This is a genomic window from Larkinella humicola (assembly GCF_008727875.1).
Taxonomy (GTDB): domain Bacteria; phylum Bacteroidota; class Bacteroidia; order Cytophagales; family Spirosomataceae; genus Larkinella; species Larkinella humicola.
In genome coordinates, this window is sequence record NZ_VTWS01000006.1 from 57,672 (window position 1) to 115,342 (window position 57,671).

Here is a 57,671-nt window from a genome sequence, read left to right on the forward strand (position 1 = left end):
TGCTGGCCCATCAGAACCGGAAAAAGGCTGCGGTTCTGTACCAGAATCTGGGCCTGATCTACGAAGCCGAAAAGCTGTATCCGCAGGCCCTGAACTACTACAACCGGGCGATTCAATATGACCGGATTGCGAAAAGCACGAATCAGGAACTGGCGGTGGACTACCACAGCCTGGCCTCTGTGTACGTCAAACAAAACCGGTTGAAGGAAGCGCTGGTGTATTACCGGAAAACAAAAGCCCTTCTCGACACGACCAAAGACCTTTCGCTGCTGATCAATTTGTACAGCAACATCGCGAATCTGCACAACGAAGAAGCCCGGTACGACTCAGCCTTGTTTTACTACCAGAAAGCCCTGCGGCTGAATCGCCAGTCTAACAACCCCCTCCAGGAGTTGCATTTGCTGGCCGGTCAGGCGGCTACGTATAACGGCCTGAACCAGTTTGCAAAGGCAAAACCGCTGCTGGATCGGGCGCACGACATGGCGAAAACCAACCGGGTGGGCCTGTCGGAATTTCGAAACATCTACCGGGAATATGCGAATGCCAGCCACGGTTTAGGGGATTACAAAACCGCCTTTTCGTGGTATCAGCAGTATGTCAAAACCAACGATTCGTTGTCGACGCGGGAGGCCAAGGAACTGCTGGGCGAATACGAATTGAAACTCCGGCAGGCCGAAGCGGGGCAGCAACTGGCCGAAAAACAACGCCGGATCGAGCAACTGGAACAGGCGCAGCAACGTCAGAAGCTGTGGCTATTGGTGGCGGGGCTGGTAGGACTGAGCGTGGTGAGCGGTCTGGTGTTCGCCTACTTCTATATGCGCCAGCGTCGGCGTACGGCAGACAACGCCCTGCTGGCGGCCGAGCGCGCCCACGAACTCGCCGTGGTGCAGTCCGAATTGCAGGGGCAGCAGAAAGAACGGCTGCGAATTTCCAAAGAAATGCACGATGACCTCGGCGCATCGCTGACGACGATCGGTTTGTTGAGCGAGGTGGTCAAAACGCGGATGAATGCCGCAACGCTCCCTGAAATTGCCAAAATTTCGGCAATTTCGGCCGACATGGTGACGGCCATGAACGAAATTATCTGGTCGCTGAACACCAAAAACGACAGTCTCAACGGACTGATTGCCTACACCCGGGCCTTCGCCAGCGAGTTCATCGAAGATACGGATTTGCGCCTGCGGACGCAGGTAAGCGAGTCGCCCCGGGAGATTGCCATGCGGGGAGTAGACCGGCGGAATGTGTTTCTAACCGTAAAAGAAGCCCTTCATAATGTGGTGAAACACGCGCAGGCCACGCAGGTCTGGCTCACGATCCGGCCCGAAGCCGACCGGCTGGTGATTGAAGTCGCCGACGATGGTCACGGTTTTGCCCCGCATGAACGAAGCCGGTTCCGGAACGGATTGGGGAATATGAAAAACCGCATGGGCGAATCGGGCGGCACCTGTGACATTTCTTCGTCGCCGACGGGTACCCGTGTGACCATTACGTATCCCTACCCGACGACCAAAAATACTGCAAATGCAGTATGGCAGAAAACCCAAAAAAGCGCCAATATTGCCGGATGAACACCCCCATCACCGTCGCCATTGTGGAAGACAAGGAACTGATCCGGCAGTCGCTGGCCATTCTGGTCGATGGTGCCGACGGTTTCGCCTGTCAGGCCACCTTTGAAACAGCCGAAGCGGCCCTGGATCATTTGCCGGGGCAGTGTGTCGATGTGGTGTTGATGGACATCGACCTGCCGGGCATGAACGGCATCGACTGTGTGCGGCATCTGAAGCAGCTCTGTCCAACCACTCAGTTCATGATGTGTACGATGTATGACGAAGACGAGACGGTTTTTGAAGCCCTCAAAGCGGGGGCGAATGCCTACATCCTCAAGCGCAGCCCGCCCCATAAACTCCTGGAAGCCATCACCGAACTGCACGAAGGCGGATCGCCCATGAGCAGCACCATTGCCCGCAAAATTGCCAGTTCGTTTCACATCAGCCCAACGGCTCCCAACGAACTGGACGTTCTGACACCCCGTGAACGGGAAATTCTGGATCGGCTGTCGAAAGGTCACAGCCACAAGGAAGTGGCCACCGAGCTGTTTGTCAGCCCCACCACCGTCCGGAAACACATCTTCAACATCTACGAAAAACTCCAGGTCCACTCCAAAGTTGAAGCGGTCAACAAGTACCTGGGACGGAAATAAAGCGTAAAAAATCATACAAATGCGGTATTGTCGGCCCCAGTTAGAGCCGATAGTTTTGCCCCGGTGATTGACGGTAATCACCCCAAAACCACGCACGATTATGAAAACGCTCCTTCTGTTCCTTCTGGTAACACTGACTTTTACGGCCTGCAAAAAAGACGATGACGAAGTCGCGCCCGCCAAACCGGCGGAAGCCGTAGCGGGTACATATAACCTGACGTCTTTCTATTACGTTTCGGGAGACGACCGCATCAATCTGCCAACGCTGCCGTATACCCAGAACGGCCAGACCGTATCCGGAACCGCCAGCCTGACCCCCCAAACCACCGACGATCAGGTGACCCTCCGACTGACGCTGAAAATAACGGGCAGCGACGATCAGTCCATCGAGCTGAAAAACCTCACCGTGCAGCAAAACGGGTCGGGCTATGATCTAACCGCAGGAAACCAGACCATTGCCAGTGCCGACGGCAAAAAAATGAATCTGGCAATTTCCGAAACCGATCCGACCACGAAGGCAACATCCGAGCTCAAGTTCACGGCCGAAAAGTAACCTCACTTGTTCCACCCATTTAAGGATCTGATTATGTGCAAGAAACTTGCTTTTATCCTCAGCACGGCCTTCCTGATGCTGCTGTGCAGCGATCGTGTGCAGGCCCAGAAAGCCTTTGAGCAGGGCCGGATTGTTGGCACCGCCGGTTTGCTCCTGGAAAACAATGCTACACCCGTTACGGCAGCCGTTGAATATGGCGTTACGGATGAGATCGGGATCGCTGGTAAAGTGGTTTATCAATCGAACAAGGGCTACAGTGCCTATTCGATTGGCGTGCTGGGCAACTACCATCTGGCCAAAGCTTTTTCGGTTGTAGGCAATAAACTCGACCCTTTCCTGGGCATTCACATCGCCAAACCCTTTGCGTCGCGGGACGGGCGAACCGACTCCGGAAACGTTTTTGCCGGTGCCCAACTCGGTGCCCGGTATCTGGTCAACGAACGGATTGGCCCGTATGCGCAGCTTAATCTGGGACTCGTCAATTCGGCCGGTTCCAGCTTCGAACTCGGTGCCGCCTTTAAATTCGGGAGGTAAAACGGCATGGACCGTTCATTTTGTATCTCCCTGTCAACTCAAAACGCTACGGCTATGAAAATCTGGATTAGTTTTTTGCTCCTCGTTTCCTCACTGGCTCTGGCTCAGTCCGAAGAACCGCTCAAAAAGGGAAATACCGTTTATGTCGAATCGTTGTCGAAAAACGAAAATAGCCAGGAAACGCTGAAAGCTTTTGTCGATCAGCTTCAGGAATGGGGCCATTGGAAAGTAGCCGCCAACAAATCCTCGGCTGATTTCATCATCAAGTTAAACCTCGAAGCCAGCAGAGGCATCCGGGTTACGTCCTGGGGAGGCACCTCGATGGCCTGTAGTGCCCGGTTCTACGACAAAGCCGATGTGTTGCTCTGGGAAACGGACACCTACAGAGCCAGCCCCAACGGCACCAACGGGTTTAATGCCAAAAAAGCAGCCGCTCGCAAACTGGCGAATGCCATCGAAAAAAAGTACCGGTAAGTTCACACGACAACCCTTGCCTGAATCGGTCAATGCCTGACCGGGTGCTTCCGGTTAGTACATAAAACCGGCCTGTTCCAGGTCGGTTTTTTCTATACCAGACCCAGCTTCCCGGCTCTGCCCACGACTGTTCATACGCGCGAATTACTTGTATTTTCCGTAGTTAAACCGGTCACTTTGCGATCTAAATATGTACTTATTTTGTTATCCAGGTGTATCCCAGTTCATGCGATTAATTGAACCCGAGCGGTTTTTCCAGCGGCAGGTTTTTACGGTTTCATGATGGGGCTGACACGGTTTTACGCTTCTATTTATTACAACAACAGATACCATGAAAAAGCGCATTGAACTTGAATTAACGGCAAACGAAGCCCAGATGCTGGCCTTTCTGCTGCACACAGTTACCGACCAGTTCCACGCCAGTAAAGTCCTTCGCGACCGGGCCAAAATCAGCCTGAAAGATTTACGAACCGCCGAAAGCGTGCGGAGAAAGCTGACGCACTAAATAAAACCAGAATCGTACCGGCAAAGCCTTTGACGGCATTCGTTAAAACCGCCTGACGCTTGCCCTTTTAACGTTTGGAAGCTGCGTGCTTCTCCAGCAACCGCAGCGTATGGTCCAGGGATTTCGGATCACTCCATTCTTCATGACCCGGCACTACGATTTTTGCCGTGCCAAACCGGCTTTTTACCCGTTGAATGGAATTCGCCCATTCCTTCAGGTTGGCGTCGGCGAGGTTGCCCATCCCGAAAGCAGCCACACTTTTGACGAAACAGCCGCCGTGCAGAATCTGTTGCTTCGGCAACCAGACCACAATGTTGTCGCTCGTGTGTCCTTCGCCCGGAAAATAACAGCGGATGGGTTCCTGACCGATGGTAAACGTGGTATCGTTTGGTACGATGGCTTCGGGAGCCTCATAACCCAGTTTTACCGATTTTTGGGCCGTCAAGGGGGTACTGATCACACGGACCCCGGCTTTCCGGAGTTCGGCAATCCCGCCGACGCGGTCTTCGTGGGCGTGCGTGACAATGCAAAGCCGAACGGGCTGACGCAGGCTGTCGGCCACCCACTGGAGCAATTGCCGGGTGTTGTCGGTATTGCCATCGCTGTCCCAACCCGAATCCACGAGCACAACACCATCTTTTGTTTTAATAATCAGGCCGTTAGAGGGAACACTGGTGTTCTGATAAACCCCGTAGGTCGTATGAACGAGAACCTTATCATTCAGGGGCGTTACCTTGAGTTTCGGTTTTTGCGACGATTGAGCCGAGGTCTGACGCTGGAACAGAAGAGCAAAAACAAGTGCTGTCAGGATGCGCATGAAGTAGAAAACAGCTTGATGAAGGAATTGATTCGTTGGTGAAAAAGCAGTGATACCTGATAACAAAGTTGCGAAAATGTTTTCAATTTGAAACCATTGCAATAAGGCTCTGTGCTTCAAAACCGGCAAAATCCGCTACTTTTACGGGCATGAACTACCGATTTTTTGCTTTATTTCTTCTGTTAACCGTTCCGGTTCTTGCGCAGGAGCCATCGGCCAGCCGCATTACCCGACACATCAAAAAACTGGCTTCCGACCAAATGAAAGGCCGGGGTACCGGCAGTCGTGAAAATGCCAAAGCCGCGGCCTACATCGCCCGGCACTTCCGGAAATACGGTCTGAAACCGCTGGGGGAAGACGGTTTTTACCAGCCTTTTACGGCCAAAGTCCGGCGCGTGGTGGTGCCCGACAGCCTCCGCAAAGCCGCCAACGTGATCGGTTTTCTGGACAACGGCGCGGAGCATACCATCGTGATCGGCGCGCATTACGACCACCTGGGCCTGGGCGATCAGGGCAGTTCGCTGGACGCCAACCCCCAGGGGCAGATTCACAACGGGGCCGACGACAATGCTTCGGGCGTGGCCGGTTTGCTGGAACTGGCGCAGTATTACGCAAAAAATTCGGAGAAAGAACCGTACAATTTTCTGTTCATGGCGTTCGGCGCGGAAGAACTGGGGTTGCTGGGTTCGCGGCATTTCCTGAACCACCCTACCCTGCCCCTGGACCGGATGAACTTCATGGTGTGCATGGACATGATTGGCCGGTATAACCCGGAACGCGGCATCGGCATCGGAGGCTACGGAACCGCCGACGCCTGGCCGACGGTTTTTAAAGACGTCACCGCCGGGGTAAAATTCTTCACCGACCGGGCCGGCAACGGCGGTTCCGATAATGCGGCTTTTTACGCCAAAAAAATTCCCGTGCTGTTTTTCCACACCGGCGGTCATCCGGATTACCACAAACCCAGTGACGATGCCGAGAAAATCGACGCCAAAGCCGAAGAGGAAATTCTGCGGCTGGAAATCAAACTGATCGACAAGGCCCTGAAGCTGCCGAAAATGACATTCACCCCGGTTCAGTAAGCTACCCGTCGAACGATTCTGTCCTGGCAGAGTATGGCCGGAAGCAAAGCGACTTTCTACTGAAAATGCGCAATTGACAGCGTTGGCCCACGTAGAAAGACCTCCGGCATGACCTTCCCCCAACAAATTCGTTATACGTTTTTCCTTTTTTGCTTCCTTTTCGTTCATCTGACCGGAAAAAGCCAGGAAAAACCAAAGTCCCCCAAAACCATTCCGGAACTTCAACGGGCGATTGAAAACGTGCTGAAAGAAACCGGGACCCCGGCCGTCGGGGTGGCTTTGGTGAACGGAGACAGTACGGTTTGGGTGGCCGGTTTGGGAAAAGCCAATCTGGAAAAAAACACGAAAGCTACCACTACGACGCTGTTCCGCATTGGTTCGGTGTCGAAAATGTTCGTTTCGCTGGCGATTCTGAAGCTCCAGGAAGAAGGCCGGGTGAGTCTGAAAGATAAAGTGCGAGACTTAGCCCCCGAAATCGCCTACGTCAACCCCTGGGAAAAAACCGCTCCGATTCTGGTGGAGCACCTGCTGGAACACACCACGGGCTGGGACGACATGCACATGGCAGATTACGCCCTCAACGATCCAACCCTTACGCTGAAACAGGGACTCGATTTTCTGCCGGGCACCCGGACATCCCGCTGGATGCCGGGCACACGGATGGCCTACAGCAATTCAGGTCCGCCGGTGGCCGCTTACATCATCGAAAAACGGACGGGCCAGCGTTTTGAAGACTACATACAGACTCATTTTTTTCAACCGCTGGGCATGACAACGGCGACCTATTTTGCGTCGGAGCTTTACCGGCAACGGGGGGCCACCCTCTACGTGAACAACGATCCCCAGCCGTACTGGAACATCAGCGTTCGTCCGTCGGGGGCCATTAACGCGTCACCGGAGGATATGGCCCGAATGCTCCGCTTTTTTGTCAACCGGGGTCGGGTTGGGGATCGGCAACTTGTGCGTGAAACCTCCTTGAAACGCATGGAAACTCCCTCCACCACCACGGGCGCCCGGGCGGGTCTGGACTACGGATACGGTTTGGCCAACTATTCGACCCCGTATAAGCAGTTTGTGTACCGATCCCACTCAGGCGGGGTAAACGGCGGACTGACGGATTTTGCGTATCTCCCGATGCAACGGGTGGGCTATGCCATTATGATCAATGCCGCAAACGGAAATGCCCTTTCCCAGATCGGGAACCTGATCCGGAGTTTTCAGACCGCCCCTTTTCAGACCGATTCGGCCCGCAAAAAACCGGTGGATCGAAAGCTCGAGGATGCGATTTCGGGCTATTATGTTCCGATCAATCCGCGGGTGCAAAAGATGTATTTTCAACAGCGGATTGTGGATGTAAAGCGCCTTTGGCGGAACGGAAATTTTCTTTTTAGCCGAAACCTGTTCGGGGGCGGTTTAGAAACCCACGTCGCCCTGACCGACCGGCAGTATGCCTCACCCGAAACCGGGAAAATCAGTGTGGTGCGAGTACAGGACCCGCTGGTAGGGGAAGTCGTTCATGTGGGCAGTCTGGTTCTGCTGCGGATTTCACCGGTTCTGGCCTTCGGTCAATACCTTCTCAGTATCCTCTGGATCCTGTATCTGCTGGGTTCGGTGATTTTCGGCAGCGTCTGGTTGATCCGCTATTGGAAGACCAGGCGGAGCCGTACGGAGACGCGCAACGTTATTTTGTGGCCTTTTCTGACGAGTCTGCTTTTTCTGGTGACCACGATTCTGGGCATCATCGGCGGGCAGGATCCGATGGAACGGCTGGGAAAGGTGGGGTTTGTATCGGTCTCCGCGCTGGTATTGTCCATTCTTTTTGCCCTGGCGGCCGTCTGGTCCGTCATCACGTTGATCCGGGAACGGAACGCCAGCCTGAACAGAACCCTTTACTGGCACATGGTCGTGCTGTCGGTTCTCCATATCATGGCCACCGGGTATCTAACGTGGTTTGGGGCCATTGGCGTACCAAGCTGGCAGTAACGCCCATCCTTCAGGCAGAAAAAACGGATCGAAATCCGTTCGATCCGTTTCCCCATTTTGGATACAACATCAAGAGATCTGGTTACTTTTTCGGAGCTGAACTGTCGCACCTTTGCAGCGTCAATAGTTGACTCCGATTTAACAAGAGAACTTATGAGCAGTATTCAAAAAACGAAACTAGGCAGTCTGGGGCTGGTCGTTCCGGCCATTGGACTGGGTTGCATGGGCATGACGCAGATTGCGGGCATGGATATTTACGGAAAAGCCGACGAAGCCGAATCCATTGCGACCATTCACCGCTCGCTCGAACTGGGCGGCAATTTTCTGGACACGGCGGACTTGTACGGCCCACTCGCCAACGAACGGCTCGTGGCCAAAGCCATCCGGGGAAACCGGGATCAGTATGTGATTGCCACCAAGTTCGGCTACGAGATCGACGATACCGAGCAACTGACCTGGCGCATCAACGGCCAGCGGGACTACGTCAAAAAAGCCGTCGAGCGTTCGCTGAAAAACCTGGGAACCGATTTCATCGACCTTTATTATCTCCACCGTCTGGACCCCAACACGCCGATTGAAGAAACCGTAGGCGCGATGGCCGAGCTGGTTCAGGAAGGGAAAATCGGGTACATCGGGTTGTCGGAAGTGGGTTCGGAAACCATTCGGAAGGCCCACAACGTTCATCCCCTGACGGCGGTCCAGACCGAGTATTCCCTGTTTGAACGCAGTGTGGAAGAAGACGGTATTCTGGCAACGATTCAGGAACTGGGCATTGGTTTTGTGGCCTATTCGCCCTTAGGACGCGGATTTCTGTCCGGCGACATTCAGACACCGGATGATTTTCCCGCCAACGATTTCCGCCGGAGCATTCCCCGCTTTCAGGGAGAGCAGTTTTACAATAACATTGAGCTGGTGAATGAGATCAAGAAACTGGCCGCTGAAAAAGACATTACGCCGTCGCAACTGGCCATTGCCTGGGTGATTGCCAAAGGTTTTTTGCCGATTCCGGGGACCAAACGCGTGAAATACGTGGAGCAGAATCTGGCGGCCACCGGCATCACGCTGAGTGCTGACGAACTGGCCCGACTGGAAGCCATCATTCCGCTGGGAACGCCAACCGGCGACCGGTATGACGCTGGAGGAATGGCGATGGTAAACTTATAAATAAAAGTAGAAAGGCAACCCGGAAAAGCATTGCCAAAAAATGCTTTTCCGGGTCTTTAAAAACGAAACCGGCATGAAAAAGAACGACCGTTCTCCCTATTTTATCAGTTCAATCGCTGAATTACACCGGATTCTGGAGTTACCCAAACCGGAACATCCGCTGGTGAGCGTAATTAATTTCGAAGAAATAACCTGCTATACGGATGAAAGCCTGAGAAGTCTTATTTACAATTTTTACTCGATCTGCATTAAAAAAGGATTCAAAGGAAAATTAAAGTATGGTCAGAACTATTATGATTTCGATGAAGGGATCATGACGTTCTTTTCACCCGGGCAGGTCATTACCACGGATATCACGGATGAGCTGGCGCTTTCGGGTTGGTGGCTGGTGGTGCATTCTGATTACATCCGGAATTACCAATTGGCAAAATCCATCCGGAATTACGGTTTTTTCTCGTATGCCGCGAATGAAGCCCTGCACCTTTCCGAAAAGGAAGAAGCAATGGCCACCACCATTATGAAGAACATTGAGCAGGAATATCGTTCGAATATTGACTCCTACAGTCAGGATGTTATCGTTTCGCACATTGAATTATTGCTCAATTATTCAAACCGGTTCTACAACCGGCAGTTCATCACCCGCAAGGCTGCCAACAGCGATTTGTTGATCAAGCTGGAAGCGTTGTTGGCAGATTATTTCGCCGGTGAAAAAGTGCAGCAACTGGGTCTGCCAACGGTCCATTACATTTCGGAACAACTCGCCATTTCCCCCAATTATTTGAGCGACCTGCTGCGCAACCTGACGGGCCAGAGCACCCAGCAGCACATCCACAACAAACTGATCGAAAAAGCACAGGAAATTCTGACGACCACTTCCCTCTCGGTGAGCGAAATCGCGTATCAGCTTGGTTTTGAGTATCCGCAGTCGTTTAGCAAACTGTTTAAAAATAAAACGAATCTCTCTCCGCTCGAATTCCGGCATACGTTCAATTAGGTTGCTGTAGTAAGGCCAATTAAACAGTAGCCGAATTGCCTGCAAAACACGGTTTATTCTTTCTCTTTTTTGCCCCGGCCCCCTGAAGAACAGATCAAAAAAAGGAAATTTCTGTTTCAAGTTATTCCTATCTTTATAGTTATTTTTCCATGCAACTATTCAGCTATACGCCTTAATTATCAGACAATATTACCTTCTTGCATAAACAGATATTGCTACACCGTTTACTAACTTAACCTTCGCTTCCATCTCCTGCGAAACAAATTTGCGCTAACCTGATGCCATTCCGTTGATCGAAATGAGCATCTGAGCAGGCTCCATTGAAAACCGCCCCTCTTCTTATTAAAGAATCAACGTTCTATCCTGCGAATAAATTCTATATTTGTGATACCGCATGCCGAAGTGCCTGAAATGTTCTTTTTAAAAAAGGAAAATACCCGGCATTGTCGCGTCTCATTGGTGTATAATTCTTAAACCCTACTTGCGTTATGAAGCAAAACTTTACCTCTTTTAAGTCGTTTTACGCTCATTTTTTTACTTTTCTGCTGGTGATTTCCTGCGGGGGAACAACCGCGCTGTATGCCCAATCAGTTAGCGCACAACCTGACAGTTACCAGATTGATAAATCAAGAAAGCTGATCGTCTGCAACCGAATTCCAACCATTCCATCCGGACAGCCGGGGGCCCTGAAAATTACATTCGATAAAGAGTATACGTTTTCAGAAACGACACCGGCTTTTCAGACTGGAAAAGCCTACAAGATTACAAACAGCGGGGCCACCTTCACCCTTTTCTTCACGGGATTACCTCTCCTGAATATCAAAACCGTTAACAGTAAGGCCATTAACGAAAAAGAAGATGATGTCCGGACACCGGGTACGATCACCCTCTCTACGGTGGATAAACCTTTGGTGACATCCTACATGGGCATTCGGGTGCGGGGTAATTTCTCGAGAGGTTATCCTAAAAAAGGGTACAACATGGAATTATGGAATGATGTAAAAGGAGATGAAAGCCGGGATCTTAGTCTGGATGGACTCCGTGAGGACAGCGACTATTATCTCCTGGCCATGTACGGCGAATCCATGCGACTCCAGAATGCAACTGCGCATTCGCTGTGGCTAAAAACGCATACGCTGCCGTATATCGCCAAGGAACCGGAAGCCATTGGTGGAATCCGATACCGGTATACCGATGTATTCATTAACGGTTCCTACAACGGCGTTTATCTGTTGACGGAAAAAGAAGACCGGAAGCAATTAAAACTAAAGAAAATCACGGATGGCGGTGAAGTTCGGGGCGAACTCTACAAAACCAACCCGGGAAGCGCGACGAAATACGTTGGTCCATTGCCAGCCTACGATCCCAATGCCGGACTGAGTTGGGGCGGGTTTGAAATCGACTATCCGAAACAATCATTCTGGTTTAACCTCTACGATTTTGTGAACTTTATCGTCAATTCTTCCAATCAGAATTTTAAAGCCGGGATTTTCAATCGGGTGGAAATTACCAGTCTGATCGACAATTTCGTTTTCATTAACGCCATCCGCGCTGCGGATAACATGTCGAACAACCAGGTGCTGGCAAAATACAAAGAGGGTGAAAAATATTTTTACCTACCGTGGGATCTGGATGCCTCGTTTGGATATGATTTTACAGGAAATAAAGAATACCATACGAACGATATCATGACCAACGGGCTCTACAACCGGCTCCTGTCGCTGGACCCCGATGGGTTTAAATCCAAGTTACGGAAACGCTGGTTTGAACTGAGAGGCACCATTTACAGCCTGGAAAGTATCAAACAGGAGTTGCGAACTAATTACAATCTACTCCAGAATGAAGGAGCCTATGCCCGCGAAACCCTGCGGTGGCCCGATCGACTGGCATTGGCCGACTTTTCCTACATTGATCCCTGGCTCGAGAAACGCCTGGCTTATCTGGACAAATACTTCGGGGCTTTTCCGACCGACGCCCCCGCTCCCTTTGTGGTCACGATCACGTCGTTTACGGGTGTCATCGACGGAGCGCAGAAAAAACTGGACTGGACCACCAGCAAAGAGCAAAACTCCCGCCGGTTTGAAGTGGAATTCAGCACCAATGGCAATTCTTACAGCAAGGTGGGCGAAGTGACGGCCGCCGGTACCAGTGATGGCACCAAAACCTACAGCTTCACCCATTCGAATACCTCTTCACCGGCCTACTATCGCCTGAAAATGATCAGTACCAGCGAAACCTCGCAGTATAGTAGCGTGGTTCAGATTACGGCACCGGGTGGTTGTACGCCACCGGCGGCCCCCTCCGTCAGTGCCAGTTTCACCACGGCGACATCCGGCCAAAGTGTGCAACTGACGGCTACCGGGTGTCCGTACACGGTGGTCTGGAGCACCAACCAGACCGGGTCACCAATCACTGTAAATCCCGCCATAACAACCAGTTATACGGCCAAATGCCGCCAAGAACCCGGTTGCGAAAGCAGTTCATCCGCTACCCTTACGGTTACCATCAATGATCCCACGACCGTGACCGGTAATTTCGAAGGGTTCCTGGACAAAGTCGAGTGCGGTACCATGCGGGGTTGGGTCTGGGATCGGAACAAACCGAACACTCCGCTGACGGTCGAGTTTCTGGAAGGCGGTACGTCGCTGGGAACGGCCCTGGCCGATATCTACCGCGAGGACATTAAAGTCGCAGGCAAAGGAGACGGCCGCCACGTTTACAGTTTTCCGACGCCCGAATCCCTGAAAGACAACCGGACCCACACCATTTCGGCGCGCGTACTGGGCAGCAATTATACGCTGAAACAGTCCCCGAAAGTGCTGGGGCCCTGTGCCCCCGGCGCCCGATTAAGTGCCTCGTCCGATGACGAATCCGGCATCCGAATTTCGGTCGCGCCGAACCCGACGAGCGGTGAATTCGAGGTGAGCTTCTACACCGCCACCTGGCAGCAGTCGACGGTATCGGTTGTCGATTTACTGGGTCGCAACTGGTTTACGAGCACGCTGGAAGGCAGTGGAATTCAGAAGCAGAAAGTACGGTTAACCGGTGCCACCGGGCTGTATATGGTTCAGGTTCAACAGGGGCAGGACGTTCGCACGAAAAGTCTGGTTCTCCAGAAATAAACGGTTTCTACCGTTCACGATCTGAATACCGAGGGCCTGCCGGAGAGTTTCCGGACAGGCCCTCGGTATATCTACCCCGCCACCATCACCTTCACGCCCCGTTCCTCCAGCTTCCGAACGGTTTCGGCCGACACGCCGGAATCCGTAATGAGGTAGTGAATCTGGTCCAGATTGCCGATTTTTCCGATGCCGCGTTTGCCAAACTTCGAGCAATCCGCGAGCACAGCCACGGTTTGGGCCGCATCGATCATCTTCTGATTCAGGCTGGTTTCGGTCAGGTTGCTGATCGACAGGCCGAAGTCAAAGTCAATCCCGTCGACGCCCACAAACAACAGCCCGCACGAAAGCTGATCGAGCATCTGTTCGGCATAAGAACCCACCACCGACGATGAGTTCGGACGAATCAGCCCACCCAACTGCATCACTTCCACGTTGGCCCGATTGCTGAGTTCGGCAGCCACTTTAACCGCCGGGGTAATCACGGTCAGCTTTCCGGCCGGATGCAGGCTGCGGGCCAGTTCAAAAACCGTTGTGCCGGAGCTAATGATAATCGAGTCGTGTTGGCCGATGAGCGACAGGGCGGTTTTGGCAATCTTCTGTTTCTCTTCGGCATGAATCAACGCCTTCTCATCGATCGGTTTCTCGAACGCATACGGATTGGTTATGGAGCCCCCGCCACGGGTCCGGAACAACAGACTTTTATCTTCCAGCAGTTTCAAATCCTTCCGAATCGTTACGCCCGACACCTCCATTCGGTCGCTGAGTTCCTGAATCGTCACACTACCGCTTTCCTTCAACCGCTGCAGGATAAATTGGTGCCTTTCTGTAATGGTCTTCATTGCTGACTGAATTCTTCCCGGTCAAGGATAATTAGAATTTGCGAGAATCGTATCAAATCTTTAAAAATAGGGTTTCAAAAAGTTAAATTATATTTCATTTTGTTTAATTCTATTTTCTATGTTTGTTTGCGTACAAGTTAATCTGCCTTAAGTGCAAGTTAATTAGCCTGTTCCTAAACCCTCCTTTTTGTCATGCAATCCGAATCCGTTTTTGATAAAGCCGGTCTGCCAAAGCCCCTGGCCTGGGGGTATCTGGGCATTCTCATCTTCATGATGGGCGATGGCGTCGAACAGGGCTGGCTCAGCCCCTACCTGCTCGAACACGGCATGAGCATCCAGCAATCGGCTTCGCTCTTTACGGTTTACGGCATAACAATTGCAATTTCGTCCTGGTTTTCGGGCGTACTCGCCGAGGGCTACGGCCCGCGAAAAGCCATGCTGGCGGGGTTGCTGCTCTACATCCTCGGCACCGTCGGTTTTGTCGGTTACGGTTTGGCCCGGCTTGATTTTCCGACCATGCTCCTGACCTATGCCATCCGCGGTTTTGGCTATCCACTGTTTGCTTATTCGTTTCTCGTCTGGATTACCTACCGTACTCCGCAGGACCAACTGGGCCGCGCCGTGGGCTGGTTCTGGTTCGTTTTCACCGGCGGTCTGAACGTCTTTGGAGCCTATTATTCAAGCTGGGCCATTGAGCGGATGGGATACCAGAATACGCTGTGGAGTTCCATTTTCTGGGTCGCGCTGGGCGGCTTTTTCGCCCTGCTGCTGAACAAAGACCGGTTCAAACCGTCAGCCGCCAGTGCGGGAGCGAAAACGAAAGAACTGCTAAACGGCCTGACCATCATTCAGAAAGAACCCAAAGTATTGCTTGGTGGCATCGTCCGGATCATCAACACCACGGCGCAGTTTGCATTCCCGGTTTTTCTCCCCATTTACCTGGCCACGTTTGGGTTCAGCACCGTCGAATGGCTGCAAATCTGGGGGACGATTTTTACCAGCAATATTCTATTCAACCTGCTGTTTGGTTTTATCGGCGACCGGCTGGGTTGGCGCAACACCATCCTCTGGTTCGGGGGCGTCGGCTGCGGCATTTCCACCTTGCTGTTCTATTATTCACCGGTCTGGTTTGGCGGGAGTTACGCGATGGTGCTGCTTTCGGGCGTCCTCTGGGGTGGTTTGCTGGCGGGTTACGTTCCGCTGTCGGCACTAGTACCCTCGCTGGTGAAAGATGACAAAGGCGCAGCCATGGCCATTCTGAACCTGGGTGCCGGTCTGCCGGTTTTCGTCGGCCCCGCCCTGGTCGGACTAACGATTGGCACCATCGGTAGTGAAGGCGTCGTCTGGATTCTGGCCGGTTTGTATTTCCTCAGTGCCCTGCTCACCCGGTTTATCACCCTGCCGAAAGAAATTACGTCCACAACCCATGCCCCATTTTCCGTTGGAGATGCCTCCGTTCAGTGAGCAAGTCCGACGGCTTTACCGTTGATAGCTCCGGGGCGTCCCGGAGCCAGCGCATGAACTCAACCCATTGCTACGATGAAAATCCTGATTACCGCGCCCTATCACCAAAAGGGACAAAATGAATTGACGGGTTGGTTTGGCGAAGTGCTGTACCGCCCCTGGAAGTTGCAGGAGCGCGCCTACACCGAAACCGAGCTGATTCAGCTTCTGCAGGCTACCGAAGCCGATGCATTGATTACCGAACACGACCCGGTGACGGCGACCGTCATCGAAGCCTGCCCGAATCTACGGTTTATCGGCGTGTGTCGCGGAACACCGTCCAACGTGGCGGTTGCCACCGCGACCGAAAAAGGCATCCCGGTTTTCAACACACCGGCCCGCAATGCCCAGGCCGTTGCCGAGCTGTTCATCGCCAACCTCATAACGCTGATGCGCAACACCCTCGCAGCGGTTCGCTGGCTGGAGGGCGGGAACTGGGCGGCCGGGGCACATACCTCCTACCTCCAGTTTAAGGGCAACGAGATTGCCGGAAAAACCATCGGTATGGTGGGTTTTGGTGCGGTGGGGCAAACCATCGCGAACCTCGTCCGGCATTTTCCCACCCGGATTTTGTACTACGATCCCTATTACACTTCCGATGATCCGTATTTCGAAAAAACCGATCTGGAAACCGTCTTTAAAACCAGTGACGTCGTTTCGATCCACCTGCCGGTAAATGAACAAACCAGCGGACTGATCGACCGGAACGTATTGTCACTCATGAAACCGGATGCGATTTTCGTCAATACTGCCCGGGCGGTGGTGGTGAACCGGGAAGATTTGCTGGCTGTTCTGGAAAACGGAAACATCCGGGGTGCTATTCTGGATGTGTTCGACCACGAACCGCCCGATAGTCTGGATTACAGGCTCATCCACCGCGACGATGTCCTGGCGACTCCGCACATTGCCGGGGCCACGTTCGAGGTGGAAGACCACCACGTCGCTATTCTGAACCAGGCATTGCACGACTTTTTTGTCGGAGATAAACAGAAAATTCGCCATTTGGTCAATCCGGCGGTTTTGCAGGAAAAAGAATCGTAACATGCCGGACGCGTATTTGATCATCGATGTAGGCACCGGAAATGTCCGGGTCGCCGTGGCCGAAACCAACGGCACCGTTCTGAGCGTGGAACGGGCCGATATGCCCTACGAACGGGATGCGCATTATCCCGAATCCATCTATTTCGACCCGAACCAACTCTGGCAAACGATTGTTGCGCTCGCCAAAACCGCCCTGGCAAACAGCGGAGCCGCAACCATCCGGGCCGTTACGGCAACCAGCCAGCGGGAAGGCATCGTTGCCCTCGGCAAAACCGGCCAATCGCTGATCGGAATGCCGAACATCGACCACCGGGGGCGCGAATGGGAAGATGCGATTGCCGATAAAAACCGGGTGTACCAAGTAACCGGACGGTATCCTACGTCGCTGTTTTCCGCCCTGAAACTGGTGGGCATACGGGAACGGAGGGCCGATCTCTGGAACGGGGTAAACGGATTTCTCAGCATTAGCGACTGGGTGCAGTACCGACTCAGCGGAATAGCCCGCTATGAACATTCGCAGGCATCCGAAACCCTGTTGTATGACGTGGCCGCCAAAACCTGGTCTGCGGAATTGTGCCATTTGTTCGATCTGGATCCGGTTTTATTACCACCCTTGCAATCCGCCGGAACTGTGCTCGGGCCGGTGTTGCCGACCCTTTCCGCCGAACTCAACCTCCCGCCGGATGCGCTGGTGGTGGTGGGCGGGGCCGATACGCAACTGGCCGTTCGGAGTCTCCAGCCGTCGGTAGACGATGTAGTGCTGGTTTCGGGCACAACCACGCCAATTATTAAACTGGTTGATCAGTACGTGACCGATGCACTGCAGCGCACCTGGACGAATCGCCACATCGACGAAAACGGGTTCATTCTGGAAGCCAACGCGGGGGTAACGGGTTTGAATTACCAACGCCTGAAACAGATTTTTTACCCCAACGAAAGCTACGAAGTCATCGAAAAAGAACTGGCTGAAAGCGCCGACTCTTCCTGCATGGCCGCTTTAGGATCGTTACTGGCCGACGAAACAGCCCCGCTGATTCGGGGCGGTTTTGTGTTCAATACGCCGGTTTCGCACCAGCTAACGCGGGGCGATTTCATTCACGCCATTCTGTGGGATATTGCGTGCAGCATCTACGAAAACTACAAAACCCTTTGCAATGTCGCCCCACACCCGGAATCCTACCTCTGGGCTTGTGGCGGAGGCATGCAAAGCCGGACGCTGCGCCGGTTCATCGCCGGTCTGACCCAAAAAGCCGTTCGCACGCGGGATACGTATCGCCAGGCGTCGGTGGTTGGCGGTGTGTTTTTATGCAACGACGCGCTGGGGATTGGGAGTATTGAACCGATCACACTGGAGGAGGTGTATCCCGAGGCACCGGAACGCTTCCGGGACCGGTATACTGACTGGAAAAAGGCGAGGACTGCCTTTCAATCAATGCACTAAATGGCGGCTTATTTTATTGGAATCGACGTTGGAACGCAGGGCGTCCGGGTGGTCCTGACGGACGAAAACGGTCAGGTTTATGGCAGTGAGGAAGCGGTTTTTCCATTAACGGATCGGGCACGCGAAGAGCAATCGCCCCGCCGATGGTGGATTGCCGTTTTACGCTGCCTGAAAACCGTAGTGGATTCCCTGCGAACGACCATCGATTTACAGGCGGTCAAATCGATTGCAGTCACCTCCACCTCCGGTACGGTGATTCCGCTCGATGACCAGAACGAACCGCTCCACAATGCCTTGATGTACAGCGACTCCCGGCCAGTCATTGAAGGGGAACAGTGCAAAGTCCTCGCCGAACGCTACCATCCGGATGGGTACACTGGTTTTAATGCGTCCAGCGGTTTATCGAAAATGGTCTGGTTTGCGCACCACTTCCCCGAAAAAACCGCCCGCTTGCACACCTGGGTTCACGCGGCTGATTACCTGACCGGAAAACTGTCGGGAAATTTTCGGGTAACGGATTATACCAACGCTTTAAAATCGGGGTATGACGTCAAAAACGGGGCGTGGCCCGCATATCTGTTTGAGACCATACCCCTCAACAAAGCGTGGATGCCGGAAGTCGTGCCGTCTGGCAAACCGATAGGCTGTTTGTTGCCCGAACTGGCCATCGCCCTGAAATTGCCCGAAATTGTGGTCGTAGCCGGGATGACCGACGGTTGTGCGTCTCAGGTGGCCTCGGGTGCCGTTCGGCCGGGCGACTGGAACACGACCATCGGCACAACCCTGGTGGTCAAGGGCGTTACGCTTCAGGCCCTGAACGACCCCGAAGGACGGCTCTACAGCCACCGTCATCCCGAAGGCTACTGGATGCCGGGCGGGGCCAGCAATACCGGAGCCGACTGGGTAACGGCCGGTTTCGGCACCGACCTTGCGGAGCTTACCCAGGCAGCCGCAGCCCTCATTCCGACGCCTTATACGGCCTACCCGCTCCGCCAGAAGGGCGAGCGGTTTCCGTTTATGTCGGCTCAGGCGCACGGTTTTGCGCCGAAAGGACTTACGAATGCGGAACTTTTTGCGGCAAATATGGAAGGAGTTGCCTACCTTGAGCGCTACGCCTACGAACTCATCGAGACGCTGTCGGGCGAAACCGTTCGGGCCGTTTATACCGCCGGTGGAGCGAGCAACAGCGATATCTGGTTAACCATTCGCAGCAGCGTGTTGAAACGACCGGTTTATAAATGTGCCGAGGTGACGGGGGCCGTGGGCGCGGCCATTCTGGCGGCTTCGCAAACGCATTTCAGCTCGCTGACCGAAGCGGCTCAGGCCATGACCCGGATTGAAAAAGAAGTAAAGCCGATGGTCGAATGGATGCCGTTGTACGATGCGGGCTATGCGCGGTTTGTCGGCGCATTACGGGAAAAAGGATTCATTGCTTAAAAGAACACTGATGCTCACCGTCTATTTACTCCGCCACGGAGAAACCTTCTGGAATGCGGACGGAAACCGCTACTGCGGAGCCACCGACATTGGATTAACGGACAAAGGAATCCAGCAGGCCCACGGGGCGGCTGCGTTATTGAAGGGCGTTTCGTTCGATGTCCTGTATTCGTCACCGCTGCAACGGGCTTTCCGAACGGCCCAGATTGCGTCGGGAAATCCGGAAGCGATCGTTACGGATGAACGGCTGACCGAAGCCAGTTTTGGCGACTGGGAAGGCAAAACCCGGGAGGAATTTATCGCCGAAAAACCCGATCTGTGGGACGCCTGGTGTGCGTCGCCCGATCAGACCAGGGCTGGGGGATGCGGAGAAACCGGCCTGGAAGTCGTCAATCGGGTCGATGATTTTTTCCGGGAAATTCGGCAGAAACACGATTCCCAGACCATCCTGGTGGTCGCCCACAATGCCGTTAACCGCTTCTACATGACCTGGAAGCTGGGAATGCCGTTGAAGAATTACCGGAAACTGATTCAGGATAATTCGACGGTTACGGTGTTCACGCTGGACGACGAAGGCGAGTTTAGTTTGCTGAAATTAAATTGCCGGTAAACCTAAATCCAACCCGCGGTTTCAACCGTGTGCTGGGTCAATACACAACAAGTATGTTCAAAATAAGCAATTTACTGGCTTTTCTGCTGTTTGCAACAGCCATCCAGGCCCAGCAACCTTTGCACATTTTGGCGATCAAAACGCCCAAAGAGCTGCACAGTTTTTTCCGGTGGACGGGCAAGGACCGACCAATCATCAGCGGTCACCGGGGCGGCATGGTCAAAGGGTTTCCGGAAAATTCGATGGCGACGTTCGAGAACACGCTGAAGCACACCCCGGCATTTTTCGAGATCGATCCGCGCCTGACAAAAGACAGCGTAATTGTGCTGATGCACGACGCGACGCTGGAACGAACCACCACCGGGTCCGGAAAAGTGGGCGACTATACCTGGGCTGAACTGAAGAAATTCCGGCTGAAAGATGCCGAAGGCAACGTCACCGAACACCGGATTCCGACGCTGGCCGAAGCCATCGACTGGGCGCGGGGAAAAACGATTCTGAATCTGGACAAAAAAGATGTGCCGTTTCGGATGATTGCCGCGATCATAAAAGAACACAAAGCCGACGCCTTCGTGATGTTGACCGTTCACACCGCCGAAGACGCCTTGTATTACTACAAAGGAAACAAAAACCAGATGTTTTCGGCCTTTGTGAAAACACCCCAGGCGATGAAGGAGTACGAAAAAGCCGGGATTCCGTTTTCGCAGATGATCGCTTACATTGGCCCGGATATCAAACCCGAAAATCAGGAAATGTATCGTCTGTTGAATGCAAAAGGCGTCATGTGCATGATTTCGGCGGCTCCAACCTACGATAAGCTCAAAACGCCGGACGAACGGGCAGCCGCTTACCGGGCGGTTTTCAAAGATGGTGCCAGCATTCTCGAATCCGATCTGCCCATCGAAACCGCCGACGCCATTCAGGAAATGATTCCCATCAAAAGTGCGAAGAGCCTGTACTTTAAAAAAGCCGTGGTCAGTGACCGGTTTTGACCGCAGCAGTTCCGGCTTCTGATGAAAGAACCGGCTTTCGGCAGAACCGGATCAGAATTTATCGCTTCGCAAGGGTTTGCCGCACCAGCACGGCCAGCAGCAGCATGGCCGCAGCACAAATGGCGAGTCCGCCGGATTCGCGGGCCAGTTCGACGTTGAGCGTTTTCATGCCCATTTCGTCCAGCAAGAACCCTTCAAATTGCGGGGGCCACCAGTAAATGGCCGATACCAGATAAATGACCCCGGCCACCAGGTAGAACCACGGGCGACCAGCGTTTCCGAACGCCATAAAACTGGCAATGGCAGCAAATCCATAAATGGGAACCCAGACCTGCGGGTCGGGGTCGTTGTATTGAAAAGCCGCAAAAAGGGTAAACAAGAGGCCAAATGTGATGGCTAGAATCTTCCGCATGGGTTTAGGAGTTAAGAGGTGTAAAGAAACGTCTTTTATTGACAGTATTCCGTCAGGTACGCCTGTGCTTCGGAATAGCCCAGTTGTTTGGCCTGTTTCAGACTCAGACACCCATTTTCACGCTGGTTCATCATGACCTGGGTTACACCGAGAGCATTGAATGCTTTACCAAATTTAGAGTCCAGTTGCACGGTTTTCGTGAAATCATTCAGAGCCTCGGGGTATTCTTCCTGCTGAAACCGGATGTTTCCCCGGTTGAAATACGCCAGCGAATTCTTCGCATCCCGCTGGATGGCCTGGTTGAAGTCCGACAACGCCGATACCAGATTCCCGCTGTTGGCAAACAGTTGGCCCCGGTCGAGGTAAATGTCGGAAGAATCGGGGGCCCGGCGGATGGCTTCAGCGTAATCTTTCAAAGCCGCGTCGGTTTCGCCCCGGGCGGTTTTCAGCTTCGCCCGGTTGTAATACGGTTTGTAAAAGTCGGGTTTCAACTGAATGGCCTGTTCGTAATCCAGCAAGGCATTTTCGTAGTCTTTCAACTCATAATAGGCGACGCCCCGGCTGTTGAACGCTTCGTAATTGTCCGCATCAGCATCGATCGCCTGATTCAGGGGCTGAATGGCTTCGCGAAATTTGCCCTGCTGCATCAAGGCCCGGGCTTCCGTTAGTTTACCTTCCGACGACGTGCAGGCTTGCAGGATGAGCAGACAAAAGACCATAATGCTCATCCCGAACGGTCGGCCGCTGTTTGTAGCGATTTTGTTGATGCGATTACGGTCCTGTAGGGTATCTAAAACGGTCTTTATCATAGGATCAGCGTGAAATTGCTACAAAAGTAGCCAGCGGCTTTTATTTTCCTGCATAAATTACTAATTTTGCACCCGGCAAACAGGCACTACCAGCTCCTGCTGAATCCCCCAGGTCTTGACAGAAGCAAGGGTAGGCGGTCGTAGCGGTGAGATGTCGGTTTGCCTTTTTTTGTTTTCATGCATTCCGACCGCGGCCCAATCGCTTCAGAATCAGATTCGATCAACGGAAAACAGAAAAACCGATCGTCCGAATGACCGATTATCCTTATTTTTGAACGCATTCTTATCACTCATATCATCTCTTTTCTTTCAGTTTAGACTCTATGAAATTTTTCATCGATACCGCCAATTTAAACGATATTCGCGAAGCACAGGATCTGGGTATTTTGGACGGGGTGACCACCAATCCATCCCTGATGGCAAAGGAAGGCATTACCGGCAAAAACAGCGTCATGCAGCATTACAAAGCCATTTGTGACATTGTCGATGGCGACGTAAGCGCCGAAGTAATTGCGACAACGTTTAACGAAATGATTGCCGAAGGCGAAGAACTGGCCGAAATCGATGATAAAATTGTCGTGAAAGTACCGATGATCAAAGAAGGCATCAAAGCCATCAATTACTTCACGGAAAAGGGCATCAAAACCAATTGCACACTGATTTTTTCGGCGGGGCAAGCCCTGTTGGCGGCTAAGGCGGGTGCTACGTATGTGTCTCCCTTCATTGGTCGTTTGGATGACATTTCGGTCGATGGCGTTGCGCTGATCGAGCAGATTGCCCTGATTTACCGCAATTATGGCTACGGCACGCAGATTCTGGCGGCTTCCGTTCGGCACCCGATGCACATCATCCAGTGTGCCGAAGTGGGCGCCGATGTGATGACCGGGCCGCTGAGCGTCATCAACGCCCTCTTCAGCCATCCCCTGACGGACATCGGTCTGGCCAAGTTTTTAGCCGACCACAAGAAAGCAGCTACCAAATAAGTTATGAGTTAAGAGTTAAAAATTAAGAGTTAGCTGACGCCTTAAACCGCACAGTTAACTTTTAACTCTTAATTCTTAACTCTTAATTCTTAACTGACAATTATGTTCTCTACCGAACCCGTTCTGTCTCTGAATCAGGCTGATATCTACCAGGGAGGTCGGATTGTCCTGGCTGATGTGACGTTTGACGTCAACAAAGGGGATTTTGTATTTTTAATTGGCCGAACGGGTAGCGGCAAAAGTTCGCTGCTCAAAACGCTGTATGCTGACCTCTGGCTGCAAGCGGGTACCGGCCGCGTGGCCGGTTTTGGCCTGGAAAAACTGAAGCCGAAGGATGTTCCGTATCTACGCCGGAAAATTGGCATTGTCTTTCAGGACTTTCAGCTTTTCATGGATCGCAACATCGAGGAAAACCTGCGGTTCGTGCTCAAAGCCACCGGGTGGACGGATCAGACCAAGATGAAAAACCGCATTTCAGAGGTGCTGATGCAGGTGGGTCTGGGAACTCTGCAAAAAAAAATGCCCCACCAGCTTTCGGGAGGGGAACAGCAACGCGTGGTGGTGGCCCGTGCCATGCTCAACGAACCCATGATTCTGATTGCCGATGAGCCCACCGGAAACCTCGACCCGGCCGTTGGCGAACAAATCATGAATGTTTTTCAAACCATCAACAATTCCGGCACCGCCATTCTGATGGCCACCCACAACTACGACTTCCTCCGCAAGTATCCCGCCCGGGTGTTGCGCGTTGAAGATGGGAAGGTCATTGAGCAGGGATTATAGAGTTAAGAGTGATGAGTTAAGAGTTGGCTGGCGCGTTACACTTTTAACTCTTAACTCATCATTCTTAACTCTTTATCACTTCGGTTTCAAATACACAAACGGAATGATCATTTCTTCCAGCGAGACTCCCCCGTGCTGGAACGTATCCCGGTAATAGTTGACGTAGTAATTGTAGTTGTTCGGATACGCGAAGAAATAATCTTCGAGCGTGAAGACGTAGGCCGTGGACACATGAATCCGGGGCAGGAAGAAGTTTTCCGGTTTGCGGCAGACGAACAGGTGGTTGTCGTCGAAACCCAGATTCTTGCCCTGCTTGTAGCGCAGGTTGGTGTTCGTATCCCGGTAGCCCACAATCTTGGCCGGTTTTTGCACCCGGATCATGCCGTGGTCGGTGGTAATAATCAGCCGGCCATTCTTTTCCGAAATCTTCCGAACCAGTTCCAGCAAAGGCGAGTGGTTAAACCAGGAGCGCGTGATGGAACGGTAAGCGGCTTCGTCGGGGGCCAGTTCCTTGATCATGGCCATGTCCGTCCGGGCGTGCGACAGCATATCCACGAAGTTGTAGACGATCACGTTCAGATCGTTCTGCATCAGGTTGCTGAAGTTATCGACCAGGTGTTTTCCCTGGTTGATGTTCAGAATCTTGTTGTACGAAAACCGGATGTTCAGGCGGCTGCTGTCGATCTGACGTTTCAGAAACTGGTCTTCGTTGTTGTTCAAACCGGCTTCTTCGTTGTCGTCATTCACCCACAGATCGGGATGTTTTTTCTCCATCTCGCTCGGCATCATCCCCGAGAAGATGGCGTTCCGGGCAAAAGCCGTCGTCGTGGGCAGGATGGAATAGTAGGACGATTCTTCTTCCACCGTAAAATATTCGGACAGGATCGGTTCGATCACTTTCCACTGGTCGTACCGCAGGTTATCGATCAGCACGAAGAAAAGCGGGTTGTTCTGCTCGATCAACGGAAACACTTTCTTCCGCATCAACTGGTGCGACATCACCGGTTTGTCGCCTTTGGGTTCATTCAGCCAGTCTTCGTAATTGTTCATCACGAATTTGCAAAACGTCGCATTGGCTTCACTTTTCTGCATGTTGAACACTTCGCCCATGCTTTTATCTTGCGCGCCATCCAGCTCCAGTTCCCAGAAAATGAGCTTCTTATAAATATCGACCCAATCTTCGAAATCGACGCGGTCGTTGTACAGGTTCGACAAATTCCGGAAATCCTGCTGGTAGCTCTGGTTCGTCTTTTCGGTGACCAGGCGTTTGTTATCGAGGATTTTTTTAACCGACAGCAGAATCTGGTTGGGGTTGAGCGGTTTGATGAGGTAATCGGCGATTTTGGCTCCGATGGCCCCTTCCATGATGTGCTCTTCTTCGCTCTTCGTAATCATCACAACCGGCAGATTGGGCCGCATTTGTTTGATTTGCTGGAGCGTTTCCAGCCCCGTCATCCCCGGCATCATTTCGTCCAGAAAAACGAGATCGAAGTTTTCCTGATCCACTTTTTCGAGTGCATCAGCCCCGCTGTTCACGGGCGTAATGGTATATCCTTTGTTATTCAAAAAAAGAATATGGGGTTTCAATAAGTCAATTTCGTCATCGGCCCAGAGGATGGAATAATTTTGCATGGTACGGTTTTCTGTGTGGTTAGATTGAATAGTTTACCCTAGTTCAACTTGGTAACGACCGAAACTGTTCAGGTGGTTCGATTTTAACAGTTATTAACTTCTCGTTCCCATGACGGGATCGGCATCGTCCTGCGGGCAAGTTACCTTTTTCAGCTCACCTTTTTGAAAAAGGGCTGTTTTCATTGCCGTTTGTGACGGATAAGGCGGTTGCGCAAGGTCTTATTTTGGGAGTAACCGGCTTGCTCATCCCGTAGGGATTAAACAGCGCAGCGTCGGTAGCAGATCAGCATTTTCCAAAATTCGCGTGCCGTAAGGTACGCAACGATTTTCCCGGCAGTCGCGTACCTATCGGCACGCCGGGGAGCGATTCGCCTTGTTGCTACCGACGCTACGCTGTTCAATCCCTACGGGATACCGGATTTTCCGGTAACCTTGCTACGACACCAACCGCGCCAGATCCTCCGGCGTGTCGATGCCGTAGCTGTCCAGTTCCGTCACGACACAGCGAATCCGGTAGCCGTTTTCGAGCCAGCGGAGTTGTTCGAGGGCTTCGGCTCTTTCGAGGAGGGAAGGCGGCAACTGCGTAATCTGACCCAGAATATCGGCCCGGTAGGCGTAAATACCGATGTGTTTGTAAAATAGATGGTGCTGCAGCCATTCCTCCGACGGCCAGCCTCGCAGGTACGGAAGCGTCTGGCGACTGAAATACAGGGCCTCTCCCCGGCTGTTCAGCACCACTTTCGGTGTACTCGGATTGAACAGCACTTCCGGATCATCGATCCGCTTCACCAGCGTGGCCAGTTCCGTCTGTCCATCCAGCACCGAAGCCAGCAGGTCAATCTGCTCGGGCTTGATAAAAGGCTCATCACCCTGAATATTAATCACATAATCGAACGTTTCCCCAACAGCCTGCATCGCTTCGTAACACCGGTCGGTTCCGCTCTGGTGATGCTCGGACGTCATGATGACCTCTCCGCCAAACGCACGGACCGGCCCCGCAATGGCTTCGTGGTCGGTCGCAATCACGACCCGGCTGAGGGAGGTCGCCTTCTGGGACTGCTCCATCACGCGTTGAATCATGGTTTTTCCACCAATATCCGCCAGGGCTTTGGCTGGGAAACGGCTGGAGGCATAACGAGCCGGGATAATTCCGAGGATGTTCATTCGTCGATTTTCGGTATTTTTGGCGCAAGATACGCGGAACTCGGTTTACACGGGAAAAAATGGCGTGTTGATTCTGGCCCGATCCCTATTCCAAATGACCGACGCAAATCCCAATCAGTTGCCTGTCGCTTTCCAACTACAGTTTTCGGACCCGGTTTGGCGGCTGGTTTTTGAACAGGTCGATACGAGCCCGGGCCTGGTTGTCGCCGAATTGCGAAACCGGGATTCCCAGACGCTGACCTTCACAACGGTGTCATTACCGCCTGGAAAGGTGGTTTACGAAACTACCCCCCAGTTGCCGTTTCACTCCTCCCTGATTGGCCTCTGGAACGGCCAGGCGCTCTACCACCGCTTCGATAACAACCGGTTACCGGTTCCAACGGCCCTGGGAAACGTGGACCTGAAAACCGGTCAGCCGCGTTGGGAATGGCCCCTGCACGTTCTGACCGGAGCCAATGCCGAACAGGTTTGGGCGCAACGGGCCTCGCTGACCGACCTGACCACCTCACCCGTTGTGGCCTTTCGGCTGGCCGATGGTGAACCGGTTCAAACCGCTGAAAATCCACCGGTTTTTAACAATTCACGCTTGTCTTTCCCCGTTTCTTACACAATGGCCAGCACCTGGTGGCCCGTTATCGACCGATTTATAAAAAAACAGACGCTGCATCAGCCGATTGACTCGATCGATTATTTAGAAATTGGCGATAAACTTATTTTTTCGTATTATTATCGTGAAACAAACGATCAGCTACACGCATCCGTGTTGATCACCGACCGTCTACGAACGATCTGGTTACACCAGAAAACCGGCCAGGACTTTGAAACCGCCCGGCCGCTCTCCGAATCGAACGCCCAGCCGTTGGTCGGAAACGGCTCTTTCTGCGTCTGGCAAAACCAGATCATCATTCAAACTACTTCAACTTGTCTTACGAGTTATTATTTGACACCAATGCCATGAAGCGACTGATGCCGCTGTTACTAGCTGGCTGGCTGACCAGTATCATTACCCAAGCCCATCCTGTTCTGCCGGATTCTCTCGGGATGGAGAAGAAAGACGGTAAATTATACGTTCTGCACCGGATCGAACAGGGACAAACGCTGTATTCGCTCGTTCGGAAATACAACACCACCATTCAAGCCATCAAGGATGCCAATCCGGGGCTGGCCGATGGCGTTCGCTACGATCAGGTGGTGCGCGTTCCGGCCAGTAATCTGTCGCGGAAAGAAGAAAAAGCTGTTACCAAAGCCATCAAAAAAGAGGAAAAAGAATCATTAAAACGCGAGGAGCGCGAAGTGAAGCAGGAAACCGTTCGGGAAGCGAACAGCGGTATTCACCAGGTAGAACCGGGGCAAACCCTGTACAGCCTGGCGTCGCGCTACGGGGTTTCGATGGATGAGGTCCGCAAATGGAACAACCTTTCGTCCGACCACATCGTGAGTGGTCAGGCGCTGATTGTTTCGGAGAAGGCGTGGCGCGTTCGGGAACCGTTGGCCAAACCCGTCGCCGTGGCTCCCACCCATCGCTCTGACTCCTCGACCGAAGTTTCGCGGACATCCCGCAACGACTCGCCCAAAACCGAGCGACCGGCGGCTCCCCCGCGTACGGTTCCAACGCCACCCCGGGAAGAGCCCAGCCGACCCGCCGAAGGCGAACGACCAGCCACCGAACCCAGCAGCCCGGCCCCTTCCGAACCCCGCATCATTCGCCCCGGCGACTCGGGGCCCCTTCCGAACCCCGGTGGCAACACCCGTCGCATTTCTGAAATTGGGATGGCCGAAATCATCGAAAATTCCGGCAACTCAAACAAATATCTGGCCTTGCACCGCTCCGCCCCCATCGGCACGCTGGTTCTGGTGCGAAACGACATGAATCAGCAGTCCATTTGGGTGAAAATCATCGGCCGCCTTCCAGACACCAGTGTCAATGACAAAGTGATCGTGAAAGTTTCGGCGCGGGCCTTCGAGAAACTTTCTCCCGCCGATCGGCGTTTTCGGGCAGAGGTTAGTTACTTAGTACCTTAACTGGTTGGAATGGTTAAAAATGGTTTTAATGGTTGGCTGGCTGTCTTGGCATTCGATTACAAGACCGTCAATCATTTTTAACTGTTTAACAATTAAACCATTCAAACCATACAGCCATTTAACCATCCTCCAGTTTTATTCGACGTAGCTATGATTACACCAGAACAAAAAGCCGAACGCATTGCCCGCCGGCACAAAGAACGGGAAGAGAAGATGAAAGCAACCACGGGCTACAAAGTCTGGAGTACCGTTTTCACCCTTTCCTACCCGATCATTGCCCTGTTTACGGCCCTGTTTTCCATCGTTGTTTCATTTTTTTCCAAGATCTCCCAGGGCGTGGTTTACGTGTTGAGTGGCGGAAAAAGTAAATAGAAGTCTGCCCATCCGAAATTTTCCGGCACATTCAGAAACCCAATCGAATACCTGCCGTCTCCCTTTGTGGTTCAAACCGTCCTCATGTACGATTCCGTTTCTGTAAAAGAATTACTCGACCGAAAGGTCGGGCAATACAACCAGCCTTCATTCATCGAAAAAGATCCCATCAGCATTCCGCACCGGTTTAGCCGACTGCAGGACATCGAAATCATGGGATTCTGGGCCGCTGTGCTGGCCTGGGGACAACGCCCGGTCATTCTCAAAAAAGCCAGCGACCTGATCGACCGGATGGACGGCGCACCGTACGATTTTGTGCGGAACCACCAGGACACCGATTTGAAGCGGTTTTTAGACTTCAAACACCGCACATTCAACGCGACGGACACCTTGTATTTCCTGCATTTCTTTCGCCAGTTTTACCAGCACCACCAAACCCTGGAAGATGCTTTCATACCTGCTTGTAACCCCGAACAAAGACCAAATGAGGTCAACTGGCACCCGGCAGGAATCTTCCTGGAAACGTTTCACAACCGGTTTTGCGATGATCCTTTTTTTCCGGATCGGACCCGCAAGCACATCGCTACACCTACCCGCAATTCGTCCTGCAAACGGCTGAATATGTTTCTGCGCTGGATGGTTCGGCGCGATGAGCAGGGCGTTGACTTCGGCATTTGGACCCGCATCCAGCCGGAGCAACTGATCATTCCCATCGACGTACATGTGGAGCGCGTGGCCCGGAAACTGGGGCTGCTGGACCGCCCCCAAACCGACTGGAAGGCCGCCGTTGCGCTAACCGAAACCTTGAAACAGTTCGATCCGGCCGATCCCGTACAATACGATTTTGCCCTGTTTGGACTGGGCGTAGAAGGCGAAATGTAAGCCCGGTTTGGGTTATTCCAGAAATAAACCCGGGAGGTTGATTTGGTGAATAAACCACCAGTTGCTCTCATTTCCGTAACAAACCAACTGTCCCTTGTTGGTAAACAACGGTTTTTTATGCCATTCCCGTCCATACTGAAGGGACAGGTGAACGATTCCCTTCCGTTGGTTTTCGTCCAGATCAATGCCTTCGATCGTCCAGCCGACGAGCAAATAGTTGCCCAGATAAGCCCGGTACGTATCAAACTTTAAAATCACATGCTGATACAATTCCTCCAGCGGATTATTGTTGATGTAGAAGTGAGGAGACAGGCAACTTTCCAGTCGCTCATAGTCATACTCGAATAAACCGGTGAGTAACTCGTCGGCAACGAAAATACAGGAGTGCGTATAATCCGGACAGTAATAATTGTAGTCGATGCTGTAACTGATGCCCGGCAAACGGATCTCCCTCACTTCCCGCTTAAAAACCATCTCGGTCAAAAACGAGTAAAGTTTCCGATCGTCCGCGTTGCTGTGCGGGTCAGATATAGCAATTTCAATTCCGTTGTGGGCCAGTAACACGAGTATCCGGTCGACTTCCTGGCTCACCTGCCAGTCCGACAACTCAGTGGAGGGGCGAAAAAACGGTCGTCCGATGAAATCATAAATCGGGAGAATACGGGCGGTGAGCGATAGCTGGTAATATAATAAGTTATGCTGCCTCTCCTTGTAGTCTACGATCTCTTTCGGCAAGCGTCCTTCTCCAAACAAAGCTTCCCGCTCCAGGGCGTGTTTGAGCTGACTGATTTCATTATGGGCTTTGTATATTTCATCAGGGGAAAGTATTTCTTCGGATGCAAACACGGCGAACGAAAAATTTAGGTAGTTACATAGTATAGTATTGCTCACTAAATACTATACGATAAATAACCTCAAAAGTCACATTTTCTCTTTCATTTTCATCAAATAAATATCTTTTTAAACCCCGGTTTCCTGCCAGAGCCGAAACGACCGGCATGCCATCGGTGGCCTACAGGCTATAGCCTGCCATAACGCTAAAGCCTTTGGTATTTTCGCCATACGCTTTCACGCTCATTCCCACCGTAATTCCATTGTGTAGCCGATAGAGCAAATTATACCGCTGATAGGTCGCCGGCTTATACCGAATGGGACGGATGATGTTCCAGCCGTGGTGGGCTGCAAAAATAAAGCGCCCCTGCCAGAATTCGTACCCCGCCAGAATGGTAGCCTGACGGGCATCGGTGGCTTTGCCTTTGGTCCAGGTTATGAGCTGCTCTTTAAAATACCGGTCGTCTACCAGTTCGAAACCCGCCGAGAAGGTATGATTTCGCGTCAGCCGGTATCCTCCCACGGCGTTCACACCAAACACCGGCAGTGCCATTTCCGGCTTTTTATCGGTTTCAGGCAACACCCGCACCGACCCCATCATCAGTACCCGGCTCATCCAACGCCGGGCCAGGGGGGCCGGAACCCACAGGCGGGTGTCGGGGAAAACCGCCGGATGCAATTGGTACTGCGCTCCCAGGGCGATGGTCGGCACATTCATGCCCTGATTGGGCAGTCGCGTACCGGCATTGGAAATATGGTTGTAGATTGCGCCAAGCGTCAGATCCCACTGCTTCGTCAGCCGGTAATGGCCCGTAAAACTGGCGGCAATCAAAGCACTGACGGGCATGCTGAAGTGGTCATTAGTGGGATTCTTGACGGGGTCGTAAACCCGGGTCAGGTAGGTAAGCCCGGCTAGCCCCCGAACCGAAAAATACAACCGACTGCGGTAATTGATCAGGGGTTCAAAAAACAGACCGGCGCCCATCGTGCGGCCGAGCGGATCGGGATTGCGGAACGTAATGTAGTTGACATACCCCCCCACCTGCGCAAAACACTGGCAGTTTTCCCAGGCGCGCCGACGCAAACTTACCTGACTATACGCCAGTTCAACCCCAATTGGCGTTTGCCGGGAAGCCGGAACAACTTGATTGGATTTTGAAATTCCCTGCTGCCAGGTTAAACCAAATTGCCGCTGAGCCGTTAAAGTATCTGTATCTGCCTGTCCATATGCCGACGTCATGAAAACCGGCAAAAGCCCGAGAAGCCTATAAAATTTCCGCATAAATCCTTGTCTTATAAATAGATTTTTAATTGCTATTTTTCAACAAGTTACATGCCATTTTTCATCTTTTAAAAGTTATTTTATTCAAGACGGTCACTTTATTATTTAGTACTATTTGTGATGGCTTTAATCCAAAAACAGTCCTTTCCGGGGCTCTTCACAATGGAACGAAGACCCACAAAAAACAAAAAGTGTCTATCTTCGTGTTTCCGGTTTAGTACCTAATGCGTACCTGACTATCCCCAGTTGACATCTTAATCGAATCGAAAAATGCCTTTTGAAATCCACCATCAGCCTTTTGGCTTGCTAACCGAATACGTCATTCAAAACACCGAAACCGGAGAATTTGTCAGTCTTCTGCCCGCCCACGGTGCCATAGTCCGGCAACTGGTGCTGCGGCACCGGGGTTCAACTCAGGAATCCAACCTGGTTTCACTCATCCGGGCTCCCAAATCGCAACAGGCGTTGCTGGCCGACGAGACCCACGCCAGCGCCCTGCTTTTCCCGTTTCCAAGCCGCATCCGGCACGGCATTTATGCTTTTGAGGGGGAAATGTTTACCCTCCCGATGAATGAAGCCCACCACGATAATGCTATTCACGGTTTTGTCTTTGGAAAAGCCTTTGAACTGTTTGGACAGGAAATCAGCACATCGGAAGCCTCGCTGACGCTCCGCTACCTCCACGACGGCTCCTACCCCGGTTACCCCTTTCCGTTTGAATTCCGAATCCGGTATACGTTGTCATCAGCCGGCCTGACGGTGACTTACGAAGCGCAAAATACCGGCAACAGAACCGCTCCCGTCAGCTTTGGCTGGCACCCCTACTTTACTCTGAATGAAGAACCCGTTGATCAACTAACCATCGAATTACCGGCCGCCAAGCAGGTTTTGCTGGATGACCGTCTGCTGCCGGTTGGCGAAGAACTTTTCGAACAGAAAGGCGAACTGGCGCTCCGCGATCGGGTGCTGGATGCGGCATTTATCGTTGAAGAAAACAATGGAGAGGGCGTCACGACGGTTTTGCGGTCGGCCAAACAAGGTCTGCAACTGAACGTCTGGCAGGAAACCGGCCCACGAAAATTCAAGTATCTGGTGGTCTATACCCCCGCCGGTCGCGACAACATCGCCATCGAATCGCTCACCAGCAACGTCAATGCCCTCAACAACGGCCAGGGCCTCATCATTCTGGAACCCAACGAAGTGGCCAAAGGCACTATTCGGGTTAGTTTGAGTTAAGAGTGATGAGTTAAGAGTTGGCTGACGCATTCAATGGCTCAGGCCAACTCTTAACTCATCACTCTTAACTCTTAATTCATAATTCAAATTTAATCCCCTGCGCCAGTGGCAGTGTGGTTCCGTAGTTGATGGTGTTGGTTTGACGGCGCATGTAGGCTTTCCAGGAATCGGAGCCGGATTCGCGGCCGCCCCCGGTTTCTTTCTCGCCCCCGAAGGCCCCGCCAATCTCGGCTCCCGATGTGCCAATGTTTACGTTCGCAATGCCGCAATCCGACCCGGCAGCTGAAAGGAACCGCTCAGCTTCGCGCAAATTGAGCGTAAAAACCGATGATGACAAGCCCTGCGGAACACCGTTTTGCAGCGCGATGGCTTCTTCCAGCGTCTGGTATTTCAGCAAATACAAGATCGGCGCAAACGTCTCGTGCTGAACAATTTCGGTCTGCGCGGGCATCTCGGCAATGGCGGGCCGGACGTAACAGCCCGATTCGAAAGCGGGGCCTTCCAGCACTTCGCCGTCGATCAGCAACCGTCCCCCCTGCTCCTTGATCTGAAACAGGGCCGATTGATACCCCGACACAGCCGCCCGATCAATCAGCGGCCCGACGTGGTTTTGTTCCTCCAGCGGATTTCCAATGCGAAGCTGTCCGTAGGCTTTTACCAGACGCTGTTTGACGTCTTCGTAAACTGACTCCTGAATAATCAGCCGTCGCGTGGACGTACACCGTTGCCCGGCGGTTCCTACCGCCCCAAACACAATGGCGGGAATGGCGACGTTCAGATCGGCATGTTGCGAAATAATAATGGCGTTGTTTCCGCCCAGTTCGAGCAAATACCGGCCCAGCCGCCCGGCAACGGTTTGCGCCACCGACTTACCCATGCGCGTGGAACCGGTGGCCGACACCAGCGCAATCCGCGGGTCTTCCGCCAGCCACGTGCCTACCTCACGCCCCCCCGTAATCAGACACGAAACGCCTTCCGGAACCTCATTTTGCTCCAGCACATCTTTGATAATCTGCTGACACGCCAAAGCCGTGAGGGGTGTTTTTTCCGACGGTTTCCAGATGCAGACGTTGCCACAAACCCAGGCCAGCATCGCGTTCCACGACCAAACCGCTACCGGAAAATTAAAGGCCGAAATCATACCGACCACCCCCAGCGGATGCCACTGTTCGTACATCCGGTGGTCGGGGCGCTCACTATGCATGGTTTGGCCGTAGAGCTGCCGCGACTGACCCACGGCAAAATCGCAGATGTCGATGATTTCCTGAACCTCGCCCATCCCCTCCTGCAGGGATTTTCCCATTTCGTAGCTAACAAGCGTGCCGAGTTCTTTTTTATACTGCCGGAATTGTTCACCCATCTGTCTGACAATCTCGCCCCGTTTCGGTGCCGGAACGTTCCGCCATTCCAGAAATGCCGCCCGGGCGGTTTCCACCACCTGGTTGTAGTCTTCGTGGGTGGTGGGAAAAACGCGGGCCATCAATTGCCCATCGACGGGTGAATACGAATCCAGCAGGTGTTCTTCCCCTGACGAGTGCCAAAAGGCCTGGCCCGTACTGGTGCCCGACATCAGCGGCTGTGTTTTTAGTTTTTGAAGGAATTGTTGCATACCGGTAAATTATTCAAAAGCCAGCCGTTTAGCACCCCAAAAGTTGCCCTGACTAGTGTGAGAACAAAATTATGATAAAGGAACCTGTTAATGTGATAAATATTTTTCAACCCCGACCAATTACTAATATTTCATATCCATTTCAACTTTGTTGTCTGATAATTGCTTAACTTCCGATAATAAATCTGTTTACTAACTAATAAGTGCGTATGAATAAACCAGTTACAGCTTTTTTAATAATCTTTTTAATCACCACCAGCGCGATGCATTTAGCCGCACAATCGGTTCGTGATTCCATCCGATTACAACCCGCTCCGTACGCCATTGGTTTGCAGCTTGGCTCAACCGGACTGGGAATTCAGTTCGCAAAAAAACTCCGCCCCGATGCCCGGCTGGTTGGTCGAGTCGGCGTTAGTTATTTTGCTTACGACGGCGTCTTTCGGGTAAAAGCCGGGGAAGGCAAGCTGAACATTACGCCCGATCTGGTGATGGGTATTGCGCTGGCATCCGTCAAGTGGCACCCGTTCAAGCGAAACCAGCTATTTGTCACCGGCGGAGTCGGTTATACGTGGCGGCCCGATGTGAAAGCCAATGTGATTGCCGAGGGCAAGGTAAAATTTGGCGGGATCGAGATTGCGGAAGAAAACATGGGTGTTGTCAACGCGTCTCTGAAGTGGAACAGCGTGCTGGGCTACGCCGGTTTTGGATACGGCCGCTCCACGCCCATCCGCCGGTTGGGTTTTGCGGTGGAGTTAGGCGCGTATTACCTGGGCTCGCCCAAAGTTGATCTGCAATACACCGGTTTTCTGGAAACCACCACCATCGACGAACAAATACCGGTTATTCAGCAAAATCTAAAAAGCTATCGCTTTCTCCCTTCGCTTCAATTTTTATTGACCTACGGTTTATTCAGAAGAAAATAGAGTATAGATGAAAGAAATGAGACCCATAGCCATGGTGTATCTACAAGCCAAGCTTCGTCTTTCTTCTCTTGTCTCTCCTCTTTACTCAACAAAATCATCTCGTTATGAAACGCTTGTTATCAATGGTATGTGTGCTGGTGGTAGGGTTGCTCGATGCATGCCAGAATCCGGTCGAAAATGTTGAACTTAAGTTTAAAGACCCGCTGGCGGTGGCCGTTCAGGTCAAATACACGATTCCAGCCGGGTTGACGCCCGATAAACTAACCGTCAAAATTGCGGGGCCGGACGCCGAAAAAATTGTTACGACGCTCAATACTAAAAAATTCAAACTGACTTCCGACGGAAAACTGTTTTTGTGTTTGTCGCCATCCACAACGGTATCCTCCACCGCCCCGATTCGGTTCAACATTGTGACCCTGGCCGATGAGTTGGTCGATAATATTCAGGAAATCAAGTTGGAAAACACAACACCCCGCAACCTGACCATTCCGCTGCTGAGTAACAAAAACAACGCCGAACCGGCCCACCAATCGTTCAAGAGCAGCGACAACGGGACGGTGCAAACGTCGGCCACGGTGCAGACGAAAGCCGAACCCAATGTGACCCAGGCAACCGTCACGGTGCCGCAGGGCAGTGAGGTGAAAGACGTGGCCGGCCAGCCGGTGGGGGGCGAACTGACCGTAACGGCCGATCCCATCAACAACAGCTCCACGTCCAAAGCGGTTTCGGAATTACCAGGCAACGGCATCATCAATGCATCGACGCCCGCCGGTGGTTTTCTGGGCAATCAGCAGGTGCTTTCGGTAGCCGGTGGAGCCCACATAACAGTCTATAACGACGACTATCAACTCGCGAAAACGTTTTCGAAACCGATCCGGATTTCCTTTGCCCTCAATTCGCAGATGATGAACCCAACGCTGGGACGAAACATCCAGCCGGGTGATGTCATTCCGTTGTTCAGCTTCGATGCCATTTCCAATAAATGGACGCGGGAAGAATCCGGCAAGGTGCAGCGAGCGGCCAATGGCAGTCTGGAATACGTGGCCGACATCAGCCACCTTTCACTCTGGGTGGCGGCTTTCACCGAAGAAGTTTGCGCCGACGGCCCCACGTTCAAGTTTCTCAGCAGCTACCCCGACCGCAGCCCGGCCTACCGCGTGGAAGCCATCGACCAGGATGGCAACATCGTCGTGCGCGCCGGAAATCCGCTCACCTTCGCTACGGCCATTAACAACGGCAGTTCCATTCGGCTGACCAACCTGAAAAAAGGGTTGAGAATCCGGCTTCGGTTGTACGACAATGCCAGCAAAGCCTACGTTTCGCCCGAAATCGACGCCTGTGCCAACAGCGAGGTTTCGTTCGATCTGAAAGCGGTTCCCTACACCCCATTGCCGCCCGCAGCGCCCGACAGCCGCCGGGAAGTGACCATTTTCTTCAACTTCAAGTGTGGCCCCAACGGTGTGAATCCCGACAAGTTGCCGTTTAAAGTCCTGTATGCGCAATACCGGGCTGCCGGAAGCCAGGACGACTGGCAGGACCTCCCCACGCTGGCGTTTCCTTCGCTCAGTGCGAAAGTGATGATTCAGCTCAACAAGGCGTATGACTTGCGAGCCGGTTCCATCCCGGATCGTCTGGATATTGAAATCAACAATTACACCGTCACCAGCACAAACTGGCCCATTAACTTTACAACGGAAGAAAGTAAAAATTACTGTAATCCGTAAGGTCAGTGTAAGGTTTACGGTATTCGGTTTACGGTTTACGGTGGCTGACGCGCGCTTACAAGGGAATGCGTCAGCCACCGTAAACCGAATACCGTAAACCGTTTAAACCACCTGAGCCTTCGCCACGCGCCGTTGCGGTTTGAGACCCTTTTTCTTCCGGCGTCCCCACCAGATGATGAAGCCGGTAACGGGCAAACTGGCGCAGATCAGGCTGGCACAGAAGGCCAGAATTTTACCGGGCAAACTCAGAATGGCCCCCACGTGAATATCGTAGTTCATCCGCCGGAGTTTATCGCCGAAACCGGCCGTTTCGTATTCGCCGAAATAAGGTCCTTCGCCGGTTAAGGCTTTCAGTGTGTATTGATCGAAGGTGTAATAATCTGTTTTGTAATAGGTTCCGGGTCGGTGGTTGATCGAAACTGAAATGGATTCCGAGGCTCGTTCGGGGCAGGAAATATACAGGCTGGCGGTTTCCGTTTTGTTCTTGTAAAACTGCTGCCAAAGCCGGTCCGTGGGATTTGCATACCGCCGGGTTTGGGTTGAGTCCGACAGAGGAAGCTGGTAGTCCGGCATGGTTTTTCCGCCCGAGGTGGTCCAATAAATCGATTGGGACAGCCACTGAATTCCGAAAATCATCCCCGTGATGGCCAGCACCAGCGAAATGAACAGAGCGTAAAAACCGGGCACGTTGTGGAGGTCGTAATTGACCCGTCGCCACTGGGCTTTCCACTTGATTTTGAAGCTCTTATCCCGATTGGATCGACTCCATTTTTTTGGCCACCACAGCACCATTCCGCTTATCAGCAGCATCGTAAAAACCAGCGTCCCATACGCCACCACCGGTTGCCCGATTTCTTCCGGTAACCACAGGTAATAATGCCCGTGGAGAATGAAATGAAAGAAATCCGTTTCCTCATCCACCACCTTCAACACTTCGCCGGTGTATGGATTCAGATACACCTGAACGTAGTAATCGGGATTCGCACCGTAAAACGGCACGTTAACGCTGTGGCCCAGCGCCCCGTAATTGACGCCTTTCGCCGGTTTTCCCGGAACCTGCTTCTCCGCAATTGCCTGTAATCGGGAAGGCGGCAAAACGACGCCGTTGGCTACCGGCTCAACATACTGAAACGGGCGAACGAAGCTTTTTATTTCCTGCTCAAAGGCCAGTATGCAGCCCGTGATCGCCACCACAAACACCAAAAGCCCGGACGCCAGTCCGAGCCAGAGGTGTAGTTTTCCAACTAACTTTTTTACCGTCATTCGATCTACCTGTCAAAATTTATACCCTAAACTCAGCCGGAAATTGCGGGGAGCCTCGGCCTGCCAGTAATAGGCTTTGCTCCAGGCATAATAGGCCCCCGAATACAGATACGCGTCCAGAATATTGTTCACGTTCAGCGCGACTCTCATGCGGTTATTCTGCCAGGAAATGGCACCATCCAGCCGGAAGGTGTTGGGCAGCGTCGGTTTGTCATCGACGGCATCCGAAAACCAGCCGTAGCGGTCGAGTTGCCACTGGTACCCGAGCGAAGCCCCCAATCCCTGCAAAGCGCCCTTCCGCAAGCGATGCGAGAGCCAGGCGTTGGTCACGTGTTTGCTAAAACCGGGAACCGGCAGTCCCACGTTTTCCGACTTCGTGTCTTTCGTAATTTTGCCATCGGTGTAAGCGTAATTGATCACCAGGTTCATGCCGGGCAACAGTTCGCCCCGTACGTCCACTTCAACCCCTTTGGTCTGGGTTTCGCCCAGTTGAATCGAATAGTTCGGATTGGTCGGATCGGTGGTTAACACATTGTTTTTCGTGATCTGATAGACCGAAACCGTCGAGTTCCAGCGACCGTCGGCCCAATCTTTTTTCAAACCGGCTTCGAGGTTATTGCCCGTAATCGGATCGAAAGCTCTGCCCTGCCGGTCGGCACCCGACTGCGGCACAAAAGCCTGGTCATACAGGGCGTAAATTGAAGTCTGTTTGTTGATCGAACCGCTGATCCCGACGCGGGGGGTGAACTTTGTTTCATTCGTTCCGGCTCCGTACTGGCTGTCTTTCACCGACGTCAGCCGACCCGCCAGCGTCAACCGAATCCGGTCCTGCCAGAACCGTAGTTCGTCCTGAACGTACAAACCGGTGAATGACTGGCTCATGACGTTGACGCCGGCACGGGCCCGCAGGCTGGTCGAGCGGTCGAATTTCGGAATCAAATGAGCGGGCAGGTAATAATTCGGCGAATTGGAGTTGAACACGAAGGTGCTGTCATACAGCGGAAAACTCTGGTTCCAGTCGGCCATGTATTTTTTGTTCCCCAAGTCCAGCCCGCCGAGAATCCGGTGGACGACCGGCCCGGTCGTCACTTCGCCATTGACAAAAATTTGCCCGAACTTGCTTTCGTTGGCGGCATCCCAGATTCCGTTGTAGCTGTAAATCCGCCCGTCGGTTTTGGCCGAATCGGCCCAGAGCGAACTGCCAACCTGGTTGTAATTGAAATACGCCAGTTGGCCCGTCAGTTTCCAGTTGTCACTGATCTGGTGCTCAAAAATCAGGAAAGCACTGTGGTCATGAATAACCGACGGATCGAGGTTGGCAAAGGAGTTGGTTGCATTGCGGGGCTGTTTGGCCAGGCCGTTGGCGTCGAATACGTACGCGGAACCAATCGCCGACATCTGGGAATACTGGTAGGTATATTCGGCCGTAATCGATGTCTGCTCGTTGATTTTGTACTTCACCACCGGCGCAATCGTATACCGGTTATTGAACTCGAAATCCCGGTGCGAGCCTTTCGACTGCCCCATCACATTGAGTCGATACAGCAGGCGATTGTCCTGGCTCAGTTTTCCGTCCAGATCGAGGGTGGCGCGGTACGTATCGAAACTTCCGACCGCGAAGGCGGCTTCGCCACGGGTCACCCCGGTCGGTTTTTTGGTCACGACGTTGTAGAAACCGCTCGGTTCGCCGTTGGCCATCATAAAACCGGCGGGGCCCTTCACAAACTCGATCCGTTCTACCATCGATAAATCTTCCGCCAGCGGTCCCCAGGTCGATTGCACGTTCATCCCGTTGCGGAACGGAGCCACCCGCGATCCGCGCATGTTCAGCCGGGCGTAATTGTCCCAGTGTTCCTGCCGGGTAACGCCACTGACGTTCCGGGAAACGCCTTCCAGCATGTCGAAAATCTGTTGATCGGCGAGCAACTGCCGGTTGACCACCTGGATGTTTTGCGGCACTTCCAGCAAGGGCGTTTTCAGGCGCAGGCTGGATGAGGGAACGTCGGTTTTGTACGAGTTTTTCCCTTCGACCACCACTTCATCCAGTTGTTCGGCGTTTTCGAGCACGGTCAGATCGGGCACCTGAGTGGTTTCACCCGCCACTACCGCCACGGCCTGGCGAATGCGGGCGTGGCCCACGCGGCTGATGACCAGCACCTGCGGACCAGCCGGTACGTTCGGGATCAGGTACTCACCGGATTCGTTGGTAATGGTTCCCAGGCGGGTTCCTGCCACGCGAACGTTGACCTGCGTTAGTGGCCGGGCATCGGCAGTGCGGGTTTTTCCGGTAATCGAACCGGTATTTTGAGCCATTGCCGAAAAGCAAAACAGACTCATACAGAGCACAGACAGGGGTATAAAGAGCCGGTTTGGTAATGTAGATTTGATCATTTCGGTTGTATTCTTAATCATTATTTAGACTAATTATTGATTGCAAAGGTATATCCGAACGGGTTGCGTCCCAATATTTTCATCAAAATTTTAGTCGAATTTGGCAAAAACCAGCTCTAGCCTGTGAAAAGCGCCTTTTATCGTATTAAGAATTTACGGCTTACTCACAAACCGGTTCCCTTTCACATAAAACCGGTACGGCAAATCGGAGCCCTGCGTGATGCCGATGCGCGTTGTCGTCACTATGTCGATGTCATTCCGCACGCTGGGGCGAATGTAGATACCGGATTCCGTCAGCGACCAAAAGTTATGGTCCCGCGAGATGCCCATCGCAATGACCAGTTTGCCGGGGCCGCTGGTCAGTCCGCGCAAACCGGCTTTGGTAGCGGGATCGAGATTCCGCCGTTCACCCATCAGGTTGATTCCTTCGGTGGGTTCGAGCGCCCGAATCAGAACAGCCTCCCCCACATCTTCCGGCCCCGTAACAACGTTCAAGCAATGGTAAAAACCGTAGATCAGATACACGTAAAGCGTTCCCGCCGGGCCGAACATGGCGGCATTGCGGGCGGTTTTGCGTCGGTAGGCATGGCAGGCCGGGTCGCCGGTCAGGTAAGCTTCCGTTTCTACGATGATGCCCGCCGTGGTTCCTTCCGGGCTTTCATGAACCAGTTCGCAGCCTAGCAGACGTTGGGCGAGCGTAATGGTATCGTGATTTTCGTAAAATGTGAGGGGTAATTTCATGAATTCCTTTTCTGTAAAAACTTAGTACCTTGCCAATGCAGATCGTTCAATGCATAAACACGCCTATGAAAAAAGTTCTTGTGATTGGCCTGGGAAAAGTCGGCTCGCTGGTCGGGATTCTCCTCAACAAACGTTTCACCGTAACCGGTTTTGACAAAGTACCACCGGTCTACGATCTTCCTTTCCCGGTTATTTCGGGTGATGTCACCGACGAAGCCACCCTCCGGCAAACCCTGGCCGGTTTCGACGCCGTGGTCTCCTGCCTGCCCTACAACCTGAACCTGCCGATTGCCACCACCGCCTGGGAGCTGGGCCTTCATTATTTCGACCTGACGGAAGACGTGCCGACCACGACCGCCATTCGGCTGATGGCCGAAACTGCCAAAGCCGTCATGGCCCCGCAGTGTGGGCTGGCGCCGGGTCTGATCGGTATTGTTGGGGCTGTCCTCGCCAAACGGTTCACTAAACTGCGGGACATTGAACTGCGCGTGGGCGCTTTGCCGCGCTATCCGAACGGCTTACTGGGTTATTCGTTTACGTGGTCGCCAGCCGGGGTGATCAATGAATACCTGAACGATTGTGAAGTGATTTCCAACGGCGTTTTCAAAACCGTCCCGGCCCTCGACGGCATCGAAGTGATCAACATCGAAGGGCAGGAATTCGAAGCTTTCAGCACCTCCGGTGGCCTGGGAACCATGTGTGAAACCTACGCCGGACAGGTCGATACGCTGAATTACAAGACCATTCGTTACCCTGGTCACGCCAAACTGATGCGGTTTTTGTTGTACGAACTGATTCTGAAAGACAAACGCGTTTTGGTCGAGCAGATTCTGACCGAAGCCAAACCGCCCGTGCAGGCCGATGTGGTCTATGTGTATGCCGTGGTCGAAGGCTGGAAAGGGACGGTTCTCGAACGCGAAGAGTTTTACCGGGCCTATCACCCCCGCGAAATCGACGGGCAACCCTGGCGGGCCATCTCCTGGACCACCGCCGGATCGGTGGCCGCCGTGGTTGAACTGGTAGCCGACGGTTTGCTGCCCCAGAAAGGCTTCATCAAACAGGAAGACATTCCACTTGAACACCTGCTGGCAACCCAGAACGGAGCGTTTTTCAACTAGAGCGCGCCGACGGCCCGGCGCTGTCAGGGCTTAGATCACATTCAGCGTCTGCTCCTTGATTTTCTCCAGTTCGTCTTTCATCTGCACCACCAGGCGCTGAATGGCGGCATCGTTGGCTTTGGAACCGATGGTGTTGATTTCCCGGCCAATCTCCTGCGCAATGAAGTTGAGCTTCTTGCCGTTGGCTTCCTCAGCCGCGAGCACTTCCATGAAGTAGCTCAGGTGGTTTTTCAGCCGAACTTTTTCTTCCGAAATGTCAAATTTCTCGATGTAATAAATCAGCTCCTGCTCAAACCGGTTCTGGTCGAATTCGTCACTGCCCATCAATTCAACCACCATCGTACGCACCCGTTCACGAACCGCCGGAATGCGCTTCACATCCTGCACCTCGATCAGCGTCAGGCGGTCGGTAATGATCTGGATGTATTCCCTAAACTTGATTTCCAGGCCATTGCCCTCCTGCTGCCGGAATTCGTCGCATTTCCGAACGGCTTCCAAAGCGGTCAGCTGAATCAGTTCCCAGTCGCTGGCGGCCGTGTCCGACGCACTGGAGGCTTCGGAGTTGAAGGCGTTGGGCTGTTGCAAAGCCAGTTTGAACAGATCCCCATCCGCCACATCCAGCAAAAGTCCCTGCGAGGTTTCGCGGAGGTCTTTCAGGTAGGCTTCGATCAAGGGGCGGTTGACGGTCACCCCCGGCCGAACATCCGTCAGACGGGTCACATTAAGCGACAGCTCCACTTTGCCGCGCTCCAGTTTCTGCGTGAGCAGATTTCGCAATTCAACTTCTTTATCGGAGAACACCCTCGGTAACCGGCAATAAATATCCAGAAACTTAGAATTCAACGTTTTTACTTCAGCAGTTACCGTCAGCCCGTTGGCTTCCTGGGTCGCACTGCCGAACCCGGTCATCGATTTTAGCATAATTTTTAAGCAGACTGCTCACTTATTTTACCACTTGGAGTTTTCTTATTCAACGAAGTCAGTTCAATTTCCGCCATTTCTTTGCGGTATTTCGACACATCACAGGCGACGTAAATCGCCTGAATCATCGAGGTTTCATCGGCCAGATTTTTCCCGGCAATGTCATACGCCGTGCCGTGGTCGGGCGAGGTGCGAACCACCGGCATCCCGGCCGTAAAATTGACGCCCTCGTCGAACGCAATGGTCTTGAAAGGAATCAATCCCTGATCGTGGTACATCGCCAGCACGGCATCGTACTTGCGATACGCCCGGGTTCCGAAAAAACCGTCCGACGCAAACGGACCGTAAATCAACTGTCCCTTGTTGCGCAATTCCTGAATCAGCGGTTTCAGAATTTCCTGCTCCTCGTTGCCCAGCAACCCCTCCTCGCCCGCGTGCGGGTTGAGCCCCAGCACCGCAATGCGTGGTTTTCGGATGCCAAAATCGCCCCGTAAAGATTGGTACATCAGTTGCAGTTTTTGCAACACTTTTTCTTTGGTGATGTTCGAGCGGATCCGACCCAGCGGAATGTGGCCCGTCACGACACCAACCCGCAACACATCGCTCACCAGAAACATCAGGTTTTCTTTCACCCCGAAGGCTTCGGCAAAATATTCGGTATGACCCGGAAACTGGAAGGTTTCGGTCTGGATGTTATTTTTATTAATCGGAGCCGTCACAATGGCATCCAGATGACCCGCCTTGAGGTCTTCCGTGGCCCGTTGCAAACACGCCAGCGCGGCCTGTCCGGCTTCGGGCGTCACTTTTCCCGGCTGAACTTCCTGGCCCTGCCGATCTCCCCCCGGATTACCGCCCTGGTCGTTCCAGCAGGTAATGACGTTGGTAAACTTCGGATTGGCCTGCCCAACCTGCTGAATCCCGTTCAAATTCCAGTCTTTCAACGACAGGCCACTTTGCTGCAACATATTCCGATAGCGGTTCAGAACACGCATCGAACCATAGATAACCGGGGTGCAGATTTTCTGCAAGCGGTTGTGTTGCAGGGCTTTCAGGATGACTTCCGGCCCAATCCCGTTGTAATCCCCGAGGGTGATGCCGATGACTGGCCGACGGGTTTGGGGTTCCGGTTGGCGTTCGTTATTTTTCTCCGATTGGCGCGGTTCCATTTAAGTTAGTAGTTTCGCCCTTGTGTTCGATTGAACGATGAACAACGCCTACAGAACAGCAGTTTTTCTTCCCGAAGCCTTTTGTAAGCGTTCTCAGATCGTGTTCATTCGTCATTGTTCATGGTTCATTTTTTTGCAAGTTACAAAAACCATACGGATGTCCCAGATTCAACCCATAATCCTGATTGCCGACGAAATGCACCCCTCGCTGTTTCCCATGCTCGAACAGGCGGGGTTTGCCTTTCGGTATGAACCCAAAATCTCGCGAAGTGCGCTGATTGAGCAGATCGCCGATTACGAAGGGTTGCTGATCCGGAGCAAAACGCCGGTCGATGCCGAAGTGCTGGCAGCGGCCCAACGGCTCCTTTTTATCGGCCGGGCCGGTGCCGGACTCGACCTGATCGATCTTGAGCTGGCCCAGCAGCGAAACATTCACGTTTTCCACGCGGGGGAAGGCAACCGCGATGCGGTGGCCGAACATACCGTGGGCATGTTGCTGGGCTTGCTGGCCAACATTGCCAAAGGCGACCGGGAAGTACGCCGGGGCGTTTGGGATCGGGAAGGAAACCGGGGCTACGAACTCGGCAGCCTGACCATCGGCATCGTCGGGTTTGGCAACAACGGTCGGGCCACGGCGCGTCGGCTCAGCGGTTTTGGATGCCGGGTGTTGTGTTACGACAAATACCTGACGCAGTATGCCGGAGCCTACGCCCAGGAAGCCGCAATGGAGCAGATCCTGGAAGAAGCCGACGTGCTGAGCCTGCACGTTCCGCTGACCGACGAAACCCGGATGATGATCGGCGATGCGTTTATCGAACGCGTCGAAAAGCCGTTTTTTCTGATCAATATTGCCCGGGGCGAAATCGTGTCCCTGCCCGCCCTGGTGCGGGGGCTGGAAAGCGGAAAAGTCCGGGGGGCGTGTCTGGATGTGCTGGAAAATGAAAAACTCGCCAAACTGACGCCCGATCAGCAGGCTGCGTTCGATTATCTCCGCCAATCAGACCGGGTTTTGCTGACGCCCCACGTGGCGGGTTGGACCCACGAAAGTTATGTTCGCATCAATGAAGTGCTGGTGACCCAACTGAAAACTGTACTTCCCAACCAACCTGACTTAAACGTTCCATCCCGGTAATGACCCTCGTTTTTCGATTCACTCTCTTTCTCTCCTTCTTTCTGGCTCCCATTTTGGCAACGGCTCAGCTTCTGCCCGATAAATTAACCGGTTATCTCCAAAAATTACCGGCTCAGACCCAGGTGAATGTAGCCTTCGAATCTCTGACCGACAGCACCCGGTTTTTTCATCTTTCCGACGAACTGGTTCCATCGGCGAGCGTCATCAAGATTCCGATTCTGATCGAAACGATGGAACAGGTAAAAGCCAGGAAATTCGATCTCGACAAAGTTCATGTGCTGCTGGCATCCGAGAAAACCGGTGGTTCGGGGGTTTTGCAAACCTATCCCGACGATAGTAAAATCACCAACCTGGAGGTCCTGACCCTGATGATGACCCGCAGCGACAATACCGCCACCAACATTCTGATCCGGGAACTAGGCATGGACCACATCAACCGCCGAATGCAAACCCTGGGCCTCACGAAGAGCCGCCTGAACCGGGTGATGATGGACACGCTTGCCGCCAAACAGGGCCGGGAAAACCGGGTAACCGCCCGGGAAATGAACCTGCTACTGAAGAAAATTTATCGCAACGAAGTGGCGACACCGGCCCTCTGCGCCCAGATGATCGACATCTTGAAGCGTAACGCGGACCAGACCACGTTCCGGCTGTTTCTGCCCCCATCGGCTGTTATTGCCCACAAAACCGGGGAGCTTACGTACGTCCGGGGGGATGCCGGTATTTTTTACGTCACCAAGCCCTTTCTGCTCTCGGTTTTTGTGCAGGGCACCACCACCCCGGAAGCCGAAAAAATCATTGGCGAAATCGCGGCCATTTGCTACAACCAGTATCAGTAAGATGGAAACCTTTGCCGACCGTGCGATTGCCTACTACCTGGGTTTGAAAGAGCCGACGAATCTCCCATCCGGAGTTGGTGCACTCAATCCGTACCGGCAACCGGAAATACAAGCCATTGTCAAGCAGTTCTTTACCACCTATTTTTCAGACAATTCGCCCCGGGTATACATCCTGGGCATCAATCCCGGTCGCTTTGGCGCGGGGGTAACGGGTATCTCGTTTACCACACCCCAAAATCTCCAAAAATACTGCGGGATCGACAACGATCTGCCGCCTTCACCGGAGCTTTCAAGCCGGTTTATTTATCAGATTGTCGAAGCCTTCGGCGGTGCAAAAGCATTTTACGGGCAGTTTTTCCTGACGTCGCTTTACCCATTGGCCTTGGTGAAAGACGGGAAGAATTACAATTTTTACGACGATAAAGCGACGACTGCTACCCTCTGGCCCGCCATTGCCAATACCGTCCGGACGCAACTTTTATTCGACCAATCCGGTCTGGAGAAAAACCGGCGGGTGGCGGTTTGCCTGGGGCGAAAAAATGAAGCGTTCTTTCAAAAACTCAATCAGGAACACCGGTTTTTCGACCGAATCGTAACCCTCGATCACCCACGCTATATTCTGCAATACCGCAGCCGGGATATTGAATTGTATGTCGATCGGTACGTACGCACGCTGGCCGATTGCCTTTCGTAAAAAAAGGAGGGCCGGAATACGCATCAATGGACATCTTTTTCTATCTTTCAAACGGCTAGTTTTTTGAGGATCAATCCCCAACCATTCCTTCCTTTTTCTACATGAAGCAATATTACTATCTGGAGGGCAACCAGCAGCTCGGCCCGTTTACCTTGGAAGAACTGCGGTCGAAGCCCCTCAAACCGGACACCAAAGTCTGGACGCAGGGCCTGCCCGACTGGGTTGCGGCCCAAACCGTTCCCGAAATCAACGAATGGCTTTCCCGCCCACAGGCACCACCAGTTTACCCGGTCCAACCCCCAACGCCAAACCCACCGGCGTATCAGCCTTTTCAGGAGTCGTACACGCCGAATCAACCGTTGTCGGCAGGCATGGGAAATCGGCCCAAAACCTGGCTGGTGGAGTCCATTCTGGTCACGCTCTTCTGCTGTCTGCCCTTCGGCATCGCCGGCATCGTCAATGCCTCCAATGTTGAAACCCGCTACAGCAACGGTGATTTTGCCGGTGCACAACGCGCGTCCGACGAAGCCGCCAAGTGGACCAAAGTGAGCTTTTTTGTGTCCATCGGTTTTTGGGTGCTGTACCTGGCCGCCATCTTCATCGGCATTCTCAGTGGGGTCTCTAACTCGATTTTTTAACCGGTCCGGACCAGTTATCCTCGTGGTTTTGCTGCTTGGCATGGCGGGGCTTTACTTCTGGTTCGATCCGGCCCGGGTGTCGTTCTTCCCACCCTGCCCCTTCCGGTTTCTGACGGGTCTGGACTGTCCGGGATGCGGTTCGCAGCGCTGTCTCCACCAGTTGATGCACGGTAATCTTCGGCAGGCTTATCACCACAATCCGCTGCTGGTTGCAGCACTCCCCTACGTTTTAACGGGAATGGTGCTGGAATACACGCCTTTGCGGAAAAGCCAGGCCGGTTTTCACCAGCGGTTCTACGGCAAAACCGCCAGCCTGATTGTGCTGGGAATCGTGCTTGTTTACTGGATCGGAAGAAATCTGGTCTGACTAAAACGCTTCCCCCAGCGAGATGTAAAAGCCGGTGCCTTCGCGGGTCACGCCCAGATCGGCCCGCAGGAAAACGTCTTTTTTCTGGAAGAACAAAAACCGGACGCCCCCGCCCGCAGCCCACCGGACCTGATCGACCTGAAACGATCGGAGGGTCGGCGAAACCGTCCCTAAACCGGCAAATACCGTTGCGCCCCAGCGTTTGCTGAACCCGAACGGAAGCCATCGCACCTCGGCCTGCCCCGCCAGCACGTTCTTGTCGCGGTAGCGCCCCAGGTAATAGCCGCGCATCAGCGATTCGCCCCCGATCAGCCCCAGGTTGTTGAAAGGGATGTCGCCGGTCATAAACGTACCGGCCAGTTGCAGGGCCAGCACCCGGTTGGGGCGTCCCAGCGGCCGGAACAGGCGGCTATCGAGCACCACACTCCGGTACTTGAAATCACTGCCGAAACCGGGCTGGTACCACAAAATACCGGTCTCCAGAAATCTACCCTTCCGAACATTCAGCACATTTTTCCGGTCGTCATACACCACCGCAGCACCCAGCCCCATCGTGGTGGAGCCTTCATATCCCAGCGGCAAGTCAAAATGGGGTTTGTTTTCCGTTTCGAACGAAACGCGTCCGATGTTCTGAAAATCGGCCTCGGCACCGGCGTACCAGTTGTTTTTGACCTGCCGAAGAATACGCTGGCGAATCTGGACGTAACTGGAATTGACCAGCACCGGATTGCCCGATGAGGTGGACGGTCCAATACCGTAATAGAGTAGAGGAAACTGCTGATAGCGGGCTTTCCCCAGAAAAAAATACCGGTTTTTGTTGGTATAAGCCGCATTTTCGAGCAACGCACCGAACTGTCCCCGAAACGTAACAAAGGTATACAGGACGATCTCGCTGAGCCGGTTGACGACGGTATCCTTTTTGGCGTAGAACAACGAAAATGTCCGGATGCCCACCTCCACGCTGGTTTCGGGCGCAAAACCGGCAGTGGGAAAAATCAGTAATTTAGACGTAGCGGCCGAAGAAGTATCGTTGAGGACCCGTTTTACATACCGAACGAGCCCCCCCTGCGCCCAGGCAGATGAAACCGTTAAACCAAAAAACAGCACCAGCAAACTACTTTTCAGGTGAATTCCCATCGTTCGTTCTTGCATTCACCTCTTATAACTGGAAAAACCGCCAGAATGATTGAGGGGTCCGGCCGGAAAACCGGTTGGCCGGAACGAAACCCCTTTTTTTATTCCGCCAGATTGAAGCGAACCTGAACACCACCCGCCGTCGTAGCCCGGCGAAACGAGTTGGAAACCAGCGGGTCATTGAACGTCCGGTCGAAATAAACCTGGACGTTTAACCGCCGATTGACGACGTAACTCAACTGCGGCCGCAACTGGAAGTTGACGTTTCCGGCGGTAATAATTTGCTCGCCAACGCCATTTTCATTTTGGGTGGCGTCGTCAAATTTCCGTTGAACGGTTCGCGTGTCGCGGAACGTCAGGTTGCAGTTGAAAGTCAGATCGTTTTTCAGCCGTTGGTAAGCCCCATTGATTTTAAAGGGAATCCGGACGTTCGTTTTCGTAAAACCAAACCGGAACGTAATGTCCTTGTTGCTAAGTTCGGCGACCTGCGCATTGGACAGGTTGAGGGCAACGCTCCGATCCTGGTTGTATTCCAGACCCCCGCTGATTTTGCTCTGTGTCCGGAAGGTCACGCCCAGCAAGGGCGAAAACCGCTCGGTCATGGTGATGGTGCTCATCACAAAAATCGGAACAAACTGATTCTGATCATTGTACTGCGATGCCAGCGGATAACCCATCACGGCCAGATTCACATAAGCCGCTTCGTAGTCGAGCGACGAGGTAAAGTTGCCGACGCTGTAGGTCGAGTTGTAACTGTGCGTTAAGGTGAAGGCACTGAACAGTTTACGGAACGGTTTGAGTTGCGACAAACCGTTGTAGTCTACCCGCCAGTTGGGCAGCGGAAACCGCAGGAACGGATTGATCTTTACCGTATTCGGATCTTTTCCGCTGTAGGCAGCAAAGAAGGCCGGAATCAGTACATCCTGCGACGTCAGGTTGTATTCCCCCCCAGCACCCGTCGCCGGATTGATTTGCATCAGTCGTTTGAGAATGATCTTGCGGTATTCGGCAAACCGGTCGAAGATCGGCGATGAATTGTCGCTGTTGAGCTTGGTAAACGCTGTTTTGAACGACAAAAACGACATGCTGAATTGCCCGTTGCGATACGGGCTCAGGCTCGTAAAGGAACCGCCCGTGGTATCGACCCGGTACACTTCCTGGTAGCTATCCTGGCGGGTCAGCCGGGCTTCGACCGTAATGCGAAAATCCTTGAACGGTTCCAGCGTCGTACGGGCGTCGAATTTCTTGCCCAGCGTTTGCGTAAACGGCTGATTCAACACCGTGCTTTTGGATAACCAGCCCCGTTCGGCGGATTTTCGATGAATATTCCGGTCCTGACTTCCCAGCACGAACGGCAATCCGGGGGCGTTTTCGCGCGAAAGACCGAAGAACCGGGGCGTCGGCAGAAAGCCCGGCAGCAGCGTCGATTCCTGCACGGTGTAGTTGAAATTGATGCCCCGAATCGTCAGCAGCGTCCGGACAAAACTCTTCAACACCCGGCTTTCCGTGCGCTGAATATCCTCGATATCACCGGGGTTCCGCGTGAAGTTTTTCCGGGGAGCCGAGGGCGTATTGGCAAACCGCAGCGACTTGATTTTGTTATACAACCGGATGAAATCCACCCGCCCCTGAACGCCCCACTCCCGGTTGTTGCGGATGGTATTGCCAAACGGCACATTCAGCGTATCGGTAATGCCAAACGAGTTGGCCTGAAACTGGTAGCCCACGTTGTAGGTCAGGTCGGCGGCAATCCAGTCGAGTAACGGCAGCTTGTCCAGCGGCATCCGGTACGTGGCCCGGATGTTCTGCTCGTAGTTTTTCGTCCGCCCGAACCGCCGGGCGTTGGCCCAGACCGAGTCGACTTTGGCCTGGGTGTTCAAATCCCCGGCGGGTTCGTCGATGATGGCGTTGGAACGGGCGTTGTAGGTTAAAATCAAATTTTTGGTCAGGTTCCACTGCAAATCGTAGTACCGGTTGAACCAGAAATACTTCTCAAACTGCGGAATCATGCCCGCAGTCGTGAGTTCGGAATTGCGAAGCTGGGTTTTGATAAAACTCCGGTCCACCTCACCCCGCACGGCCACCTGCGTCGGCAGCAACGTCAGGTTAAAATCACGCAGCCAGCGCAGATACGGGCGTTCCAGCGACTGAAACCGTTTAAACGGCTCGAACGGTTTCGGCTGCGCACTGTAGACGTAGGCGATGCCCCCGCGCGTTTGTTTTTGAATGAATTGCTCGGTTAGAATGTTCGTCCGGGTCGCTTCATTGAATGCGTAGGTAAACGACAGGTTTTCAACATCGTAGAAATGACTTTTGGCATTCGGATTGGTTTTCACCTTCCGGAAATTCGACAGGTTGATTCCGCGCCGAATGGAATTGTCTTCCACCAGCCGCCGGTAGCGCTGCCGGTCGTTTTCATTCAGCGTCGATAGCGTAGTTTCCAATGGCGTATCGGGATCGAGGGGATCGAAATGCGGCTGAATCAGGCGCTTATCGTAATTGACATACAGCGGAATCCGCAAGCCCCATTTTTCAGGCAACAGTTTATCGACCGCAATCTGCGACTGAATCCCGTATTCGGTGGAGGTTTCCCGCGACCGCTCCGAAATCCGCTGCTGGACCCCGCCAAAGCCAAACGTCGTTATTTTTCCCGAGGCCGTAACGGTGGCCACGTCGGCCAGTTTGGCGTTGAGCACCCCTACGGCGGCCCGGCCGGCTGTCTGGTCGAAACCGTTGGCCCGTAATTCATTCACCCAGACCGTAAAACTTTTAGCCTGCTCGTCGGCCGATTTCGGATTGCGGACCCCAATCATGATGATCTGCACCGCGCTCAGATCCGGGTTGCCAACAACGGTCAGTTTATACCGTCCATCGAGGCTGTTCATCGTAAACGGCTGGGCCGATGTTCGCGTAAACTGGCGGTTTTTCTCCGCCTTGAGGTTAATCAGCTCATCGATGGCAATATCGAGATCGTTGGCCGCGGGCCACACCACATCGTCGGGTTGGCTACCATCGGGGGTCGCGATCAGTTTGGGAATTTCGATTTCGTAGTAGTTATCCGTAAAATCCGTTCCGAGCCGAACGAAGGCCGATACCTGACCATTTTCTTCGGCATCATTGTGCATGTGAATGAACATCTTCAGCCGTTCCCGGAACAACAGGTCGAGGTTCGTATTTTTGAAAGCTGCCCGGGAGTCACCGTCCCGCAGGTTGGTCACGCTCAGGCTCATCGACTGCTCGTTGAGTTCCACCTGGTTGATCTGCGTGAAATCGCGGTCGCGCTGAAAGCCGGGGGGGACACGGTAAATGTACTTGTTGTTACCGGGGGCGCTGTTCTCTTCCACGTTCACCGCGCTCACTTTAAACTGCGCATCGTACGGCTCCGGCACCTCCTGCAAGCCCCGCGCCGACAGGTCGCCCGTATACTTCCGGTACTGGTTGGACGTCATCTGCAACTGGGCAAACCGCAACACCACCGGTTCTTCAAACTCAGTCAGGTACATCCGCGCAAACCGCACCGATTTAAACCCGTTGATGTTCCCGACTTTTTTGGGATTATCGCGCACCGGAATCCGGAACAGATACCAGGTCACCGGTCGGCCGGCCTTCGTCTGCACTTCCACCTTATCGACAATGTAGCCCCGGCCCACCGCAAGCTGCCCCGGTTTCAGGTCAATTTCGTATTCGTAATAGGCTTCGTTGTCGTTGATGGTGTTGTCGGTATTCAAATCTTCGATGTCGGGCAGCGTGGTTGATGCGGGAGTCACCAACTGGTTGCGGTCCTGCGATTCGGGCGAGTTGTTCTCCATGCCCATGTACTGTTTGTACCGACTGACAATATGCCGGACCGAATCGGCGCGTTGGCCGTAATAGAAAATAAAGTCATCGTTGGCGGGATCGTTCAACAGCCGTTCACGGGCAGCGGCATTGAGCCGGGGCGAAACCTGGTCGATGTAACTTTTAAAATACGCGTTCTCGTCCCGGTTGCTCAACCCGTCGAGACCAATGTCCTGCTGCGAGCGCGTGACATTATCGAAAGCCTGCGTCACAAACTGCGAACGCGTCACCCGTCCCCAGGCCGTCGAATCGGGCGACAGACCGTTCGGAACCGCCAGCCCGTTTTCAAAATTATACCGCCCATCCTTGATCACGTCTTCCGCCACATCGCCCAGATTGAAGACCAGTTTTCCGCCGGTGCGGTTGGCTTTGTTTTCAAAACCGTCGTGAACCGTGGCGAAGGTCGAATCCGTTGCCCCCACAAAGGGGTCCATTAGCCAGAAATCGATGTTTTCGATGTTGGCGTTGTCAAAGTCGGCATCGGACGTGATGGCCCGCATCACCGAGCCAAAATTCTTTTTAGGGTCACCGGCCAGGCGTCCGTCGGGGGCCAGGTTCGGGTTAAAGTTATACATCCCGCGCTCCCGGGGGAAATAGGCCACATCCAGGATGTTCTCCGGCAGGTTGACCAGACGCACCGAGCGCCCCTGAAACAGTTCGTTGGAAAGGAAAAACTGTTCGTACACATTCCTTAAGTCGTTCTCGGTCAGGTTACTCTGGGGTGAACGCCCCCCTCCCACCGTGTTAGCGGTGCTGAAGGTGTTGTCGACTGTGTAAACCGAAATCCGGGCGCGGTTGTAGGCATAGGCCAGGGGGTCGGCAAACGTGCCCTGCGGAAAAGCCCGCTCCGGCGTGGTTGGCGTCGATCCCAGCCGCCAGCGTGTGGGTTGGCGGGTCAGGTCGTAGAGCGTCCGGGCGGCTTCAAAATCGTCGATGAAGGCGTTGTTGTTCACGCGCGGAGCCACACCCGGAAACAACTGGGCCACTTCGCCCTGAAAAGCAATGTTCGACAGTTCTTTGGTCTGAATCAGCGGCAGGCCATCCAGCATCCGGGTCAAAAACCGCGAGTCTTTCCGAATCATGGCGTCGAACCCCAGAATGGTGTTGTTCACGGGTTCGTTTCCGATGGCCACGCGCGTCAGAAAACCGGCGGGGGTTTCCCGCATGTTCATGGCGGTCATCCCGATGTTCACTTCGGGGCTCAGTTTGTAGTCCAGCCGCGTTCCGATCAGTCGCCGGATCTGGTTCTGGAACAGGTCGGGTCGCTCATACCGTACCTTGATTTCCTGCCCGGAGTTCATCAGGCTTTCGTTCAGAAACCGCACCCGGCCAATCTGCGACTCCACCACAAAATCCGACCCGGGCGACAACGGCACACCACCCGCCGTCACCTGTACCGATTTCTCATCGACGCCATAGGGCAACGTCACTTCCCCGCCCGTCGAGGATTGGTAACTCCCTTTCAGGAAAAATTTATTTTTCCCCGCCACCTGCTGTGCATCGACCAGCGTGGTTCGGTACAACTCGTTGTAAACGTATTTGGCTTTCAGGGCGTCATCCGTCCCGAATTTATTAGCCAGGTACGACCCAAAGGGCTCCAGTACCGGAAAGATTACCCGGCCATACCGGCTGTCGACCGTAACCCCCTCGACAAAATCAAAATTGCCATCCCGCTGCGGATCAAGCTGGGCGTTCACCTGGTCCATGTTGAAGACCTGCACCAATGGGATGTCCTTGACGGTACCCGGTCCCTCCTGCAAATTGGGGTTGTCGATCCCGGTCAGGTCATCTTTGTAAATGATCCTCAACTGGAAATTCTGCTTATTGATCTGCGAGGTGTTGAGTGAATAAATGTTTTTCATCATCAGATTCCACATCGGCAACTGGGTGTTGTTGCGGATCGTCGATGATTTCAACAGCTTCAGAATCAGCACTTCATTATCCTGGCGGTTCTGGTAATCATCCGTTAGCTCCCCCACCTGGTATTTCCGGCCCCGGTAGGTGTATTCATACGAAACCGCCAGCACTTCGTCGTTGCGGAGGGGCGTCACCAGCGAGATATAGCCCAGTTCCGGCTGAAACTTGTACTCGGTTTCGGTTAGACGTTTGGCCCCCCGCAGCAGTTCGTAATCCACGCCTTTGGCAAAACCAAAGGTGCCATCCAGTAAAAAATTCACCTGATCCACCTGCCGGATGCCGGTGTTCGCTCTCAATCGGGCGAACAAGCCATTGCCGGTGGTGTTGTCGGCCGCGCTGCTGGCATCCGCATTGATGGGCTGGAGGTTCGGATTGGCGGTATTAAACGGTCGGGGTTCGCCCAGATCCGCAAAACCGACGACGTTCCGCAGGGTGGTAGTGGTGTTGGTGCGGTTGGTTACGTATACCTCTAAACGCGTAATGGTTACACCCGATATGATCTGGGGCAGGCTTTTCAGGGAGCGTTCGTAGTTGTTTCGGAAAAACTGCGACAGGAAGAAATGGCGGTTTTCGTCGTAGGTATCGACCCGGATTTCGTAATTTTTCTGCATCGATCCGCCTTTGATCGTGATTTCTTCCTGCTTCGAACGCTGCTGCGACGCCACCACGGTGGCGTATAGTTTCCCGAAACGAAGCTGGGTTTTCACCCCGAACAGGTTTTGCACCCCCGGAATCAACTGGCTGCTGAGCGGCCAACTGATGTTCCCGGCTTCCAGTCCCTGAATGATGCTGGGGTCCTGAGGCTGAAACTGGGGAATGGCCGAAGGCGTCATGCTTCCCAAACCGGGCAGGCTGCCCGGCAAGCCGCCGGGGCTGGGTAGACCGGGAAGTCCATTTGTCAATCCGTTGGCACTGGGTAAGTTCGGAACCGGCGGCCGGTAATTCAGTTTCAGGACATTTTCAAAATTAAAACTGGATTTGGTATCGTAATTGGCGGTAATGCCCAGCCGTTCGCCGATCTTTCCGTTGAAGCTGATGTTGATCTGCTGATTGAATGCAAAATTGCCGTTCCGACGCTGCAAAACCGGAATAATCGGGTTATCGATGAACTGGTAGAGGTACCCGAAATCAAGCATTACGAAACCGTTCGGCTTGAAATCCACGAGATTCCCGCCAAAGAGACGGTCGAAAACCGGCGGCAGTTCCAGTTTCGGAACCAGCCCCCGCCCACTTACCGCACTTTGCCCATCGTTCCTGGCGCTGTATTCGCGCCACAAACTTTTTTGAACACGTTGGTTTTGTAAACGGTTATAGTCTTCATACGACATGGTTTCGGCCGGCCGATAGGGCAAGCCGGCCGCTGGTCGGGTCGGCGGAGGAGCAACCGGAACGGTGCCAATAACAGCGGTTCCGGGCGCGGCAGCGGGCGTAGCGGTTGATCCGGACGTTGGACGGGTGGTTCCTGCCTGGCCGCCAATGCGTTCCAATACGGAAATCTGCCCCGGCCCGTTGAGCTGAACGTCGGTTGAAACCGCCCGCGGATCACGCAGCAGGAAAG

General features: G+C 53.3%; 48 protein-coding genes (2 of these 48 cut by a window edge). 32 read left to right on the plus strand and 16 right to left on the minus strand.

Features of this window, described 5'->3' with window-relative positions; genetic code table 11:
* The 6 genes from F0P93_RS21790 to F0P93_RS31555 form a co-directional block, all read left to right on the plus strand.
* Positions 1-1,568, plus strand: partial view of an ATP-binding protein gene (locus F0P93_RS21790; protein WP_150879862.1) — the 3' portion only. The gene continues 418 nt to the left of window position 1, outside the view; only the last 1,568 of its 1,986 coding nucleotides appear in the window; its start codon lies off the left edge, out of view; its stop codon occupies positions 1,566-1,568.
* A complete protein-coding gene (locus F0P93_RS21795; protein WP_150879863.1) occupies positions 1,565-2,200 on the plus strand; it encodes a response regulator in 636 nt (211 codons plus the stop codon). The genes F0P93_RS21790 and F0P93_RS21795 overlap by 4 nt, the downstream gene beginning before the upstream one ends.
* 100 nt (positions 2,201-2,300) lie before the next feature.
* On the plus strand, positions 2,301-2,753 hold the full coding sequence (locus F0P93_RS21800) for a hypothetical protein (RefSeq protein ID WP_150879864.1): 453 nt from the start codon (positions 2,301-2,303) through the stop codon (positions 2,751-2,753).
* A gap of 33 nt (positions 2,754-2,786) precedes the next feature.
* Positions 2,787-3,287: a hypothetical protein gene (locus tag F0P93_RS21805; protein WP_150879865.1), complete on the plus strand. Its 501-nt coding sequence runs from the start codon at positions 2,787-2,789 to the stop codon at positions 3,285-3,287.
* 54 nt (positions 3,288-3,341) lie between these two features.
* On the plus strand, positions 3,342-3,761 hold the full coding sequence (locus F0P93_RS21810; protein ID WP_150879866.1) for a hypothetical protein: 420 nt from the start codon (positions 3,342-3,344) through the stop codon (positions 3,759-3,761).
* A gap of 331 nt (positions 3,762-4,092) precedes the next feature.
* Entirely contained in the window at positions 4,093-4,266 is a 174-nt protein-coding gene (locus F0P93_RS31555) for a hypothetical protein (protein ID WP_191908886.1), read from the plus strand.
* 67 nt (positions 4,267-4,333) lie between these two features.
* Here F0P93_RS31555 and bla read toward each other — a convergent pair whose 3' ends face one another.
* A complete protein-coding gene (gene bla, locus F0P93_RS21815) occupies positions 4,334-5,083 on the minus strand; it encodes a subclass B1 metallo-beta-lactamase (protein WP_150879867.1) in 750 nt (249 codons plus the stop codon).
* 149 nt (positions 5,084-5,232) lie between these two features.
* Here bla and F0P93_RS21820 point away from each other — a divergent pair, with 149 nt between their 5' ends.
* From F0P93_RS21820 to F0P93_RS21840, 5 genes are all read left to right on the plus strand, one after another.
* Complete coding sequence (locus F0P93_RS21820) at positions 5,233-6,165, plus strand: M20/M25/M40 family metallo-hydrolase (protein WP_150879868.1); 933 nt, start codon at positions 5,233-5,235, stop codon at positions 6,163-6,165.
* Between the two features lie 108 nt (positions 6,166-6,273).
* Positions 6,274-8,148 (plus strand): serine hydrolase domain-containing protein, encoded by a 1,875-nt coding sequence (locus tag F0P93_RS21825; RefSeq protein WP_150879869.1) that lies wholly within the window; start codon positions 6,274-6,276, stop codon positions 8,146-8,148.
* 153 nt (positions 8,149-8,301) lie between these two features.
* The gene (locus tag F0P93_RS21830) at positions 8,302-9,312 is read left to right on the plus strand and encodes an aldo/keto reductase (RefSeq protein WP_150879870.1); all 1,011 of its coding nucleotides are present in this window, start codon (positions 8,302-8,304) and stop codon (positions 9,310-9,312) included.
* A 73-nt stretch (positions 9,313-9,385) separates the two neighbouring features.
* Positions 9,386-10,306, plus strand: a complete 921-nt coding sequence (locus F0P93_RS21835; RefSeq protein ID WP_150879871.1) for a helix-turn-helix domain-containing protein — start codon at positions 9,386-9,388, stop codon at positions 10,304-10,306.
* A 488-nt stretch (positions 10,307-10,794) separates the two neighbouring features.
* The gene (locus tag F0P93_RS21840; RefSeq protein ID WP_150879872.1) at positions 10,795-13,428 is read left to right on the plus strand and encodes a CotH kinase family protein; all 2,634 of its coding nucleotides are present in this window, start codon (positions 10,795-10,797) and stop codon (positions 13,426-13,428) included.
* Positions 13,429-13,499: 71 nt separating this feature from the next.
* Here F0P93_RS21840 and F0P93_RS21845 read toward each other — a convergent pair whose 3' ends face one another.
* Positions 13,500-14,267, minus strand: coding sequence for a DeoR/GlpR family DNA-binding transcription regulator (locus F0P93_RS21845; RefSeq protein WP_150879873.1), 768 nt, complete (start codon positions 14,265-14,267; stop codon positions 13,500-13,502).
* A 192-nt stretch (positions 14,268-14,459) separates the two neighbouring features.
* Between F0P93_RS21845 and F0P93_RS21850 the strand changes: the two genes are divergently transcribed.
* From F0P93_RS21850 to F0P93_RS21875, 6 genes are all read left to right on the plus strand, one after another.
* Positions 14,460-15,731 (plus strand): MFS transporter, encoded by a 1,272-nt coding sequence (locus tag F0P93_RS21850; protein ID WP_150879874.1) that lies wholly within the window; start codon positions 14,460-14,462, stop codon positions 15,729-15,731.
* A 75-nt stretch (positions 15,732-15,806) separates the two neighbouring features.
* Positions 15,807-16,811 (plus strand): 2-hydroxyacid dehydrogenase, encoded by a 1,005-nt coding sequence (locus F0P93_RS21855; protein ID WP_150879875.1) that lies wholly within the window; start codon positions 15,807-15,809, stop codon positions 16,809-16,811.
* Between the two features lies 1 nt (position 16,812).
* A complete protein-coding gene (locus tag F0P93_RS21860) occupies positions 16,813-18,252 on the plus strand; it encodes an FGGY-family carbohydrate kinase (RefSeq protein WP_150879876.1) in 1,440 nt (479 codons plus the stop codon).
* On the plus strand, positions 18,253-19,689 hold the full coding sequence (locus F0P93_RS21865) for an FGGY-family carbohydrate kinase (RefSeq protein WP_150879877.1): 1,437 nt from the start codon (positions 18,253-18,255) through the stop codon (positions 19,687-19,689). It abuts the gene before it with no gap.
* Positions 19,690-19,699: 10 nt separating this feature from the next.
* On the plus strand, positions 19,700-20,299 hold the full coding sequence (locus tag F0P93_RS21870; RefSeq protein ID WP_150879878.1) for a histidine phosphatase family protein: 600 nt from the start codon (positions 19,700-19,702) through the stop codon (positions 20,297-20,299).
* Positions 20,300-20,352: 53 nt separating this feature from the next.
* Positions 20,353-21,291, plus strand: coding sequence for a glycerophosphodiester phosphodiesterase family protein (locus tag F0P93_RS21875; RefSeq protein WP_150879879.1), 939 nt, complete (start codon positions 20,353-20,355; stop codon positions 21,289-21,291).
* Positions 21,292-21,349: 58 nt separating this feature from the next.
* On the opposite strand, the gene F0P93_RS21880 is transcribed toward F0P93_RS21875, so the two are convergent.
* Entirely contained in the window at positions 21,350-21,703 is a 354-nt protein-coding gene (locus tag F0P93_RS21880; RefSeq protein WP_150879880.1) for a transmembrane 220 family protein, read from the minus strand.
* Positions 21,704-21,738: 35 nt separating this feature from the next.
* Positions 21,739-22,512: a tetratricopeptide repeat protein gene (locus F0P93_RS21885; RefSeq protein WP_150879881.1), complete on the minus strand. Its 774-nt coding sequence runs from the start codon at positions 22,510-22,512 to the stop codon at positions 21,739-21,741.
* Positions 22,513-22,835: 323 nt separating this feature from the next.
* Between F0P93_RS21885 and fsa the strand changes: the two genes are divergently transcribed.
* On the plus strand, positions 22,836-23,495 hold the full coding sequence (gene fsa, locus F0P93_RS21890; protein ID WP_114407802.1) for a fructose-6-phosphate aldolase: 660 nt from the start codon (positions 22,836-22,838) through the stop codon (positions 23,493-23,495).
* A 102-nt stretch (positions 23,496-23,597) separates the two neighbouring features.
* On the plus strand, positions 23,598-24,278 hold the full coding sequence (locus F0P93_RS21895; protein ID WP_114407801.1) for a cell division ATP-binding protein FtsE: 681 nt from the start codon (positions 23,598-23,600) through the stop codon (positions 24,276-24,278).
* Between the two features lie 75 nt (positions 24,279-24,353).
* Here the strand turns inward: F0P93_RS21895 and porX are convergent, their stop codons facing one another.
* Both porX and kdsB read right to left on the minus strand, forming a co-directional pair.
* Positions 24,354-25,910 (minus strand): T9SS response regulator signal transducer PorX, encoded by a 1,557-nt coding sequence (gene porX / locus F0P93_RS21900; protein ID WP_150879882.1) that lies wholly within the window; start codon positions 25,908-25,910, stop codon positions 24,354-24,356.
* Positions 25,911-26,345: 435 nt separating this feature from the next.
* Positions 26,346-27,074, minus strand: coding sequence for a 3-deoxy-manno-octulosonate cytidylyltransferase (gene kdsB / locus F0P93_RS21905; protein WP_150879883.1), 729 nt, complete (start codon positions 27,072-27,074; stop codon positions 26,346-26,348).
* A gap of 94 nt (positions 27,075-27,168) precedes the next feature.
* Here kdsB and F0P93_RS21910 point away from each other — a divergent pair, with 94 nt between their 5' ends.
* The 4 genes from F0P93_RS21910 to F0P93_RS21925 all read left to right on the plus strand — a co-directional run bounded on the left by F0P93_RS21910 (position 27,169) and on the right by F0P93_RS21925 (position 30,350).
* Entirely contained in the window at positions 27,169-28,032 is an 864-nt protein-coding gene (locus F0P93_RS21910) for a DUF4905 domain-containing protein (protein WP_191908887.1), read from the plus strand.
* Positions 28,029-29,096: a LysM peptidoglycan-binding domain-containing protein gene (locus F0P93_RS21915; RefSeq protein ID WP_225309596.1), complete on the plus strand. Its 1,068-nt coding sequence runs from the start codon at positions 28,029-28,031 to the stop codon at positions 29,094-29,096. Before F0P93_RS21910 ends, F0P93_RS21915 begins: the two co-directional genes overlap by 4 nt.
* Positions 29,097-29,246: 150 nt before the next feature.
* On the plus strand, positions 29,247-29,468 hold the full coding sequence (locus F0P93_RS21920) for a hypothetical protein (protein ID WP_150879885.1): 222 nt from the start codon (positions 29,247-29,249) through the stop codon (positions 29,466-29,468).
* An 84-nt stretch (positions 29,469-29,552) separates the two neighbouring features.
* On the plus strand, positions 29,553-30,350 hold the full coding sequence (locus F0P93_RS21925; RefSeq protein WP_150879886.1) for a TIGR02757 family protein: 798 nt from the start codon (positions 29,553-29,555) through the stop codon (positions 30,348-30,350).
* A 12-nt stretch (positions 30,351-30,362) separates the two neighbouring features.
* Here the strand turns inward: F0P93_RS21925 and F0P93_RS21930 are convergent, their stop codons facing one another.
* Positions 30,363-31,196, minus strand: coding sequence for a hypothetical protein (locus F0P93_RS21930; RefSeq protein ID WP_150879887.1), 834 nt, complete (start codon positions 31,194-31,196; stop codon positions 30,363-30,365).
* Between the two features lie 166 nt (positions 31,197-31,362).
* Positions 31,363-32,463, minus strand: coding sequence for an acyloxyacyl hydrolase (locus tag F0P93_RS21935; RefSeq protein ID WP_150879888.1), 1,101 nt, complete (start codon positions 32,461-32,463; stop codon positions 31,363-31,365).
* 270 nt (positions 32,464-32,733) lie between these two features.
* On the opposite strand from F0P93_RS21935, the gene F0P93_RS21940 reads away from it, so the two are divergent.
* A complete protein-coding gene (locus F0P93_RS21940; protein WP_150879889.1) occupies positions 32,734-33,699 on the plus strand; it encodes an aldose 1-epimerase in 966 nt (321 codons plus the stop codon).
* 76 nt (positions 33,700-33,775) lie between these two features.
* Here F0P93_RS21940 and amaB read toward each other — a convergent pair whose 3' ends face one another.
* A complete protein-coding gene (amaB, locus tag F0P93_RS21945; RefSeq protein ID WP_150879890.1) occupies positions 33,776-35,308 on the minus strand; it encodes an L-piperidine-6-carboxylate dehydrogenase in 1,533 nt (510 codons plus the stop codon).
* A gap of 263 nt (positions 35,309-35,571) precedes the next feature.
* Between amaB and F0P93_RS21950 the strand changes: the two genes are divergently transcribed.
* Positions 35,572-36,231 carry a hypothetical protein gene (locus F0P93_RS21950; protein ID WP_150879891.1) on the plus strand — a complete coding sequence of 220 codons (660 nt, stop codon included), beginning with the start codon at positions 35,572-35,574 and terminating at the stop codon, positions 36,229-36,231.
* A gap of 104 nt (positions 36,232-36,335) precedes the next feature.
* Complete coding sequence (locus F0P93_RS21955) at positions 36,336-37,955, plus strand: hypothetical protein (RefSeq protein WP_150879892.1); 1,620 nt, start codon at positions 36,336-36,338, stop codon at positions 37,953-37,955.
* Between the two features lie 102 nt (positions 37,956-38,057).
* Here the strand turns inward: F0P93_RS21955 and F0P93_RS21960 are convergent, their stop codons facing one another.
* The 3 genes from F0P93_RS21960 to F0P93_RS21970 all read right to left on the minus strand — a co-directional run bounded on the left by F0P93_RS21960 (position 38,058) and on the right by F0P93_RS21970 (position 42,350).
* The gene (locus F0P93_RS21960) at positions 38,058-39,218 is read right to left on the minus strand and encodes a PepSY-associated TM helix domain-containing protein (RefSeq protein WP_150879893.1); all 1,161 of its coding nucleotides are present in this window, start codon (positions 39,216-39,218) and stop codon (positions 38,058-38,060) included.
* A 12-nt stretch (positions 39,219-39,230) separates the two neighbouring features.
* The gene (locus F0P93_RS21965; RefSeq protein WP_225309597.1) at positions 39,231-41,555 is read right to left on the minus strand and encodes a TonB-dependent receptor; all 2,325 of its coding nucleotides are present in this window, start codon (positions 41,553-41,555) and stop codon (positions 39,231-39,233) included.
* A gap of 207 nt (positions 41,556-41,762) precedes the next feature.
* A complete protein-coding gene (locus F0P93_RS21970) occupies positions 41,763-42,350 on the minus strand; it encodes a DNA-3-methyladenine glycosylase (RefSeq protein ID WP_150879895.1) in 588 nt (195 codons plus the stop codon).
* 65 nt (positions 42,351-42,415) lie between these two features.
* On the opposite strand from F0P93_RS21970, the gene F0P93_RS21975 reads away from it, so the two are divergent.
* Complete coding sequence (locus tag F0P93_RS21975; protein WP_150879896.1) at positions 42,416-43,468, plus strand: saccharopine dehydrogenase C-terminal domain-containing protein; 1,053 nt, start codon at positions 42,416-42,418, stop codon at positions 43,466-43,468.
* A gap of 30 nt (positions 43,469-43,498) precedes the next feature.
* Here F0P93_RS21975 and F0P93_RS21980 read toward each other — a convergent pair whose 3' ends face one another.
* Positions 43,499-44,389, minus strand: coding sequence for a YicC/YloC family endoribonuclease (locus F0P93_RS21980; protein ID WP_150879897.1), 891 nt, complete (start codon positions 44,387-44,389; stop codon positions 43,499-43,501).
* Positions 44,390-44,394: 5 nt separating this feature from the next.
* The gene (gene pdxA / locus F0P93_RS21985; RefSeq protein WP_150879898.1) at positions 44,395-45,555 is read right to left on the minus strand and encodes a 4-hydroxythreonine-4-phosphate dehydrogenase PdxA; all 1,161 of its coding nucleotides are present in this window, start codon (positions 45,553-45,555) and stop codon (positions 44,395-44,397) included.
* Positions 45,556-45,712: 157 nt separating this feature from the next.
* Between pdxA and F0P93_RS21990 the strand changes: the two genes are divergently transcribed.
* The 5 genes from F0P93_RS21990 (at position 45,713) to F0P93_RS22010 (ending at position 49,225) form a co-directional block, all read left to right on the plus strand.
* The gene (locus F0P93_RS21990) at positions 45,713-46,687 is read left to right on the plus strand and encodes an NAD(P)-dependent oxidoreductase (protein ID WP_150879899.1); all 975 of its coding nucleotides are present in this window, start codon (positions 45,713-45,715) and stop codon (positions 46,685-46,687) included.
* Positions 46,687-47,526, plus strand: coding sequence for a serine hydrolase (locus F0P93_RS21995; protein WP_150879900.1), 840 nt, complete (start codon positions 46,687-46,689; stop codon positions 47,524-47,526). Before F0P93_RS21990 ends, F0P93_RS21995 begins: the two co-directional genes overlap by 1 nt.
* Position 47,527: 1 nt before the next feature.
* The gene (locus F0P93_RS22000; RefSeq protein WP_150879901.1) at positions 47,528-48,220 is read left to right on the plus strand and encodes a uracil-DNA glycosylase family protein; all 693 of its coding nucleotides are present in this window, start codon (positions 47,528-47,530) and stop codon (positions 48,218-48,220) included.
* A 101-nt stretch (positions 48,221-48,321) separates the two neighbouring features.
* On the plus strand, positions 48,322-48,858 hold the full coding sequence (locus F0P93_RS22005; RefSeq protein ID WP_150879902.1) for a CD225/dispanin family protein: 537 nt from the start codon (positions 48,322-48,324) through the stop codon (positions 48,856-48,858).
* Positions 48,859-48,880: 22 nt separating this feature from the next.
* On the plus strand, positions 48,881-49,225 hold the full coding sequence (locus tag F0P93_RS22010) for a DUF2752 domain-containing protein (protein WP_150879903.1): 345 nt from the start codon (positions 48,881-48,883) through the stop codon (positions 49,223-49,225).
* On the opposite strand, the gene F0P93_RS22015 is transcribed toward F0P93_RS22010, so the two are convergent.
* The gene (locus F0P93_RS22015; RefSeq protein WP_225309598.1) at positions 49,226-50,377 is read right to left on the minus strand and encodes a BamA/TamA family outer membrane protein; all 1,152 of its coding nucleotides are present in this window, start codon (positions 50,375-50,377) and stop codon (positions 49,226-49,228) included. It abuts the gene before it with no gap.
* A gap of 83 nt (positions 50,378-50,460) precedes the next feature.
* Positions 50,461-57,671, minus strand: the 3' portion of a protein-coding gene (gene sov, locus F0P93_RS22020; RefSeq protein WP_374756782.1) for a T9SS outer membrane translocon Sov/SprA. Its footprint extends 211 nt past the window's final position; the window shows 7,211 of its 7,422 coding nt (coding positions 212-7,422); its start codon lies beyond the right edge, outside the window — the gene reads right to left on this strand; the stop codon is at positions 50,461-50,463.

Excerpts from the sequence above, each read along its gene's own strand:
- F0P93_RS21895 (WP_114407801.1), top strand. The coding sequence starts at position 23,598 with ATGTTCTCTACCGAACCCGTTCTGTCTCTGAATCAGGCTGATATCTAC.
- F0P93_RS21940 (WP_150879889.1), top strand. The coding sequence starts at position 32,734 with ATGCCTTTTGAAATCCACCATCAGCCTTTTGGCTTGCTAACCGAATAC.
- F0P93_RS21860 (WP_150879876.1), top strand. The coding sequence starts at position 16,813 with ATGCCGGACGCGTATTTGATCATCGATGTAGGCACCGGAAATGTCCGG.
- F0P93_RS22000 (WP_150879901.1), top strand. The coding sequence starts at position 47,528 with ATGGAAACCTTTGCCGACCGTGCGATTGCCTACTACCTGGGTTTGAAA.
- F0P93_RS22015 (WP_225309598.1), bottom strand. The coding sequence starts at position 50,377 with ATGCAAGAACGAACGATGGGAATTCACCTGAAAAGTAGTTTGCTGGTG.
- F0P93_RS21975 (WP_150879896.1), top strand. The coding sequence starts at position 42,416 with ATGAAAAAAGTTCTTGTGATTGGCCTGGGAAAAGTCGGCTCGCTGGTC.
- F0P93_RS21990 (WP_150879899.1), top strand. The coding sequence starts at position 45,713 with ATGTCCCAGATTCAACCCATAATCCTGATTGCCGACGAAATGCACCCC.
- amaB (WP_150879890.1), bottom strand. The coding sequence starts at position 35,308 with ATGCAACAATTCCTTCAAAAACTAAAAACACAGCCGCTGATGTCGGGC.
- F0P93_RS21870 (WP_150879878.1), top strand. The coding sequence starts at position 19,700 with ATGCTCACCGTCTATTTACTCCGCCACGGAGAAACCTTCTGGAATGCG.
- porX (WP_150879882.1), bottom strand. The coding sequence starts at position 25,910 with ATGCAAAATTATTCCATCCTCTGGGCCGATGACGAAATTGACTTATTG.
- F0P93_RS21880 (WP_150879880.1), bottom strand. The coding sequence starts at position 21,703 with ATGCGGAAGATTCTAGCCATCACATTTGGCCTCTTGTTTACCCTTTTT.
- F0P93_RS21955 (WP_150879892.1), top strand. The coding sequence starts at position 36,336 with ATGAAACGCTTGTTATCAATGGTATGTGTGCTGGTGGTAGGGTTGCTC.
- F0P93_RS21995 (WP_150879900.1), top strand. The coding sequence starts at position 46,687 with ATGACCCTCGTTTTTCGATTCACTCTCTTTCTCTCCTTCTTTCTGGCT.
- F0P93_RS31555 (WP_191908886.1), top strand. The coding sequence starts at position 4,093 with ATGAAAAAGCGCATTGAACTTGAATTAACGGCAAACGAAGCCCAGATG.
- F0P93_RS21965 (WP_225309597.1), bottom strand. The coding sequence starts at position 41,555 with ATGAGTCTGTTTTGCTTTTCGGCAATGGCTCAAAATACCGGTTCGATT.
- F0P93_RS21850 (WP_150879874.1), top strand. The coding sequence starts at position 14,460 with ATGCAATCCGAATCCGTTTTTGATAAAGCCGGTCTGCCAAAGCCCCTG.
- F0P93_RS21825 (WP_150879869.1), top strand. The coding sequence starts at position 6,274 with ATGACCTTCCCCCAACAAATTCGTTATACGTTTTTCCTTTTTTGCTTC.
- F0P93_RS21835 (WP_150879871.1), top strand. The coding sequence starts at position 9,386 with ATGAAAAAGAACGACCGTTCTCCCTATTTTATCAGTTCAATCGCTGAA.
- F0P93_RS21795 (WP_150879863.1), top strand. The coding sequence starts at position 1,565 with ATGAACACCCCCATCACCGTCGCCATTGTGGAAGACAAGGAACTGATC.
- F0P93_RS21800 (WP_150879864.1), top strand. The coding sequence starts at position 2,301 with ATGAAAACGCTCCTTCTGTTCCTTCTGGTAACACTGACTTTTACGGCC.
- F0P93_RS21840 (WP_150879872.1), top strand. The coding sequence starts at position 10,795 with ATGAAGCAAAACTTTACCTCTTTTAAGTCGTTTTACGCTCATTTTTTT.
- F0P93_RS21925 (WP_150879886.1), top strand. The coding sequence starts at position 29,553 with ATGTACGATTCCGTTTCTGTAAAAGAATTACTCGACCGAAAGGTCGGG.
- F0P93_RS21820 (WP_150879868.1), top strand. The coding sequence starts at position 5,233 with ATGAACTACCGATTTTTTGCTTTATTTCTTCTGTTAACCGTTCCGGTT.
- kdsB (WP_150879883.1), bottom strand. The coding sequence starts at position 27,074 with ATGAACATCCTCGGAATTATCCCGGCTCGTTATGCCTCCAGCCGTTTC.
- F0P93_RS21875 (WP_150879879.1), top strand. The coding sequence starts at position 20,353 with ATGTTCAAAATAAGCAATTTACTGGCTTTTCTGCTGTTTGCAACAGCC.
- F0P93_RS21830 (WP_150879870.1), top strand. The coding sequence starts at position 8,302 with ATGAGCAGTATTCAAAAAACGAAACTAGGCAGTCTGGGGCTGGTCGTT.
- F0P93_RS21960 (WP_150879893.1), bottom strand. The coding sequence starts at position 39,218 with ATGACGGTAAAAAAGTTAGTTGGAAAACTACACCTCTGGCTCGGACTG.
- F0P93_RS21935 (WP_150879888.1), bottom strand. The coding sequence starts at position 32,463 with ATGCGGAAATTTTATAGGCTTCTCGGGCTTTTGCCGGTTTTCATGACG.
- F0P93_RS21805 (WP_150879865.1), top strand. The coding sequence starts at position 2,787 with ATGTGCAAGAAACTTGCTTTTATCCTCAGCACGGCCTTCCTGATGCTG.
- fsa (WP_114407802.1), top strand. The coding sequence starts at position 22,836 with ATGAAATTTTTCATCGATACCGCCAATTTAAACGATATTCGCGAAGCA.
- F0P93_RS21920 (WP_150879885.1), top strand. The coding sequence starts at position 29,247 with ATGATTACACCAGAACAAAAAGCCGAACGCATTGCCCGCCGGCACAAA.
- F0P93_RS21810 (WP_150879866.1), top strand. The coding sequence starts at position 3,342 with ATGAAAATCTGGATTAGTTTTTTGCTCCTCGTTTCCTCACTGGCTCTG.
- F0P93_RS21855 (WP_150879875.1), top strand. The coding sequence starts at position 15,807 with ATGAAAATCCTGATTACCGCGCCCTATCACCAAAAGGGACAAAATGAA.
- F0P93_RS21865 (WP_150879877.1), top strand. The coding sequence starts at position 18,253 with ATGGCGGCTTATTTTATTGGAATCGACGTTGGAACGCAGGGCGTCCGG.
- F0P93_RS21970 (WP_150879895.1), bottom strand. The coding sequence starts at position 42,350 with ATGAAATTACCCCTCACATTTTACGAAAATCACGATACCATTACGCTC.
- F0P93_RS22005 (WP_150879902.1), top strand. The coding sequence starts at position 48,322 with ATGAAGCAATATTACTATCTGGAGGGCAACCAGCAGCTCGGCCCGTTT.
- F0P93_RS21950 (WP_150879891.1), top strand. The coding sequence starts at position 35,572 with ATGCATTTAGCCGCACAATCGGTTCGTGATTCCATCCGATTACAACCC.
- F0P93_RS21845 (WP_150879873.1), bottom strand. The coding sequence starts at position 14,267 with ATGAAGACCATTACAGAAAGGCACCAATTTATCCTGCAGCGGTTGAAG.
- bla (WP_150879867.1), bottom strand. The coding sequence starts at position 5,083 with ATGCGCATCCTGACAGCACTTGTTTTTGCTCTTCTGTTCCAGCGTCAG.
- F0P93_RS21980 (WP_150879897.1), bottom strand. The coding sequence starts at position 44,389 with ATGCTAAAATCGATGACCGGGTTCGGCAGTGCGACCCAGGAAGCCAAC.
- pdxA (WP_150879898.1), bottom strand. The coding sequence starts at position 45,555 with ATGGAACCGCGCCAATCGGAGAAAAATAACGAACGCCAACCGGAACCC.
- F0P93_RS21885 (WP_150879881.1), bottom strand. The coding sequence starts at position 22,512 with ATGATAAAGACCGTTTTAGATACCCTACAGGACCGTAATCGCATCAAC.
- F0P93_RS21910 (WP_191908887.1), top strand. The coding sequence starts at position 27,169 with ATGACCGACGCAAATCCCAATCAGTTGCCTGTCGCTTTCCAACTACAG.
- F0P93_RS21915 (WP_225309596.1), top strand. The coding sequence starts at position 28,029 with ATGAAGCGACTGATGCCGCTGTTACTAGCTGGCTGGCTGACCAGTATC.